Annotated in this window: 51 protein-coding genes and 1 riboswitch (1 of these 52 only partly in view); of the genes, 12 read left to right on the top strand and 39 right to left on the bottom strand. The window is 71.4% G+C overall.

Features of this window, described 5'->3' with window-relative positions:
- Nucleotides 1-23: the 5' end (the start) of an SCO1431 family membrane protein gene (locus ACFZBT_RS30375; RefSeq protein WP_391110140.1), read on the bottom strand. The gene continues 130 nt to the left of window position 1, outside the view; the window shows 23 of its 153 coding nt (coding positions 1-23); the start codon lies at nucleotides 21-23; the stop codon falls past the left edge of the window.
- Between the two features lie 91 nt (nucleotides 24-114).
- Nucleotides 115-1,494: a C39 family peptidase gene (locus tag ACFZBT_RS30370; protein WP_391110137.1), complete on the bottom strand. Its 1,380-nt coding sequence runs from the start codon at nucleotides 1,492-1,494 to the stop codon at nucleotides 115-117.
- 210 nt (nucleotides 1,495-1,704) lie between these two features.
- Between ACFZBT_RS30370 and ACFZBT_RS30365 the strand changes: the two genes are divergently transcribed.
- The gene (locus ACFZBT_RS30365; protein ID WP_391110287.1) at nucleotides 1,705-2,361 is read left to right on the top strand and encodes a uridine kinase; all 657 of its coding nucleotides are present in this window, start codon (nucleotides 1,705-1,707) and stop codon (nucleotides 2,359-2,361) included.
- Between the two features lie 432 nt (nucleotides 2,362-2,793).
- Entirely contained in the window at nucleotides 2,794-4,656 is a 1,863-nt protein-coding gene (locus tag ACFZBT_RS30360) for an AAA family ATPase (protein WP_391110134.1), read from the top strand.
- A 145-nt stretch (nucleotides 4,657-4,801) separates the two neighbouring features.
- On the opposite strand, the gene ACFZBT_RS30355 is transcribed toward ACFZBT_RS30360, so the two are convergent.
- From ACFZBT_RS30355 to ACFZBT_RS30315, 9 genes are all read right to left on the bottom strand, one after another.
- Complete coding sequence (locus tag ACFZBT_RS30355; RefSeq protein ID WP_391110131.1) at nucleotides 4,802-5,878, bottom strand: CNNM domain-containing protein; 1,077 nt, start codon at nucleotides 5,876-5,878, stop codon at nucleotides 4,802-4,804.
- On the bottom strand, nucleotides 5,875-7,209 hold the full coding sequence (locus tag ACFZBT_RS30350) for a CNNM domain-containing protein (RefSeq protein WP_391110128.1): 1,335 nt from the start codon (nucleotides 7,207-7,209) through the stop codon (nucleotides 5,875-5,877). Before ACFZBT_RS30350 ends, ACFZBT_RS30355 begins: the two co-directional genes overlap by 4 nt.
- Before the next feature lie 246 nt (nucleotides 7,210-7,455).
- Entirely contained in the window at nucleotides 7,456-7,908 is a 453-nt protein-coding gene (locus ACFZBT_RS30345; RefSeq protein ID WP_391110125.1) for a PH domain-containing protein, read from the bottom strand.
- A 13-nt stretch (nucleotides 7,909-7,921) separates the two neighbouring features.
- Entirely contained in the window at nucleotides 7,922-8,770 is an 849-nt protein-coding gene (gene hisG / locus ACFZBT_RS30340; RefSeq protein ID WP_391110122.1) for an ATP phosphoribosyltransferase, read from the bottom strand.
- 55 nt (nucleotides 8,771-8,825) lie between these two features.
- Complete coding sequence (locus ACFZBT_RS30335; protein WP_003988914.1) at nucleotides 8,826-9,098, bottom strand: phosphoribosyl-ATP diphosphatase; 273 nt, start codon at nucleotides 9,096-9,098, stop codon at nucleotides 8,826-8,828.
- 34 nt (nucleotides 9,099-9,132) lie between these two features.
- Entirely contained in the window at nucleotides 9,133-9,618 is a 486-nt protein-coding gene (ribH, locus tag ACFZBT_RS30330; RefSeq protein ID WP_184597131.1) for a 6,7-dimethyl-8-ribityllumazine synthase, read from the bottom strand.
- A gap of 32 nt (nucleotides 9,619-9,650) precedes the next feature.
- On the bottom strand, nucleotides 9,651-10,991 hold the full coding sequence (locus ACFZBT_RS30325) for a bifunctional 3,4-dihydroxy-2-butanone-4-phosphate synthase/GTP cyclohydrolase II (protein WP_391110118.1): 1,341 nt from the start codon (nucleotides 10,989-10,991) through the stop codon (nucleotides 9,651-9,653).
- Complete coding sequence (locus ACFZBT_RS30320; protein WP_391110115.1) at nucleotides 10,988-11,632, bottom strand: nicotinamide mononucleotide transporter; 645 nt, start codon at nucleotides 11,630-11,632, stop codon at nucleotides 10,988-10,990. Before ACFZBT_RS30320 ends, ACFZBT_RS30325 begins: the two co-directional genes overlap by 4 nt.
- The gene (locus ACFZBT_RS30315) at nucleotides 11,629-12,252 is read right to left on the bottom strand and encodes a riboflavin synthase (protein WP_391110112.1); all 624 of its coding nucleotides are present in this window, start codon (nucleotides 12,250-12,252) and stop codon (nucleotides 11,629-11,631) included. Before ACFZBT_RS30315 ends, ACFZBT_RS30320 begins: the two co-directional genes overlap by 4 nt.
- Nucleotides 12,253-12,398: 146 nt before the next feature.
- Nucleotides 12,399-12,529, bottom strand: a riboswitch (FMN riboswitch).
- A 254-nt stretch (nucleotides 12,530-12,783) separates the two neighbouring features.
- Here ACFZBT_RS30315 and ACFZBT_RS30310 point away from each other — a divergent pair.
- Both ACFZBT_RS30310 and ACFZBT_RS30305 read left to right on the top strand, forming a co-directional pair.
- A complete protein-coding gene (locus ACFZBT_RS30310) occupies nucleotides 12,784-13,671 on the top strand; it encodes an RNA polymerase sigma-70 factor (protein WP_391110109.1) in 888 nt (295 codons plus the stop codon).
- A gap of 118 nt (nucleotides 13,672-13,789) precedes the next feature.
- The gene (locus ACFZBT_RS30305; protein WP_391110106.1) at nucleotides 13,790-14,566 is read left to right on the top strand and encodes an NAD(P)H-binding protein; all 777 of its coding nucleotides are present in this window, start codon (nucleotides 13,790-13,792) and stop codon (nucleotides 14,564-14,566) included.
- A 61-nt stretch (nucleotides 14,567-14,627) separates the two neighbouring features.
- On the opposite strand, the gene ACFZBT_RS30300 is transcribed toward ACFZBT_RS30305, so the two are convergent.
- Nucleotides 14,628-15,911 (bottom strand): ROK family protein, encoded by a 1,284-nt coding sequence (locus ACFZBT_RS30300; RefSeq protein WP_391110104.1) that lies wholly within the window; start codon nucleotides 15,909-15,911, stop codon nucleotides 14,628-14,630.
- A gap of 133 nt (nucleotides 15,912-16,044) precedes the next feature.
- On the opposite strand from ACFZBT_RS30300, the gene ACFZBT_RS30295 reads away from it, so the two are divergent.
- Nucleotides 16,045-17,253, top strand: a complete 1,209-nt coding sequence (locus ACFZBT_RS30295; protein WP_391110101.1) for an MFS transporter — start codon at nucleotides 16,045-16,047, stop codon at nucleotides 17,251-17,253.
- 107 nt (nucleotides 17,254-17,360) lie between these two features.
- Nucleotides 17,361-18,743 (top strand): solute carrier family 23 protein, encoded by a 1,383-nt coding sequence (locus tag ACFZBT_RS30290; RefSeq protein WP_391110098.1) that lies wholly within the window; start codon nucleotides 17,361-17,363, stop codon nucleotides 18,741-18,743.
- A 53-nt stretch (nucleotides 18,744-18,796) separates the two neighbouring features.
- Here ACFZBT_RS30290 and ACFZBT_RS30285 read toward each other — a convergent pair whose 3' ends face one another.
- Nucleotides 18,797-19,927 carry a glycoside hydrolase family 6 protein gene (locus tag ACFZBT_RS30285; protein WP_391110284.1) on the bottom strand — a complete coding sequence of 377 codons (1,131 nt, stop codon included), beginning with the start codon at nucleotides 19,925-19,927 and terminating at the stop codon, nucleotides 18,797-18,799.
- Nucleotides 19,928-20,102: 175 nt separating this feature from the next.
- Between ACFZBT_RS30285 and ACFZBT_RS30280 the strand changes: the two genes are divergently transcribed.
- Entirely contained in the window at nucleotides 20,103-20,795 is a 693-nt protein-coding gene (locus tag ACFZBT_RS30280; RefSeq protein ID WP_391110095.1) for a DUF5995 family protein, read from the top strand.
- Nucleotides 20,796-20,874: 79 nt separating this feature from the next.
- Nucleotides 20,875-21,816, top strand: a complete 942-nt coding sequence (locus ACFZBT_RS30275) for a hypothetical protein (protein ID WP_391110093.1) — start codon at nucleotides 20,875-20,877, stop codon at nucleotides 21,814-21,816.
- Here ACFZBT_RS30275 and ACFZBT_RS30270 read toward each other — a convergent pair.
- Both ACFZBT_RS30270 and ACFZBT_RS30265 read right to left on the bottom strand, forming a co-directional pair.
- Complete coding sequence (locus ACFZBT_RS30270; protein WP_391110090.1) at nucleotides 21,777-23,489, bottom strand: FAD-dependent oxidoreductase; 1,713 nt, start codon at nucleotides 23,487-23,489, stop codon at nucleotides 21,777-21,779. The two genes, ACFZBT_RS30275 and ACFZBT_RS30270, sit on opposite strands and share 40 nt — an antisense overlap.
- A gap of 43 nt (nucleotides 23,490-23,532) precedes the next feature.
- Nucleotides 23,533-24,321 (bottom strand): nitrilase-related carbon-nitrogen hydrolase, encoded by a 789-nt coding sequence (locus tag ACFZBT_RS30265; RefSeq protein WP_391110087.1) that lies wholly within the window; start codon nucleotides 24,319-24,321, stop codon nucleotides 23,533-23,535.
- A 306-nt stretch (nucleotides 24,322-24,627) separates the two neighbouring features.
- Here ACFZBT_RS30265 and ACFZBT_RS30260 point away from each other — a divergent pair, with 306 nt between their 5' ends.
- Nucleotides 24,628-25,191, top strand: a complete 564-nt coding sequence (locus tag ACFZBT_RS30260) for a Repetin (protein WP_391110084.1) — start codon at nucleotides 24,628-24,630, stop codon at nucleotides 25,189-25,191.
- Here the strand turns inward: ACFZBT_RS30260 and ACFZBT_RS30255 are convergent.
- The 8 genes from ACFZBT_RS30255 to rpe all read right to left on the bottom strand — a co-directional run bounded on the left by ACFZBT_RS30255 (nucleotide 25,166) and on the right by rpe (nucleotide 32,907).
- Nucleotides 25,166-26,311, bottom strand: coding sequence for an MFS transporter (locus ACFZBT_RS30255; RefSeq protein ID WP_391110282.1), 1,146 nt, complete (start codon nucleotides 26,309-26,311; stop codon nucleotides 25,166-25,168). The genes ACFZBT_RS30260 and ACFZBT_RS30255 overlap by 26 nt on opposite strands.
- Before the next feature lie 117 nt (nucleotides 26,312-26,428).
- The gene (locus ACFZBT_RS30250; RefSeq protein ID WP_391110081.1) at nucleotides 26,429-26,881 is read right to left on the bottom strand and encodes an AsnC family transcriptional regulator; all 453 of its coding nucleotides are present in this window, start codon (nucleotides 26,879-26,881) and stop codon (nucleotides 26,429-26,431) included.
- 10 nt (nucleotides 26,882-26,891) lie between these two features.
- Nucleotides 26,892-28,361 carry an amino acid transporter gene (locus tag ACFZBT_RS30245; protein ID WP_391110078.1) on the bottom strand — a complete coding sequence of 490 codons (1,470 nt, stop codon included), beginning with the start codon at nucleotides 28,359-28,361 and terminating at the stop codon, nucleotides 26,892-26,894.
- Between the two features lie 232 nt (nucleotides 28,362-28,593).
- Nucleotides 28,594-29,091 (bottom strand): GNAT family N-acetyltransferase, encoded by a 498-nt coding sequence (locus ACFZBT_RS30240; RefSeq protein WP_391110075.1) that lies wholly within the window; start codon nucleotides 29,089-29,091, stop codon nucleotides 28,594-28,596.
- A gap of 78 nt (nucleotides 29,092-29,169) precedes the next feature.
- Nucleotides 29,170-30,612 carry a GuaB1 family IMP dehydrogenase-related protein gene (locus ACFZBT_RS30235; RefSeq protein WP_391110072.1) on the bottom strand — a complete coding sequence of 481 codons (1,443 nt, stop codon included), beginning with the start codon at nucleotides 30,610-30,612 and terminating at the stop codon, nucleotides 29,170-29,172.
- 108 nt (nucleotides 30,613-30,720) lie between these two features.
- Nucleotides 30,721-31,095 (bottom strand): barstar family protein, encoded by a 375-nt coding sequence (locus ACFZBT_RS30230; RefSeq protein WP_391110070.1) that lies wholly within the window; start codon nucleotides 31,093-31,095, stop codon nucleotides 30,721-30,723.
- Nucleotides 31,096-31,098: 3 nt separating this feature from the next.
- The gene (locus tag ACFZBT_RS30225; protein ID WP_391110067.1) at nucleotides 31,099-32,142 is read right to left on the bottom strand and encodes a sugar-binding domain-containing protein; all 1,044 of its coding nucleotides are present in this window, start codon (nucleotides 32,140-32,142) and stop codon (nucleotides 31,099-31,101) included.
- 78 nt (nucleotides 32,143-32,220) lie between these two features.
- Nucleotides 32,221-32,907, bottom strand: coding sequence for a ribulose-phosphate 3-epimerase (rpe, locus tag ACFZBT_RS30220; RefSeq protein WP_189726416.1), 687 nt, complete (start codon nucleotides 32,905-32,907; stop codon nucleotides 32,221-32,223).
- Between the two features lie 137 nt (nucleotides 32,908-33,044).
- Here rpe and ACFZBT_RS30215 point away from each other — a divergent pair, with 137 nt between their 5' ends.
- The gene (locus ACFZBT_RS30215) at nucleotides 33,045-35,186 is read left to right on the top strand and encodes an MMPL family transporter (protein ID WP_391110063.1); all 2,142 of its coding nucleotides are present in this window, start codon (nucleotides 33,045-33,047) and stop codon (nucleotides 35,184-35,186) included.
- Here ACFZBT_RS30215 and ACFZBT_RS30210 read toward each other — a convergent pair.
- Both ACFZBT_RS30210 and fmt read right to left on the bottom strand, forming a co-directional pair.
- Nucleotides 35,167-36,585, bottom strand: a complete 1,419-nt coding sequence (locus ACFZBT_RS30210) for a transcription antitermination factor NusB (protein WP_391110061.1) — start codon at nucleotides 36,583-36,585, stop codon at nucleotides 35,167-35,169. The genes ACFZBT_RS30215 and ACFZBT_RS30210 overlap by 20 nt on opposite strands.
- 63 nt (nucleotides 36,586-36,648) lie before the next feature.
- The gene (gene fmt, locus ACFZBT_RS30205; RefSeq protein WP_391110059.1) at nucleotides 36,649-37,581 is read right to left on the bottom strand and encodes a methionyl-tRNA formyltransferase; all 933 of its coding nucleotides are present in this window, start codon (nucleotides 37,579-37,581) and stop codon (nucleotides 36,649-36,651) included.
- Nucleotides 37,582-37,908: 327 nt separating this feature from the next.
- Here fmt and ACFZBT_RS30200 point away from each other — a divergent pair, with 327 nt between their 5' ends.
- On the top strand, nucleotides 37,909-38,460 hold the full coding sequence (locus tag ACFZBT_RS30200) for a hypothetical protein (RefSeq protein WP_391110057.1): 552 nt from the start codon (nucleotides 37,909-37,911) through the stop codon (nucleotides 38,458-38,460).
- Nucleotides 38,461-38,545: 85 nt separating this feature from the next.
- On the opposite strand, the gene ACFZBT_RS30195 is transcribed toward ACFZBT_RS30200, so the two are convergent.
- From ACFZBT_RS30195 to pyrR, 14 genes are all read right to left on the bottom strand, one after another.
- Nucleotides 38,546-40,699 (bottom strand): primosomal protein N', encoded by a 2,154-nt coding sequence (locus ACFZBT_RS30195; RefSeq protein ID WP_391110054.1) that lies wholly within the window; start codon nucleotides 40,697-40,699, stop codon nucleotides 38,546-38,548.
- A 121-nt stretch (nucleotides 40,700-40,820) separates the two neighbouring features.
- Nucleotides 40,821-42,029: a methionine adenosyltransferase gene (gene metK / locus ACFZBT_RS30190; protein WP_391110051.1), complete on the bottom strand. Its 1,209-nt coding sequence runs from the start codon at nucleotides 42,027-42,029 to the stop codon at nucleotides 40,821-40,823.
- A gap of 237 nt (nucleotides 42,030-42,266) precedes the next feature.
- Nucleotides 42,267-43,469 (bottom strand): bifunctional phosphopantothenoylcysteine decarboxylase/phosphopantothenate--cysteine ligase CoaBC, encoded by a 1,203-nt coding sequence (gene coaBC / locus ACFZBT_RS30185; protein ID WP_391110049.1) that lies wholly within the window; start codon nucleotides 43,467-43,469, stop codon nucleotides 42,267-42,269.
- 114 nt (nucleotides 43,470-43,583) lie between these two features.
- The gene (gene rpoZ / locus ACFZBT_RS30180; RefSeq protein ID WP_003977348.1) at nucleotides 43,584-43,856 is read right to left on the bottom strand and encodes a DNA-directed RNA polymerase subunit omega; all 273 of its coding nucleotides are present in this window, start codon (nucleotides 43,854-43,856) and stop codon (nucleotides 43,584-43,586) included.
- Between the two features lie 68 nt (nucleotides 43,857-43,924).
- Nucleotides 43,925-44,482: a guanylate kinase gene (gene gmk / locus ACFZBT_RS30175; protein WP_391110045.1), complete on the bottom strand. Its 558-nt coding sequence runs from the start codon at nucleotides 44,480-44,482 to the stop codon at nucleotides 43,925-43,927.
- A gap of 37 nt (nucleotides 44,483-44,519) precedes the next feature.
- Nucleotides 44,520-44,843, bottom strand: a complete 324-nt coding sequence (locus ACFZBT_RS30170) for an integration host factor (RefSeq protein ID WP_003977346.1) — start codon at nucleotides 44,841-44,843, stop codon at nucleotides 44,520-44,522.
- Between the two features lie 277 nt (nucleotides 44,844-45,120).
- Complete coding sequence (pyrF, locus tag ACFZBT_RS30165) at nucleotides 45,121-45,966, bottom strand: orotidine-5'-phosphate decarboxylase (RefSeq protein ID WP_391110042.1); 846 nt, start codon at nucleotides 45,964-45,966, stop codon at nucleotides 45,121-45,123.
- The gene (locus ACFZBT_RS30160; RefSeq protein WP_391110039.1) at nucleotides 45,963-47,069 is read right to left on the bottom strand and encodes a quinone-dependent dihydroorotate dehydrogenase; all 1,107 of its coding nucleotides are present in this window, start codon (nucleotides 47,067-47,069) and stop codon (nucleotides 45,963-45,965) included. The genes pyrF and ACFZBT_RS30160 overlap by 4 nt, the downstream gene beginning before the upstream one ends.
- A 70-nt stretch (nucleotides 47,070-47,139) precedes the next feature.
- Nucleotides 47,140-50,448, bottom strand: a complete 3,309-nt coding sequence (gene carB, locus ACFZBT_RS30155; protein WP_391110037.1) for a carbamoyl-phosphate synthase large subunit — start codon at nucleotides 50,446-50,448, stop codon at nucleotides 47,140-47,142.
- On the bottom strand, nucleotides 50,441-51,583 hold the full coding sequence (gene carA / locus ACFZBT_RS30150) for a glutamine-hydrolyzing carbamoyl-phosphate synthase small subunit (protein WP_391110034.1): 1,143 nt from the start codon (nucleotides 51,581-51,583) through the stop codon (nucleotides 50,441-50,443). Before carA ends, carB begins: the two co-directional genes overlap by 8 nt.
- On the bottom strand, nucleotides 51,580-52,149 hold the full coding sequence (locus ACFZBT_RS30145) for a hypothetical protein (protein ID WP_391110032.1): 570 nt from the start codon (nucleotides 52,147-52,149) through the stop codon (nucleotides 51,580-51,582). The genes carA and ACFZBT_RS30145 overlap by 4 nt, the downstream gene beginning before the upstream one ends.
- A complete protein-coding gene (locus ACFZBT_RS30140; protein ID WP_391110030.1) occupies nucleotides 52,146-53,432 on the bottom strand; it encodes a dihydroorotase in 1,287 nt (428 codons plus the stop codon). Before ACFZBT_RS30140 ends, ACFZBT_RS30145 begins: the two co-directional genes overlap by 4 nt.
- Before the next feature lie 5 nt (nucleotides 53,433-53,437).
- Nucleotides 53,438-54,415, bottom strand: coding sequence for an aspartate carbamoyltransferase catalytic subunit (locus tag ACFZBT_RS30135; RefSeq protein WP_391110027.1), 978 nt, complete (start codon nucleotides 54,413-54,415; stop codon nucleotides 53,438-53,440).
- A gap of 99 nt (nucleotides 54,416-54,514) precedes the next feature.
- Entirely contained in the window at nucleotides 54,515-55,081 is a 567-nt protein-coding gene (pyrR, locus tag ACFZBT_RS30130) for a bifunctional pyr operon transcriptional regulator/uracil phosphoribosyltransferase PyrR (RefSeq protein WP_391110025.1), read from the bottom strand.
- A gap of 266 nt (nucleotides 55,082-55,347) precedes the next feature.
- On the opposite strand from pyrR, the gene bldD reads away from it, so the two are divergent.
- Complete coding sequence (gene bldD / locus ACFZBT_RS30125) at nucleotides 55,348-55,851, top strand: transcriptional regulator BldD (protein WP_018570201.1); 504 nt, start codon at nucleotides 55,348-55,350, stop codon at nucleotides 55,849-55,851.
- Nucleotides 55,852-56,007: the final 156 nt, after the last annotated feature.

The raw sequence follows: 56,007 nt of genomic DNA, 5'->3' as shown, positions 1-56,007 counted from the left end.
GCGGTGGCTGAATGTGCGGTCATGGCTTCTCGCTGATCCGGTGGGGCGGGCGGACTTCCCCCGAAGTTCCGCCCACCTTGCCACCCGGAGCGGCTTTTGCGGCCGAGAGCTTGGTCACACGCGTACGCCCACGGCTGTCAGCGCCCTGCGCTGAGCCGCGGTCGGGCGCGCCGGGAAGTACAGGTAGCAGACGCCGCCGGTGCCGGAGACGACCTTGCCGGAGGCGTTGTACCGCTTGGTCCGCAGCCAGATGTTCTCCCACTCGCGCCGCCGGTAGACGCGCCGCACGGCCTCGTTGCTCGCCGAGGCCGGGTCGTTCGCGATGACGTCGCCGTCGGCCGTGAAGCCGATGACCGTCATCAGATGCCCGGCGGTGCCGTAGCCGGCTCCGGTCAGCTCCTCCTTCAGGAAGGACTGGGACGTTATGGCCGGGATGCCCGCCGCGATCAGCCTCTCCAGATCGGTGAGCGAGCCGAGCCGGGTGACCACGCCCTGGAGGCCCTTGAACGTGGCCGCGTAGGCGGAGTTGAACGGCCAGTTGCCGCAGCCTCCGTACTGGTAGTCGTAGGTGAACCGGGCGGCGTGGCACACCTGCGGATCGGTGAACGAGGGATCCACCCAGGCCAGCTGCTTCGAGGTGAGCCGCCCGCCCCAGTACTCGATGATCATCTGGGAGGAGGTCGGGCTGCACCAGGCCTCGCCGCCGTTGTCGTACTCGGGGTAGCGGCCCTTGTGGATCTCCTGCGAGTACCGCGGGACGGCCAGTTCCTTCGCGAGGCCGGGCGCGGACGCCGGGACGGTGAACCGGTCGGGGACGTCGGACCCCATCGCGCCGAGCCGCCACACGGTGGGCGTGGCCTTGGTGCCCGGCTTGCGGTACAGGGTCAGACGCAGGCGGCAGGAGGCCAGGCGCAGGCCGGTCGCCGGGTCTTCGACGGCCAGCGTGTCCGTCCAGACGGTGCTCTTGCCGTCGCTCTGGTCGTCGACCGAGGTGCGCTTGATGTCCTGGTCGCCGGACGCCCAGCGGCCCATCACATACCAGGGGCTGCTGGTGCCGTCGGTGTAGCCGGCCTTGAGTTCGGCCTGGATCCAGGTGCCGGCCGGGGTGCGGGCGTTCCAGGAGACGATCGCCTCCGTCGCGGGGACGGCGAGCCGGTGGACGGGCGACGTCCAGGTGCCGTACTCCCAGGAGGCGGTGGTGCCGGTGTGCGGGTCCCGGTAGTCGGCGGTTCCGGCGGGCTTCGCGATCACCAGTCCGGGGCGCGCGCCCGCGACGGCGCGGGTGCCCCGGGCGGTGCCGCCCTGCCAGTCGTCGTACGAGGCCCAGGCCCGGTTGTCCACAGTGCGGGCCGGGACCGCACGGGCGGGATCTGCGGTGTCGGTCGTCATGGAGATCTCGGTGTCGGCGGCCGCCGGACCCGCGCTCGCGGTGATGCCGGCGGCGATGGCGGCGGCCAGGACGGTTCTGCGGGACGGCTGTTCGGCTCTGCTCATGGCGGGGACCCCCGGATGTCGGAGTCGGGCAGGGGCGGGGCAGGTCCGTTGCACGGTCGGTCGCACATGCGTGTGCGCCACATATGAGCACAGCCCGCCGGGTCCTGCCAGCACTTCGACCCGCGCCACGCCCACCAATATTGGCGTCGACCAGTGGCGGGAGCCGTGGGCCGCGTGGTCACCCCCCGGGTCGTTAGAGTGCTGCGCGAGATGAATCCGCCCTCCCGCCCCGCACCAGGGCCCGCCGTCCGCGAGCTGGCCTCCCGGATCCGCCGCCTCTCCCCCTCCTGCGGCCCGGTCCGTCTCGTCGGCGTCGACGGGCACGCCGGATCGGGGAAGACCACGTTCGCCGAGCAGTTGGCCGGGGCGCTCGGCGGTGCGCCGGTACTGCGCCTCGACGACATCGCCAGTCACGACGAACTCTTCGGCTGGACCGGACGGCTGCTGGACCAGGTGATCGAGCCGCTGGCCGGTGGCCGGACCGCGCACTACGCCCCTTACGACTGGCGGGCCCGCCGCTTCGGGCCGCCGCTCCCCCTGCCGCCCGCACCGGTGATCCTCGTCGAGGGCGTCGGCGCGGGACGCCGGGCGCTTCGGCCTCATCTGGCCCTGCTGCTGTGGATGGAACTGCCGCGCGAGGAGGCCTGGGCCCGGGGCCGGTCGCGGGACGGGGAGGAACAGCGGGAGTTCTGGAACGGATGGGTCCCGGCGGAACGCCGGCATTTCGCCGACGATGCCTCTCGGCCCTTCGCCGATCTCCTGGTACGGCAGGGAGAGAAGGGGTACGAGGTGTTTCCGGGACCCGCTGGGACCGCTGGACCGGACCAGTTCCTCACGCACGGTGACGGACCGCCCGCAGTGTGCTGAACTCGTGAAGGCGCTTGCGGTGCAACTTGCCAGAGTGCTTCAACTCGGCTTGACCGGTGGGCCGTACAGGACTTACGTTCTCAATGTGCGGCCATTCGGAGCCGCCCACAGACGCGAAGCCCCCGGTTGTTCCCCCGTGATCGGGGGCTTCGTTCTGTCTTCTTCCGTTTTTCCGCCTCTCGCGAGCCGCCGAACGCTCACACTCGGTCACCGTGCGTGGGTCAGCCGCATCCGCTCCCACCTCGGCGAACGACCCGTGCGGCACCCTTCGGAGGCGCCGCCCCCGCAGGTACGATGCCCTCGTCGCGACCTACGGACGGTGGCTCCGCGCACCTCGCAACTCCGGTCCGTGGCACAGCGGTTCGAGCAGGGCAGCCGGCTGGGGGACGGCTCGTTGGCATACCGACGGGGGCACGGTTCGTGGGGGACGTGATGGACTTCGGCACGCAGGGCCCGCAGGCCCCGGCCGACCTCGCCTGGCTGCGAGGCGTCGATGCCTACACCATGGGCGCCTATCCGCAGGCGGAGGAGGAGTTCCGCGCCGCCGTGGGGATGGACCCCCAGATGGCCGACGGCTGGCTCGGGCTGCACGCGCTGCGCGTCGACACGACGACCGCGCTGCTCAGGATGTTCCGGCACCGGGACCGCTTCGGGGAGCAGCGCTCCCGCTACCGGCGCACCCTCAACTCCTGGTACTGGCTGGGCTGGTGGGTGCAGCCCGTGCTGGAGAGCCCCCGCGACCTGCTGCTCGCGCACGCCTCCCACTGGCTGGACGGCCGCCATGTCCCCGAGCTGGACCGGGCCCTCGCCGGGCTGCCGCCGGTGGACACCGACGCCCAGGTCCGCTTCCTGCACGCCTGCCGCGCCTATCTGGTCAAGGACTGGGAGCAGCTGGTCCGCCACACCGACCCGCTCGTCGACGACCCGATGCTCGGTATCGAGGCGGGGCTCTTCGGCGGCATGGCCCGGGTCCGTCTGGAGATGTACGGCCAGGCCGAGCCGCTGCTGTCCGCCGCGCTGATGCGCTGCCGCAGCGAACAGCCCCAGCGCAAGGAGCTCCGCTACTGGCTGGCCCGGGCACACGAGGGCACCGGCCGCAGCGCCGCGGCCCTCCCCCTGTACCGGGCCGTGCACCGCGTCGACCCGGCCTTCATGGACACCTCGGCCCGGCTCGCCGCGATCGCCGAGGGCGACGGATACGACGACTCCACCGACCTCGCGGCGATCACGCTGCCGGGCCTCGGCCAGGACGCCGTGGACGGGCCGGACGGATTCGATCCGCTCCTCGGCACCGAGGGCCGCGACCTGAGGCTGCCCGACCTGGAGCCGCCGGGCTCCGCTCCCCTGCCGCCGGTGACGGACCCGGCCGTGCGCGAGAGGTTCTCCCCGGGACCGTCCCTGCCCGCCGGACCCACCGATCCCGCGTTACTGGAGGAGGCACTCGCCGAGCTGGAGCGCATGGTCGGTCTGGAACCGGTGAAACGCCAGGTCAAGGCATTGTCGGCGCAACTGAACATGGCCCGGCTGCGGGCCGGGCAGGGTCTGCCGGTCCAGCCGCCCAAGCGGCACTTCGTCTTCTCCGGCCCCTCCGGCACCGGCAAGACCACCGTCGCCCGTATCCTCGGCCGCGTCTTCTACGCCCTCGGGCTGCTCGGCGGCGACCATCTCGTGGAGGCCCAGCGGGCCGACCTGGTCGGCGAGTACCTCGGCCAGACGGCCGTGAAGGCCAACGAACTGATCGACTCGGCGCTCGGCGGCGTCCTCTTCGTCGACGAGGCGTACTCGCTGTCCAACTCGGGCTACGGCAAGGGCGACGCGTACGGCGACGAGGCGCTCCAGGTACTGCTGAAGCGGGCGGAGGACAACCGCGACCATCTCGTGGTGATCCTGGCCGGCTACCCGGAGGGCATGGACCGCCTGCTCGCGGCGAACCCCGGGCTGTCCTCCCGCTTCACCTCCCGCGTCGACTTCCCCTCCTACCGTCCCCTCGAACTCACCGAGATCGGCAAGGTGCTCGCCGCGGAGAACGGCGACCTCTGGGACGAGGAGGCCCTCGACGAGCTGCGGTCCATCGCCGGGCATGTGGTGGACCAGGGGTGGATCGACGAGCTGGGCAACGGGCGGTTCCTGCGGACGCTGTACGAGAAGAGCTGCGCGTACCGGGATCTGCGGTTGTCCGTGTATCCCGGAGTGTTGGGCAGGGAGGACTTGGCGACGTTGCGGTTGCCGGATCTGATGCAGGCGTACGGGGAGGTCTTGTCGGGGCGGGGGCCGCAGGATCCGTCGGCCATGTGAGTTCATCGGGCGCGGGCCGGTGGGCGCTGGTCGCGCAGTTCCCCGCGCCCCTGAGTGGGTGCCGTGAAGGCCGGTAGAGCTGTGCCACCTGTCCGGGGGCGCGGGGAACTGCGCGACCAGCCCCCACGCGCCCGCAGCCGCACACCTACGAAGCCAACGCCTCCTCACTGCCCCGAGGCTCGGTGACCCGAACCTCCGGAATCTGCCGGTGCGCCGGATCCCGCACCTCCCCCACCAGCAGCTCCAGCACATCCTCCAGCGCGACCAGCCCGAGCACCTTGCCCGACCCGTCGGCCACCTGCGCCAGGTGCGTCGCGGCCCGCCGCATCACCGTCAGCGCGTCGTCCAGCGGCAGCTCGGACCGCAGCGTCGTCATGGGCCGCCACAGCTGCTGCGGCACGGCCCGGTCGGAGTGCTCCAGGTCCAGGACGTCCTTCACATGCAGATAGCCCATGAACGCCCCGGTCTCCGCCACGACCGGGAACCGGGAGTACCCGGTCCGGGCCGTGAGCTCGACGATGCGCCCGGGGGTGACGGACGGGCTGACCGTCACCAGGGACTCGCGCTTGAGCAGGACGTCCGTCACCGGGCGCGAGCCCAGCTCCAGGGCGTCCTCCAGGCGTTCTGCCTCCTCGGGGTCGAGCAGGCCCGCCTGGCCGGCGTCCTCCACCAGCCGGTTGAGCTGCTCGCTGGTGAAGACTGCCTCGACCTCGTCCTTGGGTTCGACGTGGAAGAGCCGCAGGATGCCCTGGGAGACCGCGCCGAGCGCGGCGGTGATCGGCTTGCAGAAGCGCGCGAAGAAGACCAGGCCGGGGCTGAGCCACAGCGCGGCCTTCTCGGGGGCCGCCATCGCCAGGTTCTTCGGGACCATCTCGCCGATGACGAGGTGGAAGAAGACCACCGCGGCGAGGGCGATGACGTAGGTCAGCGGGTGGATCATGCCGTGCGGCAGGTGGACCCACTCGAAGACCGGCTCCAGCAGGTGCGCGACGGTCGGTTCGGCGACCGCGCCGAGGGTGAGGGAGCAGATCGTGATGCCGAACTGGGCCGCCGCCATCATCTGCGGCAGGCGTTCCAGGCCGTAGAGCACCTGCCGGGCCCGGGCGGTGCCGAGGGGTTCGATCTGGCTGCGGCGTACGGAGACGAGCGCGAACTCGGCGCCGACGAAGAAGCCGTTGGCGAGCACGAGCAGCGCGGCGAAGAGAAGTTGGAGCACGCTCATCGGACGGCCTCCACCACGGCGGCCACCGGGGCCGTCCGCACGAGCCGGACCCGCTCCGCGCGGTAGTGGCCGACCTGGCGTACCGACAGCCGCCAGCCGGGCAGCTCCGCCCGGTCGCCGACGGCCGGGATACGGCCCAGCAGATCGGCGATCAGGCCCGCGACGGTCTCATAGGGGCCTTCCGGTACGTCCAGGCCTATGCGCCGCAGGATGTCGACCCGGCAGCTGCCGTCGGCGTCCCAGGCGGGCCTGCCGTCCTCCGGCGGCGCGGAGGCCAACTCTGGCAGGTCGTGACCGTCGTGCTCGTCGCGGACCTCGCCGACGATCTCCTCGACGATGTCCTCCAGCGTGACGACGCCGGCGGTGCCGCCGTACTCGTCGACGACGACCGCGATGGGCTGCTCGCTGCGCAGGCGGGCCAGCAGCGGCCGTACGGGCAGCGTCTCGGGGACGAGCAGCGCCGGGCGGGCGATGCGGCCGACGGGGGTGCGCAGCCGGTCCCGCACGGGCACGGCCAGGGCGTCCTTGAGGTGGACCATGCCGACCACTTCGTCGATCTTCTCCCGGTAGACGGGGAAGCGGGACAGGCCCGTGGCGCGGGTCAGGTTGACCACGTCCTCGGCGGTGGCCGAGGACTGCAGGGCGCTGACCTTCACACGCGGCGTCATCACGTGCTGGGCGGTCAGTTCACCCAGCGACAGGGTCCGCACGAAGAGGTCGGCCGTGTCCTGTTCCAGGGCGCCGGCCCGGGCCGAGTGACGGGCCAGGGAGACGAGTTCGCCGGGGGTGCGGGCGGAGGCCAGCTCCTCGGTGGGCTCGATTCCCAGGGCCCGGACGAGCCGGTTCGCGACGGCGTTGAGGCCGGCGATGACCGGGCGGAAGAGCCGGGCGAAGACATGCTGCGGGCCGGCGACGAAGCGCGCGACCTGAAGCGGCCTGGACACCGCCCAGTTCTTGGGCAGGAGCTCGCCGATCACCATCTGCACGGCGGAGGCCAGCAGCATGCCGACGACGACCGTGACGCCGGAGACGGCTCCCTCGGGTATGCCGATCGAGGTGAACGGGCCGTGCAGCAGCTCCGCGAGCGCCGGTTCGGCGAGCATGCCGACGACGAGGGAGGTGATGGTGATGCCGAGCTGGGTGCCGGAGAGCTGGAAGGACAGTTCCTTGAGTGACTCGACGACGCGGTGGGCGCGCCGGTCGCCCTCGGCGGCGGCCTTCTCGGCCTCGGGCCGCTCGACCGTCACGAGTCCGAACTCGGCCGCCACGAAGAATCCGTTGGCGAGAATCAGCAGGAACGCGGCTGCCAGGAGCAGCAGGGGGGTGGTCATGATGCCGCCGCCTCCACACGGTCGCGTACCTCGAGAACGAGGTACGCGCTATGTCGGCAGGGGGCGGCGCAGGTACTACAGGACGATCCGTCCATCGCCGGAGAGGGTCACTCCTCGGTTAGCAGGGGCCTCGGTGCACCGGGCGGGGCAGCAGAGGCGGAGGCGCATCCGTACACGCCTCCGCCAACAGATTAATCAAGACACGGCCCGGTGCGGCAGTGGCGACCGCCCAATGGTTTCCCCGAGTCAGCTCCGCTGCCGCTCGTCCGCCGCGGAACGGGCCTCGGCGAGGGCCCGCAGGGCCCGGGCGTCGGCGATGGCCCGCTGCCTCGCGATACCCGGCTGAATACCGAGGACAGGCAGGCTGGTGCCGTCGCTGAGGTTGAGGAACACCCAGGGGTCGCCGGGCCGGAGGGTGACCTGAAGGATCTCGGCCCACTCCAGCCGGCGCTTATTCGTGAGGTTCACCACGGTGACGCCGGACTCGTCGGCGACGACCTTGGGCCGGGCCAGCAGGAGCAGCACCGCGTCCAGCAGCAGCGCCGTGACGACGAAGCTGAGGCGCTCGGCGGGGCTGAGCTGCTTCAGCAGCATCGCGACGGCCGTGATCACGACCAGGATGGCGACGGCGGCGGAGAGCAGCACCGCTCGGGTGCTGCCCGGCCGGAAAGTGACGGGCAGAGTGGGCAGATCGGACATCGCTGTACGCCCCTCAGAGACGGCAGGCGTGGATGGCCGTGGTCAGGATGGCTCGGGCGCCGATGTCGTAGAGGTCGTCCATGATGCGCTGCGCCTCCTTGGCGGGGACCATCGCGCGGACGGCGACCCAGCCCTCGTTGTGCAGCGGGGAGACGGTCGGCGACTCCAGGCCGGGGGTGAGGGCGACGGCCTTCTCGAGCTGCTCCACGCGGCAGTCGTAGTCCATCATCACGTACGTGCGGGCGACCAGGACGCCCTGGAGGCGGCGCAGGAACTGCTGCACCTTGGGGTCGTCGGCGTCCGCGCCGGTGCGGCGGATCACGACGGCCTCGGACTTCATGATCGGCTCGGCGACGACCTCGAGGCCCGCGTTGCGCAGCGAGGTGCCGGTCTCGACAACGTCCGCGATGACCTGGGCGACGCCGAGCTGGATGGCGGTCTCGACGGCGCCGTCGAGGTGGACGACGGAGGCGTCGATGCCGTGGTCGGCGAGGTGCGCCGCGACGATGCCCTCGTAGGAGGTGGCGACGGTCTTGCCGGCGAGGTCCGCCAGGCCGCCGACGGTGCCGGGCTTGCAGGCGTAGCGGAAGGTGGAGCGGGCGAAGCCGAGCGGGAGGATCTCCTCGGCGTCGGCGCCCGAGTCGATCAGCAGGTCGCGGCCGGTGAGGCCGATGTCGAGCTGGCCGGAGGCGACGTAGATGGCGATGTCGCGGGGGCGGAGGTAGAAGAACTCGACCTCGTTGACCGGGTCGACGATCCGCAGCTCCTTGGACTCCCGGCGCTGCTGGTAGCCGGCCTCATGCAGCATCTCCGCCGCAGGGCCGGACAGGGAACCCTTGTTGGGGACGGCGATGCGCAGCATGAGGTCGGCTTCCTTTGCGTGGTGTCTTACGGGGACGGGTGCGGCGTGCCGCGGCTTACAGGTGGGCGTAGACGTCGTCGAGGGAGATGCCGCGGGCGACCATCATCACCTGGACGTGGTACAGCAGCTGCGAGATCTCCTCGGCTGCCGCTTCCTTGCCCTCGTACTCGGCGGCCATCCAGACTTCGGCGGCCTCTTCTACGACCTTCTTGCCGATGGCATGGACGCCCTTCTCGACCAGCTCTGCGGTGCGGGAAGTGGCGGGATCGCCCTGGGCGGCCTTGTGCTGGAGCTCGGTGAAGAGCTCCTCGAACGTCTTCTTGGACATGGTGACGCTCAGCCTATGCCACCCACGCCTTCCGTCAGCGCCAGGGTTCGGATACCGAGCGGAGGGTGGCCGCGGTCGCCACCGCCGCCGTCACCGCCTCGTGTCCCTTGTCCTCGTTCGAGCCGGGCAGGCCCGCGCGGTCCAGGGCCTGCTCGTCGGTGTCGCAGGTCAGCACGCCGAAGCCGACCGGGACGCCGGTCTCGACCGACACCTGGGTCAGGCCCTGGGTCACGCCCTGGCACACGTACTCGAAGTGGGGCGTGCCCCCGCGGATGACGACGCCCAGGGCGACGATCGCGTCGTAGCCGCGGCCCGCGAGGACCTTGGCGACGACCGGCAGCTCCCAGCTGCCGGGGACCCTGAGCAGGGTCGGCTCGTCGATGCCCAGGTCGTGCAGGGCGCGCAGAGCGCCGTCGACCAGACCGTCCATCACCTTCTCGTGCCACTGTGCCGCGATGACGGCGACCCTGAGGTCACCCACATTGCGTACGGACAGTTCCGGTGCACCCTTGCCGCTCACGTCTCTCCTCAGAGCCTTCTCGCTGTGCTGTCTTACTGGTTGCTGCAGGCCGGCACGGTGGTCGTGTCGAGCCAGGGCAGGTCGTGGCCCATCCGGTCCCGCTTGGTGCGCAGGTAGCGGAGGTTGTGCTCGCCGGCGCTCACGGGCATCGGCACCCGCGCCTCGACGGCGATGCCGTGGCGGACGAGCGCGTCGGTCTTGTCGGGGTTGTTGGTCAGCAGCCGCACACCGCGCACGCCGAGGTCGGCGAGGATCTGGGCGCCGGCGGCGTAGTCGCGGGCGTCGGCGGGCAGGCCGAGTTCGAGGTTGGCGTCGAGGGTGTCGCGGCCGCGCTCCTGGAGTTCGTAGGCGCGCAGCTTGGACATCAGGCCGATGCCGCGCCCCTCGTGTCCGCGCAGGTAGACCACCACTCCCCTGCCCTCGGCCTGGATACGGGCCAGGGAGGCGTCCAGCTGGGGGCCGCAGTCGCAGCGGGCGGAGCCGAAGACGTCGCCGGTGAGGCATTCGGAGTGGACGCGGACGAGGACGTCCTGGCCGTCGCCGATCTCGCCGTGCACGAGGGCGACGTGCTCGACGCCGTCGACGGTGGAGCGGTAGCCGTACGCAGTGAAGGTGCCGTGGGCGGTGGGCAGCCGGGTCTTGGCCTCGCGGCGGACGGTCGGCTCGCTGCCGCGGCGGTAGGCGATCAGGTCCTCGATGGAGATGATCGTCAGGCCGTGCTTGCGTGCGAAGGGGATCAACTCGGGCAGCCGCAGCATCGTGCCGTCCTCGCCGGCGATCTCGACGATCGCTCCGGCCGGGCGCAGGCCCGCGAGGCGGGCGAGGTCGACGGCGGCCTCGGTGTGGCCGTTGCGGGTCAGGACTCCGCCGGGCCGGGCGCGCAGCGGGAAGATGTGGCCGGGGCGGACGAAGTCGTCGGGGCCTGTGACGCCGTCGGCGAGCAGTTGGAGCGTGGTGGCGCGGTCGGAGGCCGAGATGCCGGTGCTCACGCCGTGCGCGGCGGAGGCGTCGACGGAGACCGTGAACGCGGTCTGCATCGACTCGGTGTTGTCCTCGACCATCTGCGGCAGGCGCAGCCGGTCGAGTTCGTCGCCCTCCATGGGGGCGCAGATCAGGCCGCGGCACTCGCTCATCATGAAGGCGACGATCTCGGGGGTCGCCTTCTCGGCGGCGATGACGAGGTCGCCCTCGTTCTCCCGGTCCTCGTCGTCGACGACCACGACCGGACGGCCGGCCGCGATGTCGGCGATGGCCTGTTCGACGGGGTCGAGCGCGAAGTCCTCGATGTCGTCGGTGCCGTACAGGACAGATGTCGAGGGGGTGGCGCAAAGCGCCTCGTTCAGGGTGGTGGCGGGTGACGGGTGGGCGCTCATGCCGGCGCTCCTTCCAGGGTGGGCTGTGCTGCCGCGCGCGAGCGCAGCCACCAGTCGCGCAGGCCCCACAGGACGAGCGCGCCGTAGATGATGTAGACGAAGCCGGAGAAGGCGAAGCCGTTGGCGAAGTTCAGCGGGACGCCGACCAGGTCGACCAGCAGCCAGGCGAACCAGAACTCGACCATGCCGCGGGCCTGGGCGTACATCGCGACGACGGTGCCGACGAAGATGTACGCGTCCGGCCAGGGGTCCCAGGAGAGGGTCGGGAAGGCGGTGAAGAGACCGCCGACCGCGAGGGTGCCGACGGCGGCCGCGGCGGCCAGCGCCCCGCGCTCGCGCCAGGTGGCGAACCGTACGGCGATGGAGCCGTCCTGGGCCTGCTGCCGGCCGCGGTTCCACTGCCAGAAGCCGTAGCCGGCGACGAGCATCACGACGATCTGCTTGCCGGCGCTGCCCGCGAGGTGGGCGGTGGCGAAGGCCGCGAAGAGGATGAGGCCGGAAAGGAACTGGGCGGGCCAGGTCCATATCGAGCGCCGCCAGCCGAAGGCGAGGCCGATCAGACCGATCACGTTGCCGATCATGTCCGACCACTTGATGTGCTGGCCGAAGAGCGAGAAGGCCTCGGAGTTGAGCCAGTTCACCGGTCCGCCCCCCGCACCCGGTCGCCCAGCACCCGGTCGCCGATCATCCGCTCGACGTATTTGGCGATCACGTCCACCTCGAGGTTGACCGGGTCGCCGGGTCCCTTGTGGCCGAGCGTGGTCAGGGCGAGGGTGGTGGGGATGAGGCTCACGGTGAAGTGATCGGCGCCGGCGTCGACGACGGTGAGGCTGATGCCGTCGACGGTGATGGAGCCCTTCTCGACCACGTAGCGGGTGAGGTCCGCGGGGAGGGAGATCTTGACGATCTCCCAGTTCTCGGACGGCCTGCGCTCCAGGATCTGGCCCGTGCCGTCGACATGGCCCTGCACGATGTGCCCGCCGAGGCGTTCGCCGACGGCCATGGGGCGTTCGAGGTTGACGCGGCTGCCGACCGCGAGGGCACCCAGGCTGGAGCGGTTCAGGGTCTCGGCCATCACGTCGGCGGTGAACTCGTCGCCCTCGTGGTCGACGACCGTGAGGCAGACGCCGTTGACCGCGATCGAGTCGCCGTGCTTGGCGCCTTGGGTGACGACGGGACCGCGCAGGCGGAAGCGACAGGCGTCGTCGAGGGTCTCGACGGCGGTGATCTCGCCCAGCTCTTCGACGATTCCGGTGAACACTTCCCGGGTCCTCCTGCCTCTTCGGGCACGGACTCCGGGGCTGTCGATGACGACAGATGTACGAGCAGAGGCACCGGGGGCGACGCCGGACGGAGCCCGCCCCGAGGGGACGGACCTCTTCGGCGGCACGCACGGATGCCTGCCCGCCGCGCACTGCCTCCCATCCGGACTTTAACCGTCGGTCCAGGAATTTCACCTGGTCAACCGATCGCTGGAGGCGATCGGGTCGCGGACTGTAACCGCCGGTTCGGACTTTCACCGACCCCGGAGTGCGCTGCTACTGGTATACGGCCAGTGTGCCACGCCTGATCGACGTTCAAAGAGGCGATCGGTGTGGGCTGCCTCACAGAACGTGGCGCCGCGCTCACCGGTATTGGTACGCACCTATTGACGGTGTGGTCTAGTCCTTTCTAGGGTCGGCTCCAGGGTTGGCACCCCCTCCATGACCGGCCCGGCGGCGGTGACGACGGCCCTTGCCCGTCGCCGGGCCTTCCCAGGCCGGGCGGACGGCGCTCTGGCAGGGTGAGCCCCATGACCACGACGATCGCCGACGAATTCGAGGTCCACCGGCCGAGGTTGTTCTCGCTCGCCTACCGGCTGCTGGGTTCCGCCGCGGAGGCCGAGGACGCGGTCCAGGACGCGTTTCTGCGCTACAGCGGCGCCGACCGTACGGGGATCGAGCATCCGGCGGCCTGGCTCGCCAAGGTCGTCACCAACCTCTGCCTGAACCGGCTGACGTCCGCGCGCGCCCGGCGCGAGCGGTATGTCGGGACCTGGCTGCCGGAGCCGGTGGTAACCGGGGACGACACACTCGGCCCCCTGGAGTCGGCCGAGCAGCGGGACGCCGTGTCGATGGCGATGCTGGTGCTGCTGGAGCGGCTCACGCCGACGGAACGCGCGGTGTACGTGCTGCGGGAAGCCTTCGGGTACGGGCACCGGGAGATCGCCGGGGTCCTGGACCTGAGCGAGGCGAACTGCCGTCAGCTGTACCGGCGGGCCGTACGGCGGGTGGGCGAACCGCAAGCCCGTTTCGAGCCCGCGTCCGAGCAGCAGGAGGAGCTGGTCGCGTCGTTCATCACGGCGGCCCGCGACGGTGACCTGGCCGGGCTGGAGAAGCTGCTCGCGGCCGACGCCACCTGGTGGAGCGACGGTGGCGGCAAGGTCACCGCTGCCCGGTGGCCGATCGAGGGCGGTCCCAGGATCGCCCGGTTCCTGGCGGGCGGGGGCCCGAAGTTCACGGTGGGCCTGGACTTCGTGCCCGTCGAGGTCAACGGTGCGACAGGGCTGGCGACCTGGGCGGGCGACACACTCGTCGGCCTGGCGGCCTTCGAGGTGCGTGACGGGCTGGTCACCGGGGTACGGGCCGTGGTCAATCCCGAGAAGCTGGGATTCGCACGGCGTCAGCTCGCCCGGCCGTAGGCAGGCGCGGTCGCGGGACCGCCGGGTGGGTCTGTCACATTTCGGCGGGGGCGTTCGGTCTCAGTCGGTGAGGGGCGCTCCGGCCGGAGCGCCCGGGCCTTCGAAGGGACTGAACGGCATGACCACGATCCTGGTGACCGGTGGCACCGGAACACTCGGCCGGCTCGTCGCCGAGCGGCTGCGCGCGGACGGGCACGAGGTGCGGGTGCTCAGCCGGCACGCCCAGCCGTACGCGGTCGACCTGATGGAGGGCGGGGGCGCGCTGGCTGCGGCCGTCGCCGGGGTGGACACGATCGTGCACTGCGCGTCGGCGCAGAAGGGCGACGAGCGGGCGGCGGCGAACCTGATCGGGGCGGCGCGCGGGGCCGGGGTGCGGCACTTCGTCTACATCTCGATCGTGGGCGTCGACCAGGTGCCGTTCGGCTACTATAAGAGCAAGCTCGCCGTGGAGCGGCAGGTCGAGGAGTCGGGGCTCGGGTGGACCGTGCTGCGGGCGACGCAGTTCCACGACCTGCTGGTCATGATGCTGCGGGGGCTGTCGAAGCTGCCGGTCCTGTTCCTGCCTGCCGGTGTGCGGGACCAGCCGGTCGAGGTGGCCGAGGTCGCGGACCGGCTGTGCGAGCTGGCGGCGGGTGAACCGGCGGGGCGGGTCGAGGACATGGGCGGGCCGGAGGTACGGACGTTGGAGTCGCTGGCTCGCGCGTATCTCAAGGCGTCCGGCCGGCGTCGCGCGGTGGTGAACGTCCCGCTGTGGGGAGCGGCGTACCGGGGTTTCCGGAGCGGGGGTCATCTGACGCCGCGGCGAGCGGTCGGCACGGGGACGTTCGAGGCGTATCTGGAAGGGCGGTTCGGGGGCGGGCAGGTGCGGACGGGGAGCAGGCGGTCCCGGGCGTAGCGGGGAGGCCCGGGCCTGGCGGAGGTGGGACGAGGCGCGGGAGGTTCAGGCCAGGGGCGTCCTAGCGCTGGATCGGTCGCTCCCCGGGGGTGAAGAGTTCCTCCTGCGCCCGGTCACGGGCCGTGAGGAGGGCGCCGCGCAGGACCGCGCCGCCGCCCAGGGTGGTCGTCCGTACCTCCGTCGGCAGGGGCGTCATCCGGGCGATACGGTCCTGGACCCGTCCGGCGAGCTCCTCGCCACCGGCCTGCCCGACCTCGCCCCCGAGTACCACGCACCCCGGGTCGAGAATCGCCACCACCGAGGCGACCCCGACGGCGAGCCGATCGGCCAGGGCGTCGAGGAAGCGGGCAGCGGGGGCGGCGGACGCGGGCGGGACCAGCAGGTCGTCCCCACCCTCGGGCCGAGATCCTCCACCCTCCGCTTCCCGCACCTGGCCCACCGCGGTCCGCACCACACCCACCGCCGCCCGTACGACTCCCACCGTCGACGCCTCCTGCCCCGGCTCCGCCGGAACCCCGTGCTCCGCCGCCAGGTCCACGACCGCTGCCGATGCGGCCAGGCCGTGGAAGCCGCCCTCGCAGTCCGTCGCGGACGGCAGCGTGGTCGCGCCCGGGACCGGGAGGAAGCCGATCTCGCCGGTGCCGCCCGAGGCACCTCGCCGTAGCGCGCCGTCGAGGACCACGGCCGCGCCCGTGCCGTGGCCCAGCCACAGCAGGACGAACGTCTCCCGGTCCCGGGCGGCGCCGTCGCGCTGCTCGGCCAGCGCCGCGAGGTTGGTCTCGTTCTCGACGCTCACCCGTGTCTCGGGCAGCCGCTCCTGAAGGGCGGCGACCAGACGCCGGTGCCACTCCGGCAGCCCGGAGGAGTCACGGAGTTCGCCGCTGGCCGGGTCGATCAGGCCGGGCGCCCCGATGCCGACGGTGTGCAGCCGGTCGGCGCCGGCCTCCTTCACCACCCGCTCGACCAGCGCGACCGCCTGTTCCACGGCGGGACCCGTCGCCATGTCACCCCCGATGGGCACCGACGCCTCGGCCAGCACCCGGCCCACCAGGTCGGCGACGGCGACCGAGACACCCTCGGTGCGTACGTCCAGCGCGGCGAGGTGCGCCCGGTCGGCGACGATGCCGTACACCTTGGCGTTGGGCCCGCGCCGCTGCTCCCCCGCCTCGCCGACGACCGCGATGAGACCGGCGAGGGTGAGGCGTTCGACGAGGTCGGCGACGGTCGGCCGGGACAGACCGGTCAGCTGCTTCAGCTGCCCTGCCGTCAGCGGGCCCTCCCGCTGGAGCAGACGCAGGGCGAGCCGGTCGTTGATGACCCGGGCGGTGCTCGGGGATGCGGGCATGCCGGGATCCTTCCAGATCGACGGGTCCGTCGGCCGTGGCCCGCCGGGAGACTCTCTTATTATCAGGCAGGGTTCCTGATAGTTTACGCCCGCATGACGTGAGCGCGGCAGAGAGCTGGAGGGGGACCGCAGAATGGGCAACGTGGTCGACGAACTGCGCGAGGTGAAACGGTCCCGGTACGCGGTGGCCGTGGTCTTCGCCGTGCACGGCGCCGTGACCGGCTCGTTCGCCACCCGCGTGCCCTGGATCCAGGACCACGCGGGCGTGAGCGCCGGGCAGCTGGGGATCGCGCTCGCCTTCCCCGCGCTCGGCGCGTCCGTCGCCATGCCGCTCGCAGGCAGCGTCAGCCACCGGTTCGGAGCCCGCAACGCGCTGCGCGGGCTGATCGCCCTGTGGACCCTCTCGCTGGTCCTGCCGTCCCTCGCCCCGAACCTGCTCACGCTCTGCCTGGCCCTGTTCACCTACGGAGCGACGGCGGGCATGGCGGACGTGGCGATGAACGCGCTGGGTGTCGAGGTCGAGAACCGCCTCGGCCGGTCGATCATGTCCGGGCTGCACGGCATGTGGAGCGCGGGTGCCCTGATCGGCTCGGCGGCCGGCACGCTCGCCGCGCACCTCGGCTCGGACGCCCGGCTGCACCATCTGCTGGCCGCCGTGGTCCTCACCGTGATCGGCGTGGTGGCCTGCCAGTGGGTGCTCGACCTCCAGCCCGCCGAGGACGAGGAGCCGCCGCCGAGGTTCGCGCTGCCGCCCCGCTCGGCCCTGCTCATCGGCGCGGTCGGGTTCTGCGCGGTGTTCGCCGAGGGCGCGAGCCTCGACTGGTCGGCCGTCTATCTGCGCGAGCGGCTGGAGACCTCGGCCGGTCTCGCGGCGGCGTGCACCACGGGCTTCACGCTCACCATGGCCATCGCCCGGATCGCCGGTGACAGGATCGTGGACCGCTTCGGTGCCGTGCGGACCGTACGGGTCAGCGGTGTGCTCGCCGTTCTCGGCGGTCTGCTGATCGTGGTCGCGGACCATCCGGCGGTGGCCATGAGCGGGTTCGCGCTGATGGGGCTTGGCATCGCGGTCGTCGTACCGCTGTGCTTCGCGGCGGCGGGCCGCAGCGGCTCGAATCCGAGTCTGGCCATCGCAGGCGTCGCGACCATCACGTACACCTCGGGCCTGATCGCGCCGAGCGCGATCGGCATGCTGGCCCAGGCGACCAGTCTGATGGTGTCGTTCTGCCTGGTGACGCTGCTGTCCTGCGGCCTGGTGGCGTTCGCGCGGGTGCTGCGCCCGGGCGACCGGGTGAAGGCCGGGCGTCCGGAGACGGCGGCGGTTCCCGGCCCGCGGCCCTGAGCGGACCACCCGCCCGGCCGTCCAGGTCAGCCCCGGTCACCACCGTTTCCGACGCACCCCGACAATGGTCCGGATACTCGCACGCACGACGAAAGCGATACCGCACCATGGATCTCGGCGTCCGCTGGAAACTGCACGGCGGCGACGGACGCACCCCGGCGCCCGGCGCGGTGGTCCGCCCCGACGAGCGGCTCACATGGCCCCGCACGGCCGGGCTCGGCGCCCAGCATGTGGTGGCCATGTTCGGGGCGTCCTTCGTGGCCCCGGTCCTGATGGGCCTGGACCCCAACCTCGCGATCATGATGTCGGGCGTCGCGACCATCGTGTTCCTGCTGGCCACGCGCGGCCACGTGCCCAGTTACCTGGGCTGCTCGCTGTCCTTCGTGGGGGTGGCGGCGGTCATCCGCGCGCAGGGCGGCAGCAGCGCCACCGTCACCGGCGCGGTCTTCGTCGTCGGCGCCGCGCTGTTCCTGGTCGGGCTCGCCGTGCGGCGGTTCGGCGCACGGATCATCCACGCCACGATGCCGCCGGTCGTGACCGGCGCCGTGGTGATGCTGATCGGCTTCAACCTGGCACCGGTGACGGCATCGACGTACTGGCCGCAGGACCAGTGGACGGCCCTGCTGACGATGCTGTTCACCGGTCTGGCGGTCGTCTGCCTGCGCGGGTTCTGGTCCCGGATCGCGATCTTCCTGGGGCTGGTCTTCGGATACGGCATCTCCTGGGTCTTCGACCTGGTCTTCGGCAAGATCCACTCGGTGGACGCGAGCGGCAAGCTCACCGACCACTGGCGGCTCGACCTCTCCGGCGTGGAGAAGGCCGACTGGATCGGGCTGCCGACGCTGCACGCCCCGTCCTTCGAGTGGTCGGCGATCCTGGTCGCCCTGCCGGTCGTCATCGCGCTGGTCGCGGAGAACGCCGGGCACGTCAAGGCGGTCGGCGAGATGACCGGCGAATCGCTGGACAGCAGGCTCGGCACGGCGATCTCGGCCGACGGCGTCGGCTCGATGCTGTCCACCGCGGTCGGCGGCCCGCCCAACACCACGTACTCCGAGAACATCGGCGTGATGGCCGCGACCCGCGTCTACTCCACGGCCGCCTACTGGGCCGCCGCCGGCTTCGCCCTGCTCTTCGGCGTCTGCCCGAAGTTCGGCGCGGTCGTCGCGGCGATCCCGGGCGGGGTGCTCGGCGGCATCACCGTCATCCTGTACGGCATGATCGGCCTGCTCGGCGCCCAGATCTGGCTCAACGCCAGGGTGGATCTGCGCAATCCGCTGAACCTGGTCCCGGCCGCCGCGGGCATCATCATCGGCGTCGGCAACGTCACCATGAAGTTCACGGACATGTTCTCGCTGAGCGGCATCGCGCTCGGCACGATCGTCGTCATCACCGGCTACCACGCCCTGCGGGCCTTCGCCCCGGCCCATCTGAAGACGCAGCATCCGCTGTTGGACGAGGGCACCTCCTCCTACGACGAGGGGAAGCCGTAGCTCCTACGGCGGGGCGAGGTCGTAGCGTCCTCCGGCGAGGCGAGTCGTAGTGCCTACGGCGAGGCCAGCTCGTAGGCGTACGACGCCGTGAACGTCCCCGGCCTGCCCTTGCAGCCGTCCGACTCCCCGGGCAGTTTCACCCACAGGTAGGCGTCGATCCGGGCCTCGCCGGTGCCGAGGGTCGGGGTCCGGCCGAGCTTGCGGCCCGACGGGTCGCACCACTCCCCGTCGGCCGGGGCGCCGTTGCCGTTGCGGCTGGTGTCGATGACGGCGCCCAGGCTCGCCGGGCCGCCGAGGGCGTCCAGGACCCGCCGGTCGTAGGCGACCTCGTCGGCGGTGGTGTGGAAGTTGGAGACGTTGCTGAAGATCCCGTCGGAGGACTCGGGCGAGGCGGCGCCGGCCTGCCGCAGCCATACCGCCTGCTTGCCGGGCGCGTTCCAGCCCGAGTGTCCGGCGTCGTAGTACACGCGTGCCCGGGGGTTGGCGGCCTTCAGGACGCGGCCTGCCCGGGCCAGCGAGGCGAAGCGGTCCGCGCGTGCACCGGCGGAGAGGCACTCGGTCTGGGCGACCGAGTCCGGCTCCAGGACGACGATGACCTCGCCGGAGCCCAGCCCGGCCGCGAACCGGTCGATCCAGGCGTCGTACGCGTCCAGGTCGGGCGCTCCGCCCTGGGAATGGCCGCCGCAGTCCCGGCCGGGTATCGCGTACGGCACGACGACGGGCACCCGGCCCTGTGCCGCGCCGCCGGACGTCACCGCGGCGACCCGGGCGGTGAGCGTGTCCGGGGCGTAGTCGGCGAACCAGACGGCGGCAGGCCGCTCGGCGATGCGGGACGCGATGACCGCGTGGCGCGGGTCGTCGTCGTGGGCCCGGATCCAGTCGAGCACCTGGGAGTCGGGGTGGCGGTAGAGCCGGCCGGTCACGGCCGGGGCCGTCTTCCGCACTCTGGTCTCGGCCTTCCGGGGTGAAGGCGCGGGGACGGCGCTCTTCGACGGAGACGGTGCGGGCGAGGCGGGCTCGGAAACCGACGGGGACACCGACGGCACCGCGGGCAGGGACGCCAGGCGGGGCGAGGCGGACACCTCGGAGGGCCGGGCCTCGTCCGATGATCGCCGGTCCTCGACCGCGGAGAGCGCCCCGGCGACCACACCGGCCGCGACCACGACGGAGGCCGCCACGACCATCGCGCCACGCCGGGCGGCGCGCCTGCGCTCGGCCCTGCGGGCTGCCAGGCGCTGGGCACGTGAGCCTGACACGGTCCTGCTCCCCCTCCCCCTGCGGCGGGCGGCGTTCCCCCGTTTCGGGGAAGCGCCGGGCCAGCCGGTACTCCCGCCGGCCTAGAGCTGGGACTCTGCCCGCATGCCGCGATGCGAACAAGTCCCCTCAGCCGTGGACACTCCGGTCGACGGGGTCATCTCCCGTATGCGCGCCCTCGATGCGGCACTGCACCCCCGGGACGGGGTGGCGGTCTTCAACCGCGTCTACCTGGCGGTGACGGAGACGGTGGACCGGTACGTCGACACCGGGCGGTTCGCGGACCCGCATGCCGCGATCACGCTGGACGTACGGTTCGCGGAGCGGTACCTGGAGGCGGTCGACGCGGCGGCGGGAGAGCGGCGCCCACCCGCCTGCTGGCGGCCGCTGTTCCAGTTCCGCCGCCATCCCGGGGTACGGCCGTTGCAGTTCGCCCTCGCGGGCATCAACGCCCACATCGGGCACGATCTCGCGCTGGCCGTCGTGGACACCTGCCGTACGCTCGACTGCGCACCCGCCGACCTGGAGGACGAGTTCGACACGGTGGGCGATCTCCTCGTCTCGTTGGAGGAGCGCATCCGCGAAGATCTGATGCCGGGCCCCGATCTCCTCCAGATCGCCGACCCGCTGACCCACCTGCTGGGCTCCTGGAGCCTGGACCGCGCCCGGGACGCCTCCTGGACGGCGGCCCGGGCCCTGTGGGCACTGCGCGGACTCCCCGACGTGGCCCAGGATTTCACCGAGCACCTGGACGCGGCGGCGGGCCTCGCGGGGCGCATGCTGCTCACGCCGTTGTAAGGGCGATCCAACTCGGTTGCACCGGCGGCGATTTCGGCCGTGGGCTTGGTGACAGGATCGTTCACTACGCTGTGCGCGCATGGTCGGATTACGCGCGTGGGCGACTCGCCGGCGCAGCTCGGTGCTCTTGGTCCTCGATGTTCTGGGCGGTGCTTCCTGGGTGGCGCTCGGGCTCTCGCTCGCCCTGGTCTGGGGGAGCTTCGTCGGGTTCGTCACGCGAAGCGAGGAGGCTGACCGGCCCGGTGGTGCGGCGATGGGGACGGCACCCCCGTCCAACCGGTTCTCCTATCCCGAGGAGATCGAGCGGGAGCGTCGCCACCTCTTCGACGTCCCGGTCGTCCACACGAACCCGCGAGCCCTGGGGCTCGTGGCGGATGCGCCGCCACGCCGGTTCCGGGTCGAGATTCCGGGCGCCCGGGCCGCGTCCGGCCCCGGTGAGTCCCAGGCGGTCGCCAGCGCGGGTACGCAGATAGGGGTGAAGCTGCACTGCTCCGGTACCGGTGTGCGGTGCACGCCACTGTCGTCGGAACGACAGAGTGTCCTCAGCCGCAAGGACGTCGCTGTCTGGCTGTGGGAAGTGCGCGCCGAGCGTGCGGGGGCGTTCAGCGTCGCGCTCACCATGACCTCCTACCTCCGCGACACCGACACGGTGCTGGTGGAGAGGCCACCCCTGATCTGGACCGTGGACGCGGCGGCGCCGCCGGCGGCGGACGACGACTGGCTCTCCTGGGCCAGGGACGTGTGGCGACAGATCACCATGGCGATCACCGGCCTGGGCGGACTCGCCGTGTCCCTGAGCGCCATCGCCGCCGTGATCGCCATGGTGATCCGACGCAGGCTTCCGGCAGGTGAGCCGGACGACGACGCCGGCCCCGCCGCTCCCGCACCGGAGGCCGGACGACGCCCGCGACCACGACCGGTGCGGCGGGTACAGCGGGTGCGCTCACGCCTCCATCGGACCTCTCGCGGGGCCCGCGCCCGTCAGTCCTCCGGGAGTTCCACCGGCGCGATCTCGTCATAGACGTCGCCGGGCCCCGGGTTGGTCGGGTCGGTCGTGCCGCCGAAGTGGTGCATGACGCCCCAGACCGCGTTGAGGGCGGTCTGGACTGCGCCCTCGGCCCAGCCGGCCGTCCAGGAGATGTCGTCGCCGGCGAGGAAGATGCCGCGCTTGTCCTCGGGCAGCTCCTCCTGCATGAAGTGCGTGAACAGGCGCCGCTGGTAGCGGTAGTGACCGGGCAGGTTGGCCTTGAACGCGCCCATGAAGTAGGGCTCGTTCTCCCAGGAGACGGTCACCGGGTTGCCGATGATGTGCTTGCGGATGTCGACCTTGGGATAGATCTCGCCGAGCGACTTCAGCATGACCTCCATCCGCTCGTTCGCGGACAGCGGCAGCCACTTCAGGCTGTCGTCGCACCAGGTGTAGGAGAGGCAGATGACGGCGGGCTTGTCCGGGCCGTCGTCGAGCAGGTAGGTCCCGCGCGTCATACGGTCGGTGAGCGTCATCGACATGACGTCCCGGCCGGTCGGATTCCCCCTGTCGTCGACGGCCTTGTCCAGCCAGAAGGGCCGGTCCACGGGCACGAAGAGCTTCGAGGACTCCATGTAGTGGGTCCGCTCGATCGCTGTCCAGTGGTCGATCGGGAAGAGCGAGTCGTCGCAGTCGATCTTCGACAGCAGCATCCAGGACTGGGCGGTGAAGATCGCCGTCCGGTAGGTGCGGATGTCGCCGTTGGCGTCGGTCACCGTGATGCGGTTGCCGGCCGTGCGGTGCAGCCGGGTCACCGCGGGGCGGGGCTCGCCGCCGTCGTGCAGGCTCGCGAGCGAGGTGCCCTGCGCCCAGTGGACGATCTTCGCGGGCTCGCGCTCCCAGAGGCGCAGCGGCAGCTGCTGGGAGCCGCCGACGATACCGCGGTGGTGGTCGTCGGCCTCCGTGTAGACGACGCGGAGGATCTCCAGGATGGAGTTGGGGAAGTCGGTGTCCCAGCCGCCCGTGCCGAAGCCGACCTGGCCGAAGATCTCGCGGTGCCGGAAGGACTTGAACGCCTCGGAGTCGCAGAGGAAGCCGTAGAAGGTCTGGTTGTCGAGCTTCTCGACGAGCCGGGACCAGATCTCGCGGATGCGCGGGACGTCCCGCTCGCGCAGGGCCCGGTTCATGTCGGTGAAGTCGGCGCCCTCCTCCAGGCACCTGTTCCACGCCTCGGCGACGTCCCGGTAGACCTGGGGCAGGTCGGCGACGGTCTCGGCGTAGTGCGACTCGCCCTTGAGGTCGACGACCGTCGAAGGGGTCGCCTCCGCGAGAGGGTTGGGGAAGGACCGCGTCTGGAGACCGACCAGGTCGATGTAGTGCTGGAGCGCCGTGGACGACGGCGGGAAGCGCATCGCGCCCATCTCGGCGGTGAGGGACTCGTCGCACCCGTCGAAGCCCACCGTCCGCAGCCGGCCGCCGATCTGGTCCGCCTCGTACACGACCGGCTTGAGGCCCATCTTCATCAGCTCGTACGCGGCGACGATGCCGGACAGGCCGCCACCGATGACCGCGACCTCCGTGCCGTGCTCGGTCGCGGGTATCTGCCCGAGACCCGCCGGGTGGGCGAGGAAGTCGTCGTAGGCGTACGGGAAGTCCGGGCCGAACATGGTGATCGGCGGCTGCTGCGCGTCTGCGTGCTCGACGGCGTTGGGCACGGTGGACGTCATGGGGTACGGACTCCTTGCAGAAGAACAGACAGGTGTGGGGGGATCAGGCGAGCGACCCGTACAGGCCCGGGCGCCGGTCCAGCAGATACGGGTTGGCCTCGCGGGACGCGGCGAGGAGAACCGGGTCGGCATCGGCGAGGACCAGCTCCTCGCCCCGTCCGGCCCGGGTGCGGGCGACCCCGTCGGGCCCGGCGAGCGTGGACAGCCCCACGAACTCGAACTCGCCTTCCCGGCCGACCCGGTTGACGTACGCGACGTACATCTGGTTCTCGAAGGCCCGCACCGGGATCATCGACTCGGCGACGAACTGGAACGGGTGCATCTGGGCCGTCGGGACGAGCAGCAGGTCGGTGCCGGCCAGGGCGTGGGCGCGGACGTTCTCCGGGAACTCCACGTCGTAGCAGATCAGGATGCCGACGCGCAGACCGTCGATCTCCGCCTGGACGACCGGCTGGTCCCCCGGGGTGAAGTGGTCGCGCTCGAAGCAGCCGAAGAGGTGGGTCTTGCGGTAGTTCGCGAGCCGGGTGCCGTCGGCGGAGATCAGCTGGGCGGAGTTGAACACGGCGTCGCCCGCCCGCTCGGGGTAGCCGTAGGCGATCGCCAGGCCGTGGCCGGTCGCGATCTCGGCGACGGCGTCCGCGCGGTCTCCGTCGGCGGGCTCGGCGAGGCGGCCGATGTCGTCGCCGATCGCGTACCCCGTCAGGAACATCTCCGACGTGACGAGCAGCCCGGCGCCCGCGGCGGCGGCCCGGCCCGCGGCCTCGTCGAGGACCTTGAGGTTCTCGACGGTGGAGCCGGGGCGGCCGGAGCTCTGGAGCAGGGCGGTGCGCATGCGTGTTCCTCACCGGGACGCGGGGGATTTCGGCGGCCTGTTAGACGGTACGGTCGGCGGGCTCGGGCGGACAAGGAGCAGCCGTTGCGCGCCGGTGAGCTGATCATTGCGTCCGTCGAGGGCTCGGCGGCGATTCGTTGCGGGCCCGCGGTCGTACGTCGGTCCACCCGTGGGCGCGGACCCGTGCGGCGCTCCCCGCCGGGCGGCGGAGGCGGGGTAGCGACCTCGGAGCGATGTGGGGCGGGCGCCGCGCCGGGACAGTGGTGAGCGTTCCGACGACCTGTCCCCCTTGCGGAAAGGACCGCCATGAACCGCCGTACGAAGACCGCCGTGTTCGGGGCCGCGCTGCTGCTCACCGCGACCGCCGCGGCGGCCTCCGCCGCCGCGTCCTCCGACTCCGGCTCCGGCTCCGGCTCCCCGGTGCAGGCGCGTGAGGCCGCCGCGCTCACCGGCGAGGCCAAGCTGTACCGCTCGGCCGGGGACGACATCACCTTCTCCTTCGACGCGCACCTTGCCGCGAAGGACAAGGCCGACCCGATGAAGGCCACCGGCACCTTCGAGTGGAGCCACTACCTGAACGGCGAGGGCGCCCGGGCGAAGGCGAAGGTCGACTGCCTGCTCACCGGCGGCAAGGTGGCCGTCGTCTCCGGTGTCATCACCTCCTCCGACCTGCCCGGCGCGAAGGGCAAGCGGGTCGGGATCACCGTGCACGACCTCGGCCACCGCGATCGGCTGGGCTACAGCTGGGCCTCGACGGGCACCCCGGTCGAGACGAAGGGCCTGCCCAAGTGCGTGGGCTCGGCGCCCTTCGAGAAGGTCAAGAAGGGGACCGGCGACTTCTCGGTCATCCCCTGGCAGCCCGACTTCTAGCGGCCAGGAGCAGCGCGGTCACCAGGGACGGCACGGCGAACCACGCGAAGGCCGTGCCGTGTCCGGTGGCCGTGCCGAGCGCCCCATAGCCGACGTACACGGCGACGGTGGCCAGGTCCGTGCCCAGCCCGGCGACCGAGGTGAGGGTGGCCCGGCCGGAGTCGTCGATGCGCTGCTGGAGCCGGGCGTCGGCCAGCACGCTCGCCGCCTGGAAACCGCCGAAGGCGAGCGCCACGAGGGCGATCCCGGCCGGGGTGCCGGCACCGGCGCCCACGGCCAGCGCCAGTGCCGCGCCCGCGAGCAGCGCCGCGAGGCCCTTGGTGCCCAGGCGTTCGCCCGCCCCGGCCAGCAGTCCTCCGGCCGTGGCGCCCGCCCAGATCAGCAGAAGCAGGTAGGGCACGAGCACATCGGAGACACCGGTGTCCCCCACCAGCAGGGGCGTGTACTCGTCGAGGGCGCCCCACACGGCGGTGACGGCCGGGACCAGCAGGATCGCTCCGCGTACGGACCGGTCGGCGCGGGCCTCGGCGAGCCCGGCCCTCAGGGTCGCGGTCCAGCCGTCCTGCCCGGCCGCCGGACTCCGGTGTTCCGGGAGCCGGGTCGCCGTCGCCGCCGCCAGCAGGCACACCAGCACGCTGGCGGCGCCTACGGCGGTGTGGCCGCCCCAGGCGAACACGGGTCCGGCAAGTCCGGTAGCCGCCATCACGGCGACCAGGCCGGCTGCCCGGGCCCGGCCCATGACACGGGCGTACCGGTGGGCCGCGCCGAGCCGTTCCAGTTCGTCGTGGACCAGCGCCTCGTACGCGCCGGAGGCGAGGGCGCCGCCCGCACCCCACAGCACGAAGCCCAGCGCGAAGGCGCCGTACGACGGAAGGAGTGTCCACAGCGCGAAGCCGGCGGCCGTGAGCAACGGGCCGGTGCACAGCAGGCGGCGACGGGAGACGGCGTCGGCCCAGGCGCCGGAGGGGATCTCCAGCAGCACGCCGGTGATCGACCACAGGGCGAACAGTGAGGAGATCTGCCAGACCGACAGCCCGGTGTCGCGGAACAGCAGCGCGTACACCGGGTAGAGCAGGACGAACTCGTCGAGGAACGCGTAGCCGTACAGCGTCCTGGTCAGCCGGCGGACAGCGGACGTACGGCGCCCGGGGCGCTCCTCGGAGGACGCGGACGGGGATCAATGTCGCCAGGTCATGACACCGATGATAGGCCGGTCGGGCGGAGCACGCCGCCGGATCTACGTGGGCGATCCCGACGAGAAGCGCCGCAGCAGCGGCGACAGCACGAGCACGGACTTGGTCCGCTCGACGAACGGCTCCCCGGCGATCCGCTCCAGGACCCGTTCGAAGTGCCGCATGTCGGAGGCGAAGACCTGGGCGATCGCGTCCGCGTCCCCGGTGACGGTGGACGCGGCCACGACCTCCTGATAGCGCTCCAGGCCCCGCTGGATGGTCTCCGGGGAGGTGTTGCCCCGGCAGTAGATCTCGACGAACCCCTCGGTCTCCCAGCCGAGGGCAGCCGGGTCCACCCGGACGGTGAAGCCGGTGATGGCTCCGGTGGCGCGCAGCCGGTCCACCCGCCGTTTCACGGCGGGTGCGGACAGGCCGACGATCTGGCCGATGTCGGCGTAGGAGCGGCGGGCGTCCTCGGCGAGGGCGTGCACGATGCGTTCGTCGAGATCGTTCAGCACAGTGGGTAGATCACTTCTCGGATGGTGCGAGTCGGGAACGGCGATAGCCGTACCCGAAGTAGAACACGAGCCCGGCGGCCATCCAGACACCGAAGACCACCCAGGTCACGGCCGACAGGCTGCCCATCATCCAGATGCAGAAGCCGAAGCCGAGGGCGGGCATGAGCGGGGAGAGCGGCACCCGGAAGGTGCGGGGCATGTCCGGGCGGGTCCGGCGCAGCACCACGACGGCCACGTTGACGAGCGCGAAGGCGAACAGGGTGCCGATGCTGGTGGCGTCGGCGAGTTGCCCGAGCGGGATCGCGGCGGCCAGCACACCGCAGAACAGCGACACGATCAGGGTGTTGGCGCGGGGGGTCTTGGTCTTCGGGTGGACCTTGGAGAAGACCTTCGGCACCAGCCCGTCGCGGGACATGGCGAAGAGGATGCGGGTCTGGCCGTACAGCACGGTCAGGACCACGCTCGCGATGGCGATGACCGCGCAGAACGCCAGCAGCGTGCCCCAGAAGGTCTGCCCGGTGACCTCGCGCATGATCTGGGCGAGGGCGGCCTCGGAGTCGGTGAAGTTCTTCCAGGGCTTGGCGCCGACCGCGACGGCGGCGACGAGGACGTACAGCGCCGTGACGATGACCAGCGACAGCATGATCGCGCGGGGCAGGTCGCGCTGGGCGTTCTTCGCCTCCTCGCCGGCGGTGGAGGCGGCGTCGAAGCCGATGTAGGAGAAGAACAGCGTGGCTCCGGCGGCGCTGACGCCCGCCATGCCGAGCGGCATGAAGTTCTCGTAGTTGCCGGAGCGGAAGCCCTGGACGCCGATGGCGCAGAACATCACCAGCGCGGCGATCTTCACGATGACCATGACGGTGTTGGCGCGGGCGGACTCCTTGGCGCCGCCCAGCAGGAACGCCATCGCGAGCAGGACGACGATCAGCGCGGGCAGGTTGAACACGCCGCCGTCGCCGGGCGGCGCGGACAGGGCGGCCGGGATGGTGACGCCTATGGTCCCGTCGAGCAGTTCGTTGAGGTACTCGCCCCAGCCGACCGCGACGGCGGCGACGGACACGCCGTACTCCAGGACCAGGCACCAGCCGCAGACCCAGGCGATCAGCTCGCCCATCGTTGCGTACGCATACGAGTACGAGGATCCGGCGACCGGGATGGTGCCGGCGAGCTCGGCGTACGACAGGGCCGAGAACAGGGCGGTGAGGCCGGCGATGACGAAGGACAGCGTGACGGCCGGACCCGCCTTCGGGACGGCCTCGCCGAGGACGACGAAGATGCCGGTGCCGAGGGTGGCACCGATGCTGATCATGGTGAGCTGCCACAGGCCGAGGGAGCGCCGCAGCGACCCGCCCTCGCCCTGGCCACCCTCGGCGACCAGGCTTTCCACCGGCTTGCGACGCATGAGGCGCGCACCGACGCCCGGGGGTGTGGGGGCGGCATTCTGGCCTGGGTTCTGCGGGGGTGCGCCTTGGTCGAGCACGCGCTGGCTCCTTCATCGCTGCCGGTCAGGGGGGCAGGGGCCGGCGGCACCTCTGGAGCAGAGACCCACCGAGCGGGGTCCCTGCCACGCCACGTACGAGGCGACAGCCTACGAGGATCGGCGTTGCTGGTGAAATGCAGCAACCTTGCGCGTGCCCGCAAGATCATTGCGTTGATGGTGACGGGCCGGATGTTCGTTGCACGACAGCTTTCGTCCGTTGCACATGGCTTGCTCAGACCAGCTCTTTCACCAGGAACGTGAGCTTCTCGACGCACTCGTGCGTGAGGCCGTCACGGTCCTCGTAGGACCAGCGGCCGACGTACGCCGCGAGGGGCAGAAAGCCGAGCCTGGCGTAGAGGGCGGCGGCGCGCGGGTTGTCGTCGGCGACACCGAGCCCGACGGCCGTGCGGCCCCGCTCCCGGGACAGTTCCTCGGCGGCCCGGATCAGGGCGCTGCCGATGCCGCGCGAGCGCAGCGTCTCGGGCCACACGGTCAGCGCGTTGATCTCGGGGCAGCCGGGCCGTGCGGCCCGCACGACCGCGTCGTCGCAGCCGCCCCAGCGCAACTCCGTGTGCCCCACGGGCCGTTCGTCGAGCCAGGCGACGAGGTAAGCGCTCTGGCCCCGCTCCTGGCGCTGGAAGCGGCGCGCGTGGAACGAGGTGGCGGCCATGGAGCCGATGTACCGGTCGAGCAACGCCACGTCGGCGGCCCGGCAGAGGGTGATCTCCATGCCGCACGACGGTAGGGCACCCACGCGCGTACGGCCCCCGGTTTTCCACCGGGGGCCGTACGGACGGGCGTTGGCGCCTCAGCTCCAGCTGGCGTGCAGGGGCTTGCCCTCGGCGTAGCCGGCGGCGCTCTGGATGCCGACGATGGCCTTCTCGGCGAACTCCTCCAGGGAGCCGGCGCCGGCGTAGGTGCAGGAGGAGCGGACGCCCGCGATGACCGAGTCGATCAGGTCCTCGACGCCCGGGCGGGCCGGGTCGAGGAACATGCGGGAGGTGGAGATGCCCTCCTCGAACAGCGACTTGCGGGCGCGGTCGTAGGCCGACTCCTCCGAGGTGCGGTTGCGCACGGCACGCGCGGACGCCATGCCGAAGGACTCCTTGTACGCGCGTCCCTGCGCGTCGTGCTGGAGGTCGCCCGGGGACTCGTAGGTGCCCGCGAACCAGGAGCCGACCATCACGTTGGACGCGCCGGCCGCGAGGGCCATGGCCACGTCGCGCGGGTGGCGGACGCCGCCGTCGGCCCAGACGTGCTTGCCGTACTTCTTCGCCTCGGCGGCGCACTCCAGGACGGCGGAGAACTGCGGCCGGCCGACACCGGTCATCATGCGGGTGGTGCACATGGCGCCGGGGCCGACACCGACCTTGACGATGTCCGCGCCCGCCTCGATCAGGTCGCGCACGCCCGCGGCCGCCACGACGTTGCCGGCGGCGATCGGCACCTGCGGGTCGAGGTCGCGCACCAGCTTCAGGGCGCTGATCATCGACTCCTGGTGGCCGTGCGCGGTGTCGATGACGAGCGCGTCGACACCCGCGTCCAGCAGTTGCTGGGCCTTGCCCGCGACGTCGCCGTTGATGCCGACGGCGGCGGCGATGCGCAGCCGCCCCCGCGCGTCGGTGGCCGGCTGGTAGAGCGTGGCGCGCAGGGCGCCCTTGCGGGTGAGGATGCCGGCGAGCGTGCCGTCCTTGTGCACCGCGGGGGCGTAGCGGCGGTTGGCGTGGTCGAGGGTGTTGAACGCCTGCCCCGGGTCCATGTCCGCGTCGATGAGCAGCAGGTCCCGGGACATGACCTCGGTGAGCTGCGTGAAGCGGTCCACGCCGGACAGGTCGGAGTCGGTGACCACGCCGACCGGCTTGTGGTTCTCGTCGACGACGACCCCGGCGTTGTGCGCGCGCTTGGGCAGCAGCGCCAGCGCGTCCGCGACGGTCTGGTGCGGGGCCAGGATGATCGGGGTGTCCAGGACCAGGTGGCGGCTCTTCACCCAGGAGACGACGTCGGTGACCACGTCGATCGGAATGTCCTGCGGTATGACCACGAGGCCGCCGCGGCGGGCCACGGTCTCTGCCATGCGACGGCCGGCGATGGCGGTCATGTTGGCGACGACGAGCGGGATGGTGGTGCCCGTGCCGTCCGGGGCGCTGAGGTCGACGCCCTGGCGGGATCCGACCGCGGAGCGGCTCGGCACCATGAAGACGTCGTCGTACGTCAGGTCGTACCCGGGCTGGATGTCATTGAGGAAACGCACGTGCTGCACATCCCAGTCGTTCAGAGGTGACCCCCGAACCGGACGGTCCGGGGGAAAGAGCACGTACTTCATTGTCCCACGACGACGGCCCGGACGTCCCTGAGCAGATCATCCAGGCTGGTCAGGGCGCCTCTCGGAGGATGCTCCAAGCCCTAGGGTCACGAAGAGGCCCGGGCCCCGGTCCGTCGCCTCGGCGAAGATCTCCTCGGCGACCTGCCACTCCTCGGGCCGGGTCTCGGCGTACGTCCGCCAGCCCGTGACGACGACCAGCAGCCCCCGCTCCTCGGACCCCTCGGGCCAGAGGGCGGGGTCGGCCAGGCAGTCGGCGAGGGCGTCCCAGTTGCGGCCGAACCAGTCGGGCAGGGCCAGGTCACGGGCGCAGCGGTCCATGAGGCCCGCCTTGTCCGTGACCCCGTCGAGGTCGAGAACGACCACGATCCGGCCCGCCGGGTCGTCCGGCACCTGGTGCGACTGCCCCGCCATCCGTCAGGCTCCGTCCGGGTCGGCCCGGTTGAGCGCGGACTTCGGCGTCGGGCCCGCCGTCATCAGGTAGTCCGCGGCCGACGTGTCCGTGACCAGGCTGGTGACCAGCCCGGACCGCAGCACCGCGTCGATCGCGGGCCCCTTGCGCTGGCCGCCCGCGATGGCGACGACCTCGGGGACGCGCCGGAGCTGGTGCGTCTTGACGGTGATGCACCGCTCGCCCAGGTCCCGGCCGACCCTGCGGCCCTCGGCGTCGAAGAGGTGCGCGGACATCTCGGCGGCGACACCGAGGGAGGCGTAGTGCGCCCGCTCCTCGTCGCTGAGCATGTCGTGCACCGTGGAGATGCCCGGCTCCCAGGAGCCGATGGAGACACAGGCGACGGTGACCTTGTCGAAGTGCTCGAAGGCCCGGGCGATCCCCGTCTGGTTGCGCAGCGCCGTGGCCGTGGCCGCGTCCGGCAGCAGCATCGGCGCGTAGATGGGGTGGGCGTCACCGCCGGACACCTGGGCGGCGCGGCGTACGGCCTCGACCGAGCCGCGCTCGGCGGTCCCGGCGTCGTACACGCCCGTCAGCTGCACCACCGTGCACGGCGGCAGCCGGTCGAGCGCCGCCGCCATGTGGATCGTGGAACGGCCCCAGGCCAGTCCCAGCACATCACCTTCGTTGACCAGTTCGCCGAGCAGGTCGGCGGCCACTTCTCCCAGGTTCTCGGGGTCGGGTGTCTCCTCGGCCTCGGCCGGGGACTCGACCACGACGGCGTGCCTGAGGCCGTAGCGGGCGCGGAGCGCGTCCGAGCGCTCGGCGTCCAGCTCGGCCGGCACGCGGATCTCGATACGTACGAGATCCCGTTCGAGAGCGGTCTCCAGGACCCGGGCCACCTTGAAGCGGCTGACGCCGAACTCCTCGGCGATCTGGATCTTGGACTTGCCCTCGAGGTAGAAGCGGCGGGCCATGGCCGCCGCCTGCACCAGCTCAGCGGGTCCCATCCGCATGGCTGACCGGCCCGCCGACATACCCGACACGGCGATCTCCTCACTGCTGTTCACACTCTGGATTCGCCGTTCATCCTTGCAGATCCGGCGCACTTGATCAGCCCTGATCGGAGCCGTTCACTTTGCTGTGGCTCAGTGGTCGCAGGCCCAGGATGCCTTGGCCGTCGTCGCCTCAGCCTGCGTGCGTAGTGCACGTACCGCCTCGGCCGGGTCTTTTGCCCCGTAGACCGCCGATCCGGCCACGAAGACATCGGCTCCGGCGTCGGCGCAGCGCTCGATGGTGGACGCCGAAACTCCGCCGTCGACCTGGAGCCAGAGCTCCAGTCCGTGCTTGCTGATCAACTCGCGGGTGCGGCGAATCTTCGGAAGCATGATGTCGAGAAAGGCCTGTCCCCCGAAGCCCGGTTCCACCGTCATGATCAGCAGCATGTCGAGCTCGGGGAGCAGGTCCTCGTACGGCTCGATGGGTGTCGCGGGCTTCAGTGCCATGGAGGCGCGGGCGCCCTTGGCACGGATCTCCCGGGCGAGCCGGACCGGAGCGGCGGCCGCCTCGACATGGAAGGTGACGGAACCGGCCCCCGCTTCCACGTACTGGGGCGCCCACCGATCGGGGGCCTCGATCATCAGATGGCAGTCCAGCGGAGTGTCCGTCGCACGGGCGAGCGACTCTACGACCGGCACCCCGAGCGTGAGGTTCGGGACGAAATGGTTGTCCATGACGTCGACGTGGAGCCAGTCGGCTCCCTCCACCGCCTTCGCCTCGTCCGCGAGACGGGCGAAGTCGGCGGACAGGATGCTGGGGTTGATCTGCGCGGCCATGGCCTAAGCCTATGCGCTGCGCTGGGCTTGGGCGGTGGGGGTCCGGGGATTGGCGGTTCCCGTCGAGTGCGGGTCGTGTGTGGCTGGTCGCGTAGTTCCCCGCGCCCCTTCAGGGCGTCTCCGCGGAAGGCGTTGGCATGAAGCAGGGCATCGGGCATCTCGTCTGCGGGCGGCGGGCCAAGTGGCTGGTGTTGGTGTTGTGGCTGGTCGTGCTGTTCGTGGCGGCGCCGTTCGCGATGAAGCTCACCGACGCTCAGGACAACGACGCGGCCTCCTGGCTGCCCGGGTCGGCGGAGTCGACGCAGGTGCTGGAGATCTCCGAGGACTTCCGGCCGGAGCAGATCCCGGCGGTCGTGATCTACGCCCGGGAGAGCGGGCTGACGGCGCAGGACCAGGCACGGATCGAAGAGGACGTGCGGCAGCTCAAGGAACTGCGGGACCACGGCATCCGGGGCGCGGAGACACGGGGACCGGTCTACGACCGGCAGGTCGACCCCCGGGCCGCGCAGGTCCTCGTGCCGATCACCATGGACGAGCAGGGCTGGGAGCGGATCTCGCCCGCCGTCGACTCCATCCGGGACGACGTCGGCGAGGGCGGCGGCGGTATGGCCGTGCACATCACGGGCCCGGGCGGCACGTCGGCCGACTTCGCCGAGGCCTTCGAGGGCATCGACTCGACGCTGCTGTTCTCGGCGATGGCCGTCGTCATCGTCATGCTGCTCATCACGTACCGCAGCCTGACCCTGCTGGTGGTGCCGCTGGTCGCGGTGGTCTGCGCGCTGTTCACCTCCCAGGCGCTGATCTATCTGCTGGCCGAGCACGCGGGCCTGACGGTCAACGGCCAGAGCGCCGGCATCCTCACGGTGCTCGTCTTCGGCGCGGGGACGGACTACGCCCTGCTGCTGGTCGCCCGCTACCGGGAGGAGTTGCGCCGGCACGAGGACAGGCACGAGGCGATGGCCCTGGCGCTGCACCGGGCCGGCCCGGCGGTGCTCGCCTCCGGCGCGACGGTCGTCCTGAGCATGCTGGTGCTGCTGGCCGCCGAGATGAACTCCACGAGCGGTCTGGGCCCGGTCGCCGCGATCGGTGTCGCCGTCGCCCTGCTGGCGATGATGAGCCTGTTCCCCGCCCTGCTGGTGATCTGCGGCCGGTGGATCTTCTGGCCGGCGATCCCGCACTACGGCAGCCCCGACCCGACCGAGCGCGGCATCTGGGCACGCACGGGCCGTCGTATCGCCGCCCGCCCGCGGATCACCTGGGCCGCGACGGCGCTCGCCCTGGCGATCTGCTCTCTTGGCCTGATCCAGCTGCGCGCGGAAGGCATCAGCAACGCGGACGCGTTCACCGGGAAACCGGACTCGATCACCGGCCAGGAGGTGTCGGCGCGCTACTTCCCGGCGGGCAGCGGCGATCCCCTGGTCATCGTGAGCAACCGGGCGCAGGCCGAGCAGGTGGGCCGCACGGTCGCGGAGACACAGGGCGTGGTCCCGACCTCACTGGGCCTGCCCCCGGGCACGAAACCGGTCTACGAGGGCAAGGTCCTCTTCGAGGCGACCATGACCGCCCCGGCGGACAGCGAGGCCGCCAAACAGACCGTGGAGCGGGTCCGGGACGCCGTGCACGCGGTGCCGGGCGCCGACGCCCAGGTGGGCGGCGGTACGGCGGCCCTGCTCGACATGGACGAGGCGACCACGCACGACAACATACTGATCATCCCGCTGGTGCTGGTGGTGGTCCTGCTGATCCTCTGCGTCCTGCTGCGCGCCCTGATCGCCCCGCTGTTGCTGATCGGCACGGTGATCCTGTCGTTCGCGGCGGCCCTGGGCATCAGTGCGCTCGCCTTCCGGTACGTCTTCGACTACGCGGGCGAGGCGACCGACTTCCCCCTGTTCGTCTTCGTCTTCCTGGTCGCCCTGGGCATCGACTACAACATCTTCCTCACCACCCGCATCCGCGAGGAGGCGGCCCGCCAGGGCACCAGACAGGGTGTGGTCACGGGCCTCGCCGCCACCGGAGCCGTCATCACCTCCGCGGGCCTGGTGCTGGCCGGCACGTTCGCCGCCCTCGGCACCCTCCCGATGGTCGCCTTCGCCGAGATCGGCTTCGCGGTCGCCCTGGGCGTCCTCATCGACACGTTCATCGTGCGCTCGGTCCTGGTGACGTCGCTGTTCCTGGACGTGGGACCGAAGGTGTGGTGGCCGCACCGGCTGGCCCGGGAGGACGGGGGTGCTGCGCACCGGGGGAGCGTCGGAGCGGGGGTCAGCCGGTCCGGCGAATGAGGGCCAGGTACATGGCGTCCGTCCCGTGCAGATGCGGCCACAGCTGGATGTCGGGTCCGTCGCCCAGGTCCGGTACGCCGGGCAGCAGCGGCCGCGCGTCGACGAGGTCGGCGTCCGGAAGCTGCTTGAGCACGTCGGCGACCACGGCCCGGGTCTCGGCGAGATGCGGCGAGCAGGTCGCGTAGCCCACGACGCCGCCGACCCGCACCGACTCCAGGGCGGTGCGCAGCAGCCCGCGCTGCAGCGGCGCGAACCCCTCCAGGTCGTCGGGCCGGCGCCGCCAGCGTGCCTCGGGGCGGCGCCGCAGGGCGCCCAGACCGGTGCACGGCACATCGACCAGGACCCGGTCGAAGCTGCCGGGCCGCCATGCCGGACGGGTCCCGTCCGCGGTGATCACCTGATACGGCCCCGGGTTGCCTGCCAGCGCGCCCGCCACGAGCCCGGCCCGGTGCGGCTGCTTCTCGGAGGCGAGCAGCATCGCGCCCCGCTCGGCGGCGAGCGCGCCGAGCAGCGCGGCCTTGCCGCCCGGTCCCGCGCACCCGTCCAGCCAGCGCCGGTCGGGCCCGTCCAGCGGCGCGTTGGCGAGGGCGGTCGCCACCAACTGGCTGCCCTCGTCCTGCACACCCGCGCGCCCGTCCCGCACGGCCGCGATGGCTCCCGGCTCGCCGCCCTCGGCCAGCCGCACGGCATACGGCGACCAGCGCCCCGGCACGGCGGCGTCCTCGTCGAGCAGTTCCTCGGCGGTCGCCCGCCCGGGCCGCGCCACCAGGGTCACCTCGGGCCGCTCGTTGTCGGCGCGCAGCAGCTCCTCGATGCCGGCCCGCCCTCCGCCGAGGGAGTCCCACAGCGCGGACACGACCCACCGCGGATGCGAGTGGACGACGGCGAGGTGGTCCTCGGGATCCTCGTCGTAGGGCGGCGCGACCCGCGCGAGCCAGCCGTCCAGATCGTCCTGCGCGATCTTCCGCAGCACGGCGTTGACGAACTTGGCCCGCCCGTCGCCGAGCACGACCCGCGCGAGTTCGACGGTGGCGGACACGGCCGCGTGGGTCGGGATCCGCGTCCCGAGCAACTGGTGCGCACCGAGGCTCAGCACGTCGAGCACCGGCGGATCGACGTCCCCGAGCCGCCGGTCCACGCAGGACGCGATGACCGCGTCATACGTTCCCTGCCACCGCAGCGTCCCGTACACCAGCTCGGTGGCGAGCGCCGCGTCCCGCGCGTCGAAGTCGTCCTTCTCGCGCGCCTTGCGCAACAGGGGCGGCAGAACGAGGTTGGCGTAGGCGTCCCGCTCGTCCACGGCCCTCAGCGCCTCGAAGGCGAGGATGCGGACGGGGTCCTTCTTGGGCCGACGGTAGGGCTTGCCGGACGTGCGGGGCCGACGGGGCTGTTCGCTCACGAAAAAGGTGCTCCGGGTGTGAGAAGAAGTGCGCCGTCCAGCCTACGCCGCCGGAGTGGGGCATCAGCCCCCGAGCCGCTCCCCTTCACTGATCCGCACACCCCGTGCCCAGTCCGCCGCCCTCATCGGCTTCTTGCCCTGCGCCTGCACCCACAACAGCTCGACACCGTACGAACCGGTGCCGACGTACACGTTGTTCTTCCCCGCGGAGATCTGCCCGGGAGCGAGATCCGTCCGGTCGGGCACGGGCGCTACCTGGATGAGCTTGAGCCGCTCTCCGCGGAACGTGGTCCAGGCACCGGGTGCCGGGGTGCAGCCCCGCACCATCCGGTCGACGCGCAGCGCGGGAGCGGCCCAGTCGAGGTGGGCGTCCTCGACGTTGACCTTCGGGGCCTGGCTGATGCCGTCGGCCGGCTGCGGTACGGCCTTCAGCGTGCCGTCCTCGATCCCGTCCATGGTCGCCGCGAGCAGCCCGGCACCGGCGAAGGCGAGCCGCGTCAGCAGGTCCCCGCTGGTGTCGGTGGCCCGGATCTCCTCGGTCACCGTCCCGTACACCGGCCCCGAGTCGAGCCCCTCCTCGATCAGGAACGTGGAGGCCCCGGTGATCTCGTCGCCGGCCATGATGGCGTGCTGCACGGGCGCGGCCCCGCGCCAGGCCGGCAGCAGGGAGAAGTGCAGATTGACCCAGCCGTGCGCGGGCACGTCGAGGGCGACACGGGGCAGCAGTGCCCCGTACGCGACGACGGGGCAGCAGTCCGGCGCGATCTCCCGCAGCCGTCCCAGGAACTCGGGGTCCTTCGGCTTGGCGGGCTTCAGCACCTCGATGCCGGCCTCCTCCGCCCGCTCGGCGACGGGCGACGCGACCAGCCTGCGCCCGCGCCCGGCCGGCGCGTCTGGCCGCGTGACGACAGCGGCCACCTCGTGCCGCCCGGAGGCGAGAAGAGCGTCCAGAGCGGGAACGGCGACCTCGGGTGTACCGGCGAAGACGAGCTTCATGGGGTGGTGGGGGCCTCTCGGGGGCGGGGATCGACAACGGGCAACGCCCAAGTCTATGAGCCCCGCACGGAAAGCCGCCGACGGCGCCCGGCCCCCACGGGAGAGCTCAGCCTCTTGTTCGGCTGTTGCGGGCGGTGCGCGGGTGGGAGACACAAACCGAAGGCCGAAGGCCGAGGCGCACACCCCGCGCAAACAGGCGCACGCATATGCCCCTACGCCCCCACACCGTGACCCGCGGAGCGAATCCGCGTTGGTCAAGACAGAGTTGACCACACCGGGCCGTGATCACGGCCCATTCCTTTCAACGCCGGTTCGAGAGGCTTGTTCATGGCCGACCACGCAACCCACGACGCCCAGGCTCGGGCCAGCCTGCACTTGCTGGTGCGGGACATCGAGCGGGTCCGCCGGCAGGTGGACGCACTGCGCACCCTCACCGCCCAGCTGGGCAATGTCTACCGCCCGCGCCGCTCCGGCCCTTCCACGGGGTTCGTCGTCTACGGACGCGCCCCCGCCCCGACGGTACGTCTCGCGCAGGAGCTGCGGGACAGTGTCGAGACCCTGGTCACCGCGGCCGTGGACTTCGACCGCTCACTCGGCTTCTCGTGGGACGCGGTGGGCTCCGCGCTCGGAGTCACCAAGCAGGCGGTGCACCGCCGTTACGGCGCACGCCGTGCCGCGGCCACGGCCCAGTCGGCCGCGGCCGAGCCGGAGCGCACCCCGGAGCCGACGGGCAGTCGCGCGGTCGGTATGCCCACCGGCCTGCCCACGGTCCCGACGGTTCCCGCGGCCCGCTCCATGCCCACGCAGCCGACGGCGGGCAGTCCCGCACTCCGCGACGAGGCACGGCCGACGGCGTTCCCCGGCCCGCGCAACGGCTGAACCGCCCTTGCCCTGCCCTCCCGGGACGCCTTCGGGAGGGCAGTCGCGTATCCGGGCGACGCTCCGTCGGGCCTCCTCCGACTGCTCACCCGATGTCAGCCGGATCGATCCGCACCCAGACCCCGGCCCCGCTCGCACTCCCCCGGGCCATCCGCGCGGCCTGCGCGGCCTTGAGCGCGGCGGCCAGCGCGGCCCCCTTCCCCGGCGGCACCCGCAGCAACGCGCGCTCCCACTGCTCCCCTGGCGGCGGCGCCCCCGCGCGCCGCGGTCGCCCCGCGGCGGGGACGGGCAACGGCACCGGGCCCAGCACCTCGGCCTCCGGCGGCAGTTCCGTCGTACGGAGAAACTCGGCCACCGCCTCCGCCGGCCCCGACACGGCCGCCATCCGCGACACAGGCGGAAACCCCAGCTCGGCCCGTTCGGCGAGTTCCCGCACCGCGTGACCGACGGGATCCCACCGTACGAGCGCCTGGACGGGCCGCAGTGTCGGCTCGGCGACGACCACCACCGTGCCGCCGGCCGACTGCGGCCGGACGAGTGCCCCGGCCGCGATCCACCGCCGCAACGCGTCCTCCCCGGCCCGCAGATCGGGCCGCCCGAGCATGGCCCACCCGTCCAGCAGCAGCGCCGCCGCGTACCCGCCCTCGGCGACCGGCTCGGCCCCCGGCGTGCTCACCACCAGCGCGGGCGCCCCCGGGACCGTGTCGAGCACGTGTTCACGCCCCGAGGTCCGCACCGGGACCGCCGGGAAGGCGCGCCCCAGTTCCTCGGCGGTCCGCCGCGCTCCCACCACCGAGGCACGCAGCCGGAAGGCACCGCACTCCGGGCAGTGCCAGCCGCTCTCCTCGCGGCCGCACCAGCCGCAGCACAGGGCACCGCCGTCCCGTGTCTCCAGCGGCCCGGAGCAGTGCCCGCACCGCGCGGGCGCCCGGCAGTTGGCGCACGCCATGCGTGGCACATATCCCCGCCGGGGCACCTGCACCAGCACCGGGCCGTGCCGCAGACCTTCCCTGACGGCCTGCCAGGCGAGGGTCGGCAGCCGGGCGGCCCGGGCGGCCTCGTCCCGCGCCAGGTCCCCGTCCCCCACGGTCCGTACGAGCGGAGCGGCCCCCCGCACCTGCTCCCGTCCGGCGACGAGCGGCCGGGCCCACCCGCTCTCGACGAGCTGCGCGGCCTCCACGGTGCAGCCCCAGCTGCCCAGCAGGAAGCCGCACTTGTCCTGCGCCGCCCGCAGCAGGAGCACCTCCCGCGCGTGGGGCTGCGGGGCGTGCTGCTCGCTGTGGCTGTCGTCCCCGTCGTCCCAGAGGGCCACCAGCCCGAGGTCCTGGACCGGCGCGAACATCGCGGCCCGCGTCCCGATCACGGCCCGTACGGAACCGCGCCGCACCGCGAGCCACTGCGCGTACCGCTTCTCAGGGCCCGCGTCGGCCGTGAGCACCGCGTGCCGTCCTTCCCCGAGCAGGGAGGTCAGTGCGGCGTCCGCTCGCGCGACGGCCCGTCCGTCGGGCAGGACGACGAGCGCCCCGCGTCCGGAGGCCAGTGTCGCCGCGACGGCGCGGGCCAGTTCCTCGCTCCACTGCGGCCCCGGCAGCGCGTTCCACACGGCCCGAGGAGCGCCGCCGGACGCCAGGGACTCCACGAAGGCCGCTCCCCGTTCGTACCGCTGCCAGGATCCCGCCTCAGGGGCCGGGGGCGGCGGCAGGGGGGCGGGCGAGGCGCGCTGCTCGGCGCGCGCGTTACGCGGTGGAACGGCGAGTTGCAGGACATCCGCGAGGCTGCCCGCGTACCGGTCCGCGACCGCCCGGGCCAGCCCCAGCAGTTCCTCGCTCAGCACCCGCTCGGGCGACACGACCTGGGCGAGGGCGGCCAGCGGCCCGGAGTACTCGGACTCGGCCAGTCGCTCGACGAGGAACCCGTCGATCAGCCCGCCGCCCTCACGCCGCCCGTCCCGCACCCGGTGCCGTCCGGCCCCGAACCGCACCCGCACCCGCACGCCCGGCTGGGCCTCGGCGTCCAACTCCTCGGGCACCGCGTAGTCGAAGTACCGGTCGAGATGGAGCACGCCCTTGTCGACGAGGACGCGCGCGACGGGCAGCTCCTTGGCGAGCGCGGCTCCCCGCCAGGTCCGCGGCTTGGCCCGGGGCGTCCTGGCCTTCCGCACGCTCTCCCGGATGAGCGCGAGCTGCTCGGGCGGCGCACCCTCGACGCCGCCGTCGGCCTGTCCGTTCTCGCTGCTCACGCTTGCATTCTTACCAAACACCACTGACAACCGACGGCCCCGGCAAGGCCCCCGGGCGCACGACGAAGCCCGGCCCCCCGAAGGGTGCCGGGCCTCACTCGGTGCCGTAGCGGCGCCGGACCTACAGACCCGCCGCCTTGCGCAGCGCGTCCACGCGGTCCGCCTGCTCCCATGTGAACTCGGGAAGCTCGCGGCCGAAGTGGCCGTACGCCGCGGTCTGGGCGTAGATCGGGCGGAGCAGGTCGAGGTCGCGGATGATGGCGGCCGGACGGAGGTCGAAGACCTCGTCGATCGCCTTCTCGATCTTGTCCGTGTCGATCTTGGCCGTGCCGAAGGTCTCGACGAACAGGCCCACCGGCTCAGCCTTGCCGATCGCGTACGCCACCTGGACCTCACAGCGGGTGGCGAGGCCCGCGGCGACGACGTTCTTGGCGACCCAGCGCATCGCGTACGCGGCGGAGCGGTCGACCTTGGACGGGTCCTTGCCGGAGAAGGCACCGCCGCCGTGGCGGGCCATGCCACCGTAGGTGTCGATGATGATCTTGCGGCCGGTCAGGCCGGCGTCGCCCATCGGGCCGCCGATCTCGAAGCGGCCGGTGGGGTTGACCAGGAGACGGTAGTTCTCCGTGTCGAGCTTGATGCCCTCGTCGAGCAGCGCCTTCAGCTCCGGCTCGACCACGAACTCCTTGATGTCCGGAGCCAGCAGCGAGTCCAGGTCGATGTCGGAGGCGTGCTGGGAGGAGACCACGACGGTGTCCAGGCGGACCGCCTTGTCACCGTCGTACTCGATGGTGACCTGGGTCTTTCCGTCCGGGCGCAGGTAAGGGATGGTGCCGTTCTTGCGCACCTCGGACAGGCGCTTGGACAGACGGTGGGCCAGGAAGATCGGCAGCGGCATCAGCGTCGGCGTCTCGTCCGTCGCGTAGCCGAACATCAGGCCCTGGTCGCCCGCGCCCTGCTTGTCGAGCTCGTCCTCATCGCCCTCGACACGGGACTCGTACGCCGTGTCGACACCCTGGGCGATGTCCGGGGACTGTGCGCCGATGGACACCGAGACGCCGCAGGAGGCGCCGTCGAAGCCCTTCTTCGAGGAGTCGTAACCGATTTCGAGGATCTTGTTCCGGACCAGCGTCGCGATGTCCGCGTACGTCTTGGTCGTGACCTCTCCGGCCACGTGCACCAGGCCGGTCGTGATCAGAGTCTCGACGGCGACCCGAGACGTCGGGTCCTCGCGGAGCAACGCGTCGAGGATGGTGTCGCTGATCTGGTCAGCGATCTTGTCAGGGTGACCCTCGGTCACGGACTCCGAGGTGAACAGGCGACGGGACACAACGCTCCCTGGGGTTGCAGCGGCTGCTGTCTGATCATTGGCGGACGGCGAGGGCTGCACCTCGCGCCGTCCGTGGAACAGTTTACGGGTCACGCTTCGGCCACGGCCCCCCTGTCTCGCCACTCGGAAGTGCTGTGACCTGCGGCACGGGCATTCTGCCCAATCGCGAGCGACGTTGGCCAGAGGCGCCACGCCCCGATCGGCCGGGTTTCACCGGGGCGCAGGGCGACTGAAACATCAGCCGAGACGCCCGGCCACCAGGTCCCACACGGTTTCGGCCAGCGCTTCCTTGGGTCCGTACGGCACCGCGGTCTCGCTGCCGTCGGCGCCGAGCACGACGGCTTCGTTCTCCTCGGAACCGAAGGTCTTGCGCTCCCCGACCTCGTTCACCACCAGCAGATCGCAGCCCTTGCGCTTCAGTTTGGCGCGGCCGTTGGCGAGCACGTCGTCCGTCTCGGCCGCGAAGCCGACGATCACCTGTCCGGGGCGGATCCGGTCGGCGGAGATCTCCGCGAGGATGTCCGGATTCCGCGCCAGGGCGATCGGCTCCGGCTCCTGGTCGTCCTTCTTCTTGATCTTCCCGGCCGCGTACGTCACCGGACGGAAGTCCGCCACCGCCGCCGCCATGACCACGGCGTCGGCGTCGGCGACGGCTCTCAGCACCTCCTCGCGCAGGTGCGCGGCGGTGCCCACGGGGACGACGTCCACCCCGGCCGGGTCCGGCAGGGTGCTGTTGGCCGCGATCAGTGTGACGCGGGCGCCGCGGGCGGCCGCGGTGCGGGCGAGGGCGTAGCCCTGCTTGCCGGAGGAGCGGTTGCCCAGGAACCGCACCGGGTCCAGGGGCTCGCGGGTGCCGCCCGCGCTGACCACGACATGCCGGCCCGTGAGGTCCGGCTCGCTCACGCCCCGGGACAGCACCCGGCGGCACACCTCGAAGATCTCACCCGGGTCGGGCAGCCGGCCCTTGCCGGTGTCGACGCCGGTGAGACGGCCCACGGCCGGTTCGACGACGACGGCGCCACGGCGGCGCAGCGTCGCCACGTTCTCCTGGGTGGCCGGGTGCTCCCACATCTCCGTGTGCATGGCGGGGGCGAAGACGACCGGGCAGCGGGCGGTGAGCAGGGTGTTGGTGAGCAGGTCGTCGGCGAGGCCGTGGGCGGCCTTGGCGAGCATGTCTGCGGTGGCCGGGGCGACGACCACCAGGTCGGCGTGCTGTCCGATGCGGACGTGCGGGACCTCGTGGACGTCGTCCCACACCTCGGTGGAGACCGGGTGCCCGGAGAGCGCGGACCAGGTGGCGGCGCCGACGAAGTGCAGCGCGGAGGCGGTGGGCACCACGCGCACGTCATGGCCCGACTCCGTCAGCCGCCGCAGCAGCTCACAGGCCTTGTACGCGGCAATGCCGCCACTGACCCCCAGAACGACCTTCGGCTTGTCCACGCTTCTCCCCGGACCTCGGCAACCGGCACAACGTACGACTCCATGACACACCACAGGCCCGGCAGTCGACCTGCCGGGCCTGTGGAAAAGTCAGCGTCAAGCTGGAAATACTACTTACTGCGCCGGGCCCTCGATGGCCTCGGACGTGAGCAGCCCCGCGTTGATCTCGCGGAGGGCGATCGAGAGCGGCTTCTCGTGGACATGGGTGTCGACGAGGGGACCGACGTACTCGAGGAGGCCCTCGCCGAGCTGCGAGTAGTACGCGTTGATCTGGCGGGCCCGCTTGGCCGCGTAGATCACGAGGCTGTACTTCGAGTCCGTGGCCTCGAGGAGCTCGTCGATCGGCGGGTTGATGATGCCCTCGGGCGCGGAGATGGAAGAGGACACGCTCTACCTTCCGATGGATGGGAAAGATGCTGTCGGGGTGATCGGCTGACCGTGAGGGTCAGCGATGGTCACACCACGTCCATCAAGGCTAGCAGCTCGCGCGCCACGTCCTCGACAGAGGTGTTGACCAGGGTGGTGTCGAACTCCGGCTCGGCCGCGAGTTCGATCTTCGCCGCGTCGAGCCGGCGCTCGATCACCTCGGGCGGTTCGGTGCCCCGCCCGGTGAGTCTGCGCACCAGCTCCTCCCAGGAGGGAGGAGCCAGGAACACCAGCTGGGCCTCGGGCATCGACTCCCGGACCAGCCGGGCGCCCTGGAGGTCGATCTCGAGGAGGACGGGCTCGCCCTTCTCCAGACGCTCCTGCACGGCCGCACGCGGCGTGCCGTAGCGGTTGCCGGCGAACTCGGCCCACTCCAGCAGTTCGCCGTTGGCGATCAGCTTGTCCATCTCGTCGTCGGTGACGAAGAAGTAGTGGACACCGTGCTTCTCGCCGGGGCGGGGCTTGCGGGTCGTCGCCGACACCGAGAGCCAGACCTCGGGGTGTTCCTTGCGCATATGAGCGACGACCGTGCTCTTGCCGACCCCCGAGGGGCCGGAGAGCACGGTCAGCCGCGGACGTTCAGTCATGCAGCGATTATTCCAGTTGAACCGGAGTGGTCCGGACTCAGCTGCCGGTGCTGCCGAACTCGCGCTCCAAGGAGGCGATCTGGTTGGACCCGAGGCCGCGCACACGACGGCTCTCGGAGATGCCGAGTCGCTCCATGATCTGCTTGGCGCGGACCTTGCCCACGCCCGGCAGGGACTCAAGGAGAGCGGAGACCTTCATCTTGCCGATGACGTCGTTCTCCTGGCCCTGCTTGATGACCTCGTGGAGGGAGGCGCCGGAGTGCTTGAGTCGATTCTTGACCTCGGCCCGCTCCCGGCGAGCCGCGGCGGCCTTTTCGAGCGCGGCTGCGCGCTGTTCAGGGGTAAGGGGCGGAAGAGCCACGCCTACGTCACCTCGGATGTCGAACTGTCGGATACGGACCGGTGAGGAACCTAGTCGCCCCACACCTGGGGAGCCACGAGCAACACGCTTGCCTGTGGACTCTCGTCGGAGACTAGCGGGCAAGTCCGCCAGAGTCAGCGAGAACAGCGGAAAAGTCCTGGTCAGCCTTCATCTGAACAGACATTTAGGACATACTGCCCCGGATTTGAGGATGTATTCAGACTCAAGCCCGCCCCCGGCCACTCATCGGAGGACTCACAAGAAGGTCAGGAAGTGGTCAGGAGGAGGTCACAGCGTGACGGATCTCCTCCGCGAAGCGTTCCGCTGTGTCACGCAGCGCGACCGCGTCGGGACCGTGGCGTAGCACTCCCCGGCTGACGTTCGGCACGACATTGCGCACCGCCGTCCCGAAGACCGCCGGAAGATCGGCCGGCGTGGCCCCCTGGGCGCCGATGCCGGGCGCGAGAAGCGGGCCGTTGATGTCCAGGTCGTACGACGACAGGTCACCGAGGGTGGCGCCGACGACCGCGCCGAAGGACCCCAGGGGCTCCTCCCCCGCGTTCTCGGCGGACAGGTGCGCGAGCATCGTCGCTCCGATGTTCCGGCCGTCGGAGCGTACGGCGTGCTGGACCTCGCCGCCCTCCGGGTTGGAGGTCAGCGCCAGCACGAACAGCCCGGCGCCGCTCTCCCGGGCCAGTGCGACGGCCGGGCTGAGCGAGCCGTAGCCGAGGTAGGGCGAGACGGTCAGCGCGTCGGAGAACAGCGGCGCGTCCTTGTGCAGGAACGACTCGGCGTACGCGGCCATGGTCGAGCCGATGTCGCCGCGCTTGGCGTCCATGACGACCAGGGCGCCCGCCGCCCGCGCCTCGGCCACCGACGTCTCCAGAACGGCCAGTCCGCGCGAGCCGAACCGCTCGAAGAACGCGCTCTGCGGTTTGAGCACGGCCACCCGGCCGGCCAGGGCCTCGACGACCGTGCGGCTGAACCGCTCCAGGCCCGCCACGTCGTCGTTCAGGCCCCACTCGGCGAGCAGGGAGGCGTGCGGGTCGATGCCGACGCAGAGCGGGCCGCGCTCGTCCATGGCACGGCGCAGTCGCGCACCGAAGGGTTCGAGAGGACTCATGCCGTCTTCCTCACGTCGGCGCCCACCGCGTCGGCGAGCGTGGCGTACGGGCTCGTGGCCAGGCGTGCGGCGAGCCCCTTGTGGATCGCGCGGCCCCAGAAGGGCCCCTCGTAGATGAAGGCGCTGTAGCCCTGGACCAGCGTGGCACCGGCCAGGATGCGCTGCCAGGCGTCCTCGGCGTTCTCGACGCCGCCCACGCCCACCAGGGTGATCCGGTCGCCCACGCGCGCGTAGAGGCGGCGCAGGACCTCCAGGGAGCGTTCCTTCAGGGGTGCCCCGGACAGGCCGCCGGTCTCCTTGACCAGGGCGGGGTCGGACTTCAGGCCGAGTCCGTCGCGCGCGATGGTGGTGTTGGTGGCGATGATGCCGTCCAGGCCCAGTTCCACGGCGAGGTCGGCGACCGCGTCGATGTCCTCGTCGGCGAGGTCCGGCGCGATCTTGACCAGCAGCGGGACACGCCGCGCGGAAACCGCGCCGTCGGCGGCCTCGCGGACCGCGCTCAGCAGGGGGCGCAGCGCCTCCGTGGCCTGCAGATCGCGCAGACCGGGCGTGTTCGGGGAGGAGACGTTGACCACGAGGTAGTCGGCGTAGGGAGCCAGCCGCTCGGCGGACTTCACGTAGTCCGCGACGGCCTCCTCCTCGGGTACGACCTTGGTCTTGCCGATGTTGACGCCGACGACCGTCCTGAAGACCGGCGTGCGGGAGGCCAGGCGGGCGGCGACGCGCAGCGAGCCGTCATTGTTGAAGCCCATGCGGTTGATCAGCGCCCGGTCCTTGACCAGGCGGAACAGCCGCTGCTTGGGATTGCCGGGCTGCGGCTCGCCGGTGACCGTGCCGATCTCGACGTGGTCGAAGCCGAGCATGGCCATGCCGTCGATGCCCACGGCGTTCTTGTCGAAGCCCGCGGCGAGCCCGAAGGGGCCGTGCATGCGCAGCCCGAAGGCCTCCGTGCGCAGCTCCCTGTGCCGGGGCGCGAGGGCGGCCGCGAGGAAGGTGCGCAGCACGGGCACGCGGGCGGCCAGGCGGATCCAGCGGAAGGCGAGGTGGTGTGCCTGCTCCGGGTCCAGCCGCTTGAACACGAGACTGAAGAAGATCTTGTACATGATGTCCTCACGAAGACGTGGCGTCCTCACGAAGAGGGGGACACCGTTTCCGGTGTCCCCCTCGGGGCTGCTAGTCGCGGGCCGCGGTCAGATGTTCCGCGTGTTCCTGGAGCGACCGGACGCTCACATCGCCGCGGTTGAGGGCGTCGATGCCCTGGACCGCGGCCGCGAGCGCCTGGACCGTCGTCAGGCAGGGCACGGACCGTGCCACGGCCGCCGTACGGATGTCGTAGCCGTCGAGGCGGCCGCCCGTGCCGTACGGGGTGTTGACGATGAGGTCGACCTCGCCGTCGTGGATGAGCTGGACGATGGTCTTCTCGCCGTTCGGGCCGGTGCCCTCGGACTGCTTGCGCACGATCGTGGCGTTGATGCCGTTGCGCTTGAGCACCTCGGCCGTGCCGGACGTGGCCATCAGCTCGAAGCCGTGGGCGACCAGCTCGCGCGCCGGGAAGATCATCGAGCGCTTGTCGCGGTTGGCGACCGAGATGAAGGCACGGCCCTTGGTGGGCAGCGGGCCGTAGGCGCCGGCCTGCGACTTGGCGTACGCCGTGCCGAAGACGGAGTCGATGCCCATGACCTCACCCGTGGAGCGCATCTCCGGGCCGAGGACCGTGTCGACTCCGCGGCCGTGGATGTCGCGGAATCGCGACCACGGCATGACGGCCTCCTTGACGGAGATCGGCGCGTCCAGCGGCAGCTCACCGCCGTCGCCGGTGGCCGGGAGCAGGCCCTCGGCGCGCAGCTCGGCGATGGTGGCGCCCAGGGAGATCCGGGCGGCGGCCTTGGCCAGCGGCACCGCCGTCGCCTTCGAGGTGAAGGGGACGGTCCGGGAGGCGCGCGGGTTGGCCTCCAGGACGTAGAGGATGTCCCCCGCGAGCGCGAACTGGATGTTGATCAGGCCGCGCACCCCGACGCCCTTCGCGATGCCCTCCGTGGAGGCCCGCAGGCGCTTGACGTCGAAGCCGCCGAGCGTGATCGGGGGCAGGGCGCACGCCGAGTCGCCGGAGTGGATGCCGGCCTCCTCGATGTGCTCCATGACGCCGCCGAGGTACAGCTCCTGGCCGTCGTAGAGCGCGTCGACGTCGATCTCGATCGCGTCGTCGAGGAACCGGTCGACCAGGACCGGCCGCGAGGGGCTGATCTCGGTCGACTCGGCGATGTACGCCTCCAGGCGCGTCTCGTCGTAGACGATCTCCATGCCGCGCCCACCGAGGACGTAGGACGGGCGGACGAGCACCGGGTAGCCGATCTCGTCGGCGATGGACTTGGCCTCGGTGAAGGTGGTGGCGGTGCCGTGCTTGGGGGCCGGGAGGCCGGCCTCCTGAAGGACCCGGCCGAAGGCGCCCCGGTCCTCGGCGGCGTGGATGGCCTCCGGGGAGGTGCCGACGATGGGCACACCGTTGTCCTTCAGCGCCTGCGACAGGCCCAGGGGGGTCTGGCCGCCGAGCTGGACGACCACGCCCGCGACCGGTCCGGCCTGCTGCTCGGCGTGCACGATCTCCAGCACGTCTTCCAGCGTCAGCGGCTCGAAGTACAGGCGGTCGGAGGTGTCGTAGTCCGTGGAGACGGTCTCCGGGTTGCAGTTGACCATCACGGTCTCGTAGCCCGCGTCGCTCAGGGCGAAGGAGGCGTGGACGCAGGAGTAGTCGAACTCGATGCCCTGGCCGATGCGGTTCGGGCCGGAGCCCAGGATGATGACGGCCGGCTTCTCGCGGGGCGCGACCTCGCTCTCCTCGTCGTAGGAGGAGTAGAAGTACGGCGTCTTCGCGGCGAACTCGGCGGCGCAGGTGTCGACCGTCTTGTAGACCGGGCGGATGCCCAGCGCGTGCCGGACCTCGCGGACGACGTCCTCGCGCAGACCGCGGATCTCGCCGACCTGCGTGTCGGAGAAGCCGTGCCGCTTGGCCTCGGCGAGCAGGCCGGCGGTCAGCTCGGGCGCCTCGGCCAGCTCGTCCGCGATCTCCTTGATGAGGAAGAGCTGGTCGACGAACCACGGGTCGATCTTCGTGTAGTCGAAGACCTCCTCGGGGGTGGCGCCCGCGCGGATGGCCTGCATGACGGTGTTGATGCGGCCGTCGGTGGGGCGGACGGCCTCTTCCAGGAGGAGAGCCTTGTCGCCGGGCTCGCCGACGAAGGTGAACTGGCTGCCCTTCTTCTCCAGCGAGCGCAGGGCCTTCTGGAAGGCCTCGGTGAAGTTGCGGCCGATGGCCATGGCCTCGCCGACCGACTTCATGGTGGTCGTGAGGGTGGAGTCGGCCTGCGGGAACTTCTCGAAGGCGAAGCGCGGGGCCTTCACGACCACGTAGTCGAGCGTCGGCTCGAAGGAGGCCGGGGTCTCCTGCGTGATGTCGTTGGGGATCTCGTCCAGCGTGTAGCCGACGGCCAGCTTGGCGGCGATCTTGGCGATCGGGAAGCCGGTGGCCTTGGAGGCGAGCGCCGAGGAACGCGACACGCGCGGGTTCATCTCGATGACGATCACGCGACCGTCCTCGGGGTTCACCGCGAACTGGATGTTGCAGCCGCCGGTGTCGACGCCGACCTCGCGGATCACGGCGATGCCGATGTCGCGCAGGGTCTGGTACTCGCGGTCGGTCAGCGTCATCGCGGGCGCGACGGTGATCGAGTCTCCGGTGTGCACGCCCATGGGGTCGAAGTTCTCGATGGAGCAGACGACCACGACGTTGTCGTGCTTGTCGCGCATCAGCTCCAGCTCGTACTCCTTCCAGCCGAGGATGGACTCCTCCAGGAGCACCTCGGTGGTCGGCGAGAGGGTGAGGCCCTGCCCGGCGATACGGCGCAGCTCCTCCTCGTCGTGGGCGAAGCCGGAGCCGGCGCCGCCCATGGTGAAGGACGGGCGGACGACGACCGGGTAGCCGCCGAGCGTGTCGACGCCGGCGAGGACGTCCTCCATCGAGTGGCAGATCACCGAGCGGGCGGACTCACCGTGGCCGATCTTCTGGCGGACGGCCTCGACGACCTCCTTGAAGAGGTCGCGGTCCTCGCCCTTGTTGATCGCCTCGACGTTGGCGCCGATGAGCTCGACGCCGTACTTCTCGAGGGTCCCCGCCTCGTGCAGCGAGATGGCCGTGTTGAGGGCCGTCTGGCCGCCCAGGGTGGGCAGCAGGGCGTCGGGACGCTCCTTGGCGATGATCTTCTCGACGAACTCGGGGGTGATCGGCTCGACGTAGGTGGCGTCGGCGATCTCAGGGTCGGTCATGATCGTCGCGGGGTTGGAGTTCACCAGGACGACCCGCAGGCCCTCGGCCTTCAGGACACGGCACGCCTGGGTGCCGGAGTAGTCGAACTCGGCGGCCTGGCCGATGACGATCGGGCCGGAGCCGATGACCAGGACGGACTGGATATCGGTGCGCTTAGGCACGCTGGCCCTCCATCAGAGATACGAAGCGGTCGAACAGGTAGGCGGCGTCGTGCGGGCCGGCTGCCGCTTCGGGGTGGTACTGGACGCTGAAGGCGGGGCGGTCGAGAAGCCGCAGCCCCTCCACCACGTTGTCGTTCAGGCAGACGTGCGACACCTCGGCGCGTCCGAACGGGGTCTCGGAGACCCGGTCGAGCGGGGCGTCGACGGCGAAGCCGTGGTTGTGCGCGGTGACCTCGACCTTGCCGGTCGTACGGTCCTGCACCGGCTGGTTGATGCCGCGGTGGCCGTACTTCAGCTTGAAGGTGCCGAAGCCGAGCGCGCGGCCCAGGATCTGGTTGCCGAAGCAGATGCCGAAGAGCGGGGTGCCGCGCTCCAGGACGCCCCGCATCACGGAGACGGGGTGGTCGGCGGTGGCCGGGTCGCCCGGGCCGTTGGAGAAGAACACGCCGTCCGGGTTGACCGCGTAGACGTCCTCGACGGTCGCGGTCGCCGGGAGCACGTGCACCTCTATGCCGCGCTCGGCCATGCGGTGCGGGGTCATGCCCTTGATGCCGAGGTCGACGGCGGCGACGGTGAACTTCTTCTCACCGATCGCGGGGACGACGTACGGCTCGGTGGTGGCGACCTCGGCGGAGAGGTTCGCGCCCTTCATCTGGGGGGCTTCCTGGACGCGGGCCAGCAGCGCGCCGTCCTCCCGCACCGCCTCCCCGCTGAAGATGCCGACGCGCATGGCGCCGCGCTCACGCAGGTGACGCGTGAGGGCACGGGTGTCGATGCCGGAGATGCCGACGACGCCCTGCTTCGCCAGCTCCTCGTCCAGCGAGCGCCGGGAGCGCCAGTTGGACGGCACGCGCGCGGGGTCGCGCACGACGTATCCGGAGACCCAGATCTTCTTCGACTCGGGGTCCTCGTCGTTCACGCCGGTGTTGCCGACGTGCGGCGCGGTCATCACCACGACCTGGCGGTGGTACGAGGGGTCGGTGAGGGTCTCCTGGTAGCCGGTCATGCCGGTGGAGAACACCGCTTCGCCGAAGGTCTCCCCCACGGCCCCGTAAGCACGGCCGCGAAAGATCCGGCCGTCCTCCAGGACGAGTACGGCGGGAGTTTTGGCGGCTCCCCTGGTGGAGGTGGTCATCGTTCGGCGCCTTCCCTGGTGTTCGTTTCGATCATGGAGTTGATGGCTTCGACCCACTCGTTGTGCTCGGCCGCGTGGTCGAAGCGGAAGCCGGAGTCGATCAGCCGGTCGCCGTGCGCCCAGGTGACGATCAGCAGACCGCCCTCGGTGAGGACCTTGCCGGCGATGCCCTTGTCGAGCCGGGCCTCACGCAACTGCGCGGCCGGGACGAAGAAGTCGCTCGCCCCGGGGCGTACGACATCGAGGCCGGCGTCCGTGAGGGTGAGCTCGGCACGGCTGCGGGTGCCCAGGCCCTGGGCGACGATGCGGTCGAGCCACTGACCGGCCGTGGTGGAGCCGTGGTAGCGGCCGCTCATACGCAGCTTCTCGGCACCCGGGTCCTCCGGTGCGGTGGGCAGCTCGGGCAGGTCGCCCTGGAGGGTGCCGCGCCACTTCCAGCCCTCGCGCATCAGCCAGTAGACGAGCGCGACGAACAGGGCGAGGCCGACGACCCAGCCGATGCGGGCGGCCCAGTCGGTCACTTGCGCCGATTCCTTCTCGGCGGCCAGCAGGAATACAGGTGTCACGTGAGCTTCCCGTCGACGAGCGTGGCCTTGCCCCGCAGCCACGTGTGCGTCACACGGCCCGGCAGCTCACGCCCCTCGTAGGGGGTGTTGCGGCTGCGCGAGGCGAAGCCCGCGGGTTCCACCAGCCCACGGTATGCCGTGTCGACCAGGGTGAGGTTGGCGGGCTCACCTGCCGAGACGGGACGTCCGTGGCCCGTGGCCTGTCCGATCTGCGCGGGCTTGACGGACATCCGGTCGGCGACGCCGGCCCAGTCCAGCAGACCCGTGTCGACCATGGTTTCCTGCACCACTGACAGCGCGGTCTCCAGGCCGACCATGCCCATGGCGGCCGCGGCCCACTCGCAGTCCTTGTCCTCGTGCGGGTGCGGGGCGTGGTCGGTGGCGACGATGTCGATGGTGCCGTCGGCGAGCGCCTCGCGCAGGGCCATGACGTCGCGCTCGGTGCGCAGCGGCGGGTTGACCTTGTAGACGGGGTTGTAGGTGCGCACCAGCTCATCCGTGAGGAGGAGGTGGTGCGGGGTGACCTCGGCGGTGACGGCGATGCCGCGGGACTTGGCCCAGCGGACGATCTCGACGGAGCCGGCGGTCGACAGGTGGCAGATGTGGACGCGGGAGCCGACGTGGTCGGCGAGCAGGACATCCCGGGCGATGATCGATTCTTCGGCCACCGCGGGCCAGCCCCCGAGCCCCAGCTCCGCGGAGACGATCCCCTCGTTCATCTCGGCGCCCTCGGTGAGCCGCGGCTCCTGCGCGTGCTGCGCGACGACACCGCCGAAGGCCTTCACGTACTCCAGGGCGCGGCGCATGATCACGGCGTCGTGGACGCACTTGCCGTCGTCGGAGAAGACGGTGACACCGGCGGCCGACTCGTGCATGGCGCCCAGTTCGGCGAGCTTCCTGCCCTCCAGGCCGACGGTGACGGCACCGATGGGCTGGACGTCGCAGTAGCCGTGCTCCTTGCCGAGCCGCCAGACCTGCTCGACGACACCGGCGGTGTCGGCTACCGGGAAGGTGTTGGCCATGGCGAACACGGTGGTGTAGCCACCGCTCGCCGCCGCGCGCGTGCCCGTGAGGACGGTCTCGGAGTCCTCACGACCGGGCTCGCGCAGATGGGTGTGCAGGTCGACCAGGCCCGGCAGCAGCACCTTGCCGTCGGCCTCGACGACCTCGGCGCCCTCCGCCGACAGCCCGCCGCCCACCTGGGCGATGGTTCCGCCGTCGATCAGCACGTCCTGCGGCTCGCCGCCCAGCACCTTCGCACCGCGGATCAGGATCTTGCTCATGGTTCTTACTTCTCCTCGGTACGGGACTGGGTGACGGCGGGTTCGTTGCCACCGAGCAGCAGGTACAGGACGGCCATCCGGATGGACACTCCGTTGGCGACCTGCTCGACGACAGTGCAGCGGTCGGAGTCGGCGACCTCGGCGGTGATCTCCATGCCGCGGACCATCGGGCCGGGGTGCATCACGATGGCGTGCTCGGGCATCCGCGCCATGCGGTCGCCGTCGAGGCCGTAGCGGCGGGAGTACTCGCGCTCGGTCGGGAAGAAGGCGGCGTTCATGCGCTCGCGCTGGACGCGCAGCATCATCACCGCGTCGGACTTGGGCAGCGTGCTGTCGAGGTCGTACGACACCTCGCAGGGCCAGGTCTCGATGCCGACGGGCACCAGGGTCGGCGGGGCGACGAGGGTGACCTCGGCGCCCAGGGTGTGCAGCAGGTCGACGTTGGAGCGGGCGACCCGGCTGTGCAGGACGTCGCCGACGATGGTGATGCGCCGGCCCGCGAGGTCCTGGCCGAGCCCGGCGTCCGGGCCGACCAGGCGACGGCGCATGGTGAAGGCGTCCAGCAGGGCCTGCGTGGGGTGCTGGTGGGTGCCGTCGCCCGCGTTGACGACGGCCGCGTCGATCCAGCCGGAGTTGGCCAGCCGGTACGGGGCCCCGGAGGCGCCGTGCCGGATGACCACGGCGTCGACGCCCATGGCCTCCAGGGTCTGGGCGGTGTCTTTCAGGGACTCGCCCTTGGAGACGCTGGAGCCCTTGGCGGAGAAGTTGATGACGTCCGCGGACAGCCGCTTCTCGGCGGCCTCGAAGGAGATCCGGGTCCGGGTGGAGTCCTCGAAGAAGAGGTTGACGATCGTGCGGCCGCGCAGGGTCGGCAGCTTCTTGATCGGCCGGTCGGCGACCCGGGCCATCTCCTCGGCGGTGTCGAGGATCAGGACGGCGTCGTCGCGGGTGAGGTCGGCGGCCGAGATGAGATGACGCTGCATCTGTCAGGCTCCGTAAGGCAGTTCAGGAGAATTTCGGGCAGACGGGTGCGCGCGAGGACGCACTGAGCCGGCGTACGGCATCGGCGTACGCCTGAAGCGCTACTGGGAGGTCTGCTTGGCACCGAGCAGCACGGTGTCGCGACCGTCCTCCTCGGCGAGCTGGACCTTGACCGTCTCCCGCAACGACGTGGGGAGGTTCTTGCCGACGTAGTCGGCGCGGATGGGCAGTTCGCGGTGGCCGCGGTCGACGAGGACGGCGAGCTGCACCGCGCGCGGGCGCCCGATGTCGTTCAGCGCGTCGAGGGCGGCCCGGATGGTGCGGCCGGAGAAGAGCACGTCGTCGACGAGGACGACCAGCTTGCCGTCGATGCCGTCACCGGGGATCTCGGTGCGGGCCAGCGCACGCGGTGGGTGCATGCGCAGGTCGTCGCGGTACATGGTGATGTCGAGCGAGCCGCAGGGAACCTTGCGCTCGGTGATCTCCTCGAGCTTGTCGGCGAGCCGCCGGGCGAGGAAGACGCCCCGGGTCGGGATACCGAGGAGCACCACGTCGTCGGCGCCCTTGGCGCGTTCGACGATCTCGTGGGCGATGCGGGTCAGCACCCGCGCGATGTCGGGCCCTTCGAGAACGGGCCGGGCATCGGACTGCGTGTCATGCGTGTCCATACGAAACGGACCTCCTTCTCCGCCTCACGGGACGGACCTTAAAGGACGTCGGGATTGCGCCATACACGGTAGCAGGCCCCTTCGATCATCCCGACGGCCCCCTCGGATCACCCGTTCGGCCTAACGGAGTGCCGATACCACGGAAGAGTCGGTGCGGACCATTCGGCTTGACGCGGCCAAGTAACGCTGCGTAACCTCACAGTGAGTTACCAGCCGCGCGGTCCGGCAACACAGCTGACCGCGTCGACACAGTGCCGGGGAGCTATATGTCCAGCGAATACGCCAAACAGCTCGGGGCCAAGCTCCGGGCGATCCGCACCCAGCAGGGCCTTTCCCTCCACGGTGTCGAGGAGAAGTCCCAGGGACGCTGGAAGGCGGTCGTGGTCGGGTCGTACGAGCGCGGCGACCGCGCCGTGACCGTGCAGCGCCTCGCCGAGCTGGCGGACTTCTACGGCGTTCCCGTGCAGGAGCTGCTCCCGGGCACCACCCCGGGCGGCGCCGCCGAGCCGCCGCCGAAGCTGGTCCTGGACCTGGAGCGGCTGGCCACGGTGCCGGCCGAGAAGGCGGGCCCCCTGCAGCGCTACGCGGCCACGATCCAGTCGCAGCGCGGTGACTACAACGGCAAGGTGCTCTCGATCCGCCAGGACGATCTGCGCACACTCGCCGTCATCTACGACCAGTCGCCGTCCGTCCTCACCGAGCAGCTGATCAGCTGGGGTGTCCTGGACGCGGACGCGCGCCGCGCGGTCGCCTCCCACGAGGAGGCCTGAGCCCTCAGCTGAGCCCTCAGAGGCCAGCGCAGAAACGTGCCGCCGGGGTGGCCGGAACCATATGGTTCCGGCCACCCCCGCGGGGGGGGGGGGGGCGGACCGCCGCCCGGGGCCCGCGGGGAAGGCCGCGGGGCCCCCCCCCGCCTGGTGGGGGGC

The organism is Streptomyces sp. NPDC008137, from assembly GCF_042957035.1.
In the GTDB taxonomy this organism is placed as follows: domain Bacteria; phylum Actinomycetota; class Actinomycetes; order Streptomycetales; family Streptomycetaceae; genus Streptomyces.
This window is presented reverse-complemented; position numbering and strand designations above follow the sequence as displayed.

What these genes read in the sequence shown, in the direction of transcription:
- ACFZBT_RS30370 (WP_391110137.1), bottom strand. Translation starts at nt 1,494, where the DNA reads ATGAGCAGAGCCGAACAGCCGTCCCGCAGAACCGTCCTGGCCGCCGCC.
- ACFZBT_RS30365 (WP_391110287.1), top strand. Translation starts at nt 1,705, where the DNA reads ATGAATCCGCCCTCCCGCCCCGCACCAGGGCCCGCCGTCCGCGAGCTG.
- ACFZBT_RS30360 (WP_391110134.1), top strand. Translation starts at nt 2,794, where the DNA reads ATGGACTTCGGCACGCAGGGCCCGCAGGCCCCGGCCGACCTCGCCTGG.
- ACFZBT_RS30355 (WP_391110131.1), bottom strand. Translation starts at nt 5,878, where the DNA reads ATGAGCGTGCTCCAACTTCTCTTCGCCGCGCTGCTCGTGCTCGCCAAC.
- ACFZBT_RS30350 (WP_391110128.1), bottom strand. Translation starts at nt 7,209, where the DNA reads ATGACCACCCCCCTGCTGCTCCTGGCAGCCGCGTTCCTGCTGATTCTC.
- ACFZBT_RS30345 (WP_391110125.1), bottom strand. Translation starts at nt 7,908, where the DNA reads ATGTCCGATCTGCCCACTCTGCCCGTCACTTTCCGGCCGGGCAGCACC.
- hisG (WP_391110122.1), bottom strand. Translation starts at nt 8,770, where the DNA reads ATGCTGCGCATCGCCGTCCCCAACAAGGGTTCCCTGTCCGGCCCTGCG.
- ACFZBT_RS30335 (WP_003988914.1), bottom strand. Translation starts at nt 9,098, where the DNA reads ATGTCCAAGAAGACGTTCGAGGAGCTCTTCACCGAGCTCCAGCACAAG.
- ACFZBT_RS30325 (WP_391110118.1), bottom strand. Translation starts at nt 10,991, where the DNA reads ATGAGCGCCCACCCGTCACCCGCCACCACCCTGAACGAGGCGCTTTGC.
- ACFZBT_RS30310 (WP_391110109.1), top strand. Translation starts at nt 12,784, where the DNA reads ATGACCACGACGATCGCCGACGAATTCGAGGTCCACCGGCCGAGGTTG.
- ACFZBT_RS30305 (WP_391110106.1), top strand. Translation starts at nt 13,790, where the DNA reads ATGACCACGATCCTGGTGACCGGTGGCACCGGAACACTCGGCCGGCTC.
- ACFZBT_RS30300 (WP_391110104.1), bottom strand. Translation starts at nt 15,911, where the DNA reads ATGCCCGCATCCCCGAGCACCGCCCGGGTCATCAACGACCGGCTCGCC.
- ACFZBT_RS30295 (WP_391110101.1), top strand. Translation starts at nt 16,045, where the DNA reads ATGGGCAACGTGGTCGACGAACTGCGCGAGGTGAAACGGTCCCGGTAC.
- ACFZBT_RS30290 (WP_391110098.1), top strand. Translation starts at nt 17,361, where the DNA reads ATGGATCTCGGCGTCCGCTGGAAACTGCACGGCGGCGACGGACGCACC.
- ACFZBT_RS30285 (WP_391110284.1), bottom strand. Translation starts at nt 19,927, where the DNA reads ATGGTCGTGGCGGCCTCCGTCGTGGTCGCGGCCGGTGTGGTCGCCGGG.
- ACFZBT_RS30280 (WP_391110095.1), top strand. Translation starts at nt 20,103, where the DNA reads ATGCCGCGATGCGAACAAGTCCCCTCAGCCGTGGACACTCCGGTCGAC.
- ACFZBT_RS30275 (WP_391110093.1), top strand. Translation starts at nt 20,875, where the DNA reads ATGGTCGGATTACGCGCGTGGGCGACTCGCCGGCGCAGCTCGGTGCTC.
- ACFZBT_RS30270 (WP_391110090.1), bottom strand. Translation starts at nt 23,489, where the DNA reads ATGACGTCCACCGTGCCCAACGCCGTCGAGCACGCAGACGCGCAGCAG.
- ACFZBT_RS30265 (WP_391110087.1), bottom strand. Translation starts at nt 24,321, where the DNA reads ATGCGCACCGCCCTGCTCCAGAGCTCCGGCCGCCCCGGCTCCACCGTC.
- ACFZBT_RS30260 (WP_391110084.1), top strand. Translation starts at nt 24,628, where the DNA reads ATGAACCGCCGTACGAAGACCGCCGTGTTCGGGGCCGCGCTGCTGCTC.
- ACFZBT_RS30240 (WP_391110075.1), bottom strand. Translation starts at nt 29,091, where the DNA reads ATGGAGATCACCCTCTGCCGGGCCGCCGACGTGGCGTTGCTCGACCGG.
- ACFZBT_RS30230 (WP_391110070.1), bottom strand. Translation starts at nt 31,095, where the DNA reads ATGGCGGGGCAGTCGCACCAGGTGCCGGACGACCCGGCGGGCCGGATC.
- rpe (WP_189726416.1), bottom strand. Translation starts at nt 32,907, where the DNA reads ATGGCCGCGCAGATCAACCCCAGCATCCTGTCCGCCGACTTCGCCCGT.
- ACFZBT_RS30215 (WP_391110063.1), top strand. Translation starts at nt 33,045, where the DNA reads ATGAAGCAGGGCATCGGGCATCTCGTCTGCGGGCGGCGGGCCAAGTGG.
- fmt (WP_391110059.1), bottom strand. Translation starts at nt 37,581, where the DNA reads ATGAAGCTCGTCTTCGCCGGTACACCCGAGGTCGCCGTTCCCGCTCTG.
- ACFZBT_RS30200 (WP_391110057.1), top strand. Translation starts at nt 37,909, where the DNA reads ATGGCCGACCACGCAACCCACGACGCCCAGGCTCGGGCCAGCCTGCAC.
- gmk (WP_391110045.1), bottom strand. Translation starts at nt 44,482, where the DNA reads ATGACTGAACGTCCGCGGCTGACCGTGCTCTCCGGCCCCTCGGGGGTC.
- pyrF (WP_391110042.1), bottom strand. Translation starts at nt 45,966, where the DNA reads ATGAGTCCTCTCGAACCCTTCGGTGCGCGACTGCGCCGTGCCATGGAC.
- ACFZBT_RS30160 (WP_391110039.1), bottom strand. Translation starts at nt 47,069, where the DNA reads ATGTACAAGATCTTCTTCAGTCTCGTGTTCAAGCGGCTGGACCCGGAG.
- carA (WP_391110034.1), bottom strand. Translation starts at nt 51,583, where the DNA reads ATGACCACCTCCACCAGGGGAGCCGCCAAAACTCCCGCCGTACTCGTC.
- ACFZBT_RS30140 (WP_391110030.1), bottom strand. Translation starts at nt 53,432, where the DNA reads ATGAGCAAGATCCTGATCCGCGGTGCGAAGGTGCTGGGCGGCGAGCCG.
- ACFZBT_RS30135 (WP_391110027.1), bottom strand. Translation starts at nt 54,415, where the DNA reads ATGCAGCGTCATCTCATCTCGGCCGCCGACCTCACCCGCGACGACGCC.
- pyrR (WP_391110025.1), bottom strand. Translation starts at nt 55,081, where the DNA reads ATGGACACGCATGACACGCAGTCCGATGCCCGGCCCGTTCTCGAAGGG.
- bldD (WP_018570201.1), top strand. Translation starts at nt 55,348, where the DNA reads ATGTCCAGCGAATACGCCAAACAGCTCGGGGCCAAGCTCCGGGCGATC.